Genomic DNA, 57671 nt, shown 5'->3' on the forward strand with positions numbered 1-57671 from the left:
GTCCCATGCCCAGTATCCAGTACCAGGCCGGACCACCGTCCGCATCTCCCTTCCAAATCACAATGTCAAAGAGCAAATCAGCGGGCCATTTTATCCAACCGGATCAACCGGCTCGCTGCACCTTCGGTTCGTTTCGCGTCGCGTTCGCTTCGGCGTTGCGCCCCGTCGGTGGAGGCGGGTTATAGGGGTGGTTCCGCACCCTGTAAACACCTTTTTTGCATTTTCATGAAGAAAACAGAAAACACTGGTTTGGAGCCCGTTTTGACACACAAAATGTTGTAGACGAGCACCCAAGAGCAACAATATTGCATGAGGCCGGTTTACAGGCGGTTAATCGCCCGTATTGACCGCTTTTGCGTCCTCGATCTTCCGGTTTGCGAGGCCCTTTTCCCGCCATTCATCGATCTGGCGGCCCGCCAGTTCCTCAAGAGGATTGGCTACAAGCGAGGCCAGCGCCTCGGATCCCGGCGTGATGAAGGCATTGCCAGCAGTAGAAACGATGCCGCCTGTATAGGCGCCGCCGCTTTCGGGCTTCGCATACGGTGTGTGCCGGAAGGCGGCGGCAAGGTCGGCCCAGCTCATTCCCTTATAGGCGGGGCCGAGCGCATCGCCGGGGGTAGCCGGCAGCGTGCGGGCGCGGGACACCATCTTCTGGTCTTCCCCCACCATGGCGCGGGCGACCTGACCGAGGAAGAAACGATTCTCATAGTCGCTCATCCCCGCGCCCGGCGTACCGCGGCGAATGGCGGCAAGCACCCAGTCGGCCATGCTGACGACGGCGCCGTCTTCCAGCACTATATAGGTGTCTTCGATACCGAGGGTCGGCATCCCGTCAGGCGAAGCCGGGGCCTGCGGCCGCTCTGCGCCACGCGGATAGACGGGTACCACGAGCGGGGCGGCCCCTTCGTCGGGCGGATTGTCCGCTGCATCATCGGCCAGCACACGGCCAAGGCCCCACAGGGAAACGCCGAACAGAAGGCCCCATGCACCGAGCCGCATGATCAGGGGCGTGCGGCGCAGGGGAAGGTCTTGCTGTCGTGACACCGGGTTTGGCACGGGTCGTTTCCTTTATAGCTTCCCTCTCCGGGGAACGCGGCTTATCATAGAGAGGACATTTATTTCTGTAAAACAATAATTTTGCGAGCCGTGAAATGCCCGAAACCCCGGACATCCGCCCCGAAAACCCCAGGCCCGCCCGCGATTCCCTTTATCGCTGGACCATGGGGGCGATCTGGTTCCTTCTTGTCACCATGCCGCTTGCCAACCTGTGGTTCTGGATCGATCCGGCCTCTTTCCCCGGCCCCGGCATAGCCGAGGCACGCCAGTATGCACCGGAAACACTGGGCGCACCGCAACGAATCGCCGGCTTCCTGATCACCAGCCTGTCACTTGCCGCCATCCTCAGTGCCATGTGGCACATCAAGCATCTGATCCAGGCGTTCGAGGCCGGGCTCTTCTTTGCCGAAGAAACCGTGTCGCGCACCAATCGGGCCGCCCGCATGCTCTTCCTCTATATAGGGGTGGCGCTCATCAGCCAGCCGATGCTTTCGGTGGCGCTTACCTTTCACAAGGCACCGGGCACGCGGGAGCTGACCCTCACCATCGGCGATTCGGGGGAATGGGTCGGGCTTCTGGTGGCGCTTGTCCTCCTCTTCTTTGCCCGTGCGCTTGAGGCCGCCCGCCGCCAGAGCGACGAACTGGCCGAAATCATATAAGGAGGACAGTCATGCCCATTACCGTCCGCCTTGACCTGATGCTGGCCCGGCGCAAGATGAAATCCAAGGATCTCGCCACCCTCATCGGCATCACCGAAGCGAATCTCAGCCTCCTGAAATCCGGCAAGGTGAAGGGTATCCGCTTCTCGACGCTCGAGGCGATTTGTGCCCATCTGGAGTGCCAACCCGGCGATATCCTTGAATATGAACCCTGAACAGGCTGAGATCACCGCCATGACACCCATCACAGAACGACTGAACAAGGTGGTGACCAAGCTCGGCCGCAAGGCCCGCAGCGAAGCCGCGCCCGCAAAACCCGCCTCGCCTCCCCCGGCGGCTGAACCGCGCAAGCCCAAGGTTGGCCTCGCGCTCGGCGCCGGTGTGGCGCGCGGCTGGGCGCATATCGGCATCGCCCGGCGCCTCGCCGATGAAGGGATCGAGGTTCATCATATTGCCGGCACCTCTATCGGCGCGGTGGTGGGCGGCGCCATCGCGGCGGACGGACTTGATTCGCTCGAAGATTGGGCCCGCAGCCTGAAATCCCAGAATTTCTTCCGATTCCTAGATCTGAAGATCGGCCGGGGCGGGCTCTTTGGCGGCACCCGGCTCAACAAGCTGATGGTGGAGAATTTTGGCGATCTCGACTTTTCCGTGCTGAAGCTGCCCTTCACGGCGGTCGCCTGCGAACTGAAGTCAGGACAGGAAATGTGGCTGACCGAGGGACGCATCTCTGATTCGATCCAGGCGAGCTTCGCGCTCCCCGGCGTATTCGAGCCCGTGAAGATCAACGGCCGCTGGCTGGTTGACGGGGCGCTTGTGAACCCCTGCCCTGTTTCGGTGTGCCGTGCCGCCGGCTGCGACATGGTGATTGCCGTCAATCTGGCCGAGGATCTGTACGGCCGCCGCCGCGCCACCAAAGCCGGTGCACTGGTGGTGCGGGAGGCGGAAGAAGACGACAGCGATTTCGGCGTCTTTGCCGATATCATGGCGAGCCCGAGCGTTGTGGGCCGCAAGCTCGGCAGTGACGTCTTCCAGAAGCTTTTCAGCCGCAAGGACGACGCACCTTCGCTGTTCACCAACATGGTGGCGAGCCTGAATGTGATGCAGAACCGGCTCAGCCGCTCGCGCCTTGCGGGCGACCCGCCGGAAGTGACCATCGCACCGCTTGTCGGCCATGTCGGCCTGTTGGAGTTTCACCGCGCGGATGAGCTTATAGAAGAAGGCGCGCGAGCCTTCGATGCGCAGCTCGCCCATATCCGGGACGTGCATGCCATCATCAATCACCGCCTGAACGCCTGAGGCCGGAGACACAAAAGGCGGCCCGCGCCGCCTTTCCTCTCCCCCGTCCTTTCACGCCGTCGCGATATATTCCTTCAGCGCGTCGGCTTCCTGCTGGGTTTCCTGCAGGCGTTCCTTCACTACGTCACCCACCGAAACGATGCCGATCAGCTTGCCGTCTTCCACCACAGGCACGTGGCGGATGCGGCGTTCGGTCATCATTTCCATCAGGTGATGAAGCGTGGCTTCGCCGGTGCAGGTGGCAACAGACCGGGTCATCAGCGTATCGACCGCGTCATCAAGGACCGCCGCCCCGCGGATTGCGAGTCCCCTGACCACATCGCGTTCCGACACGATGCCGACAAGCCGGCCCTTGTCCATCACCGGGACCGCCCCGATGCGTCGCTCGCCAAAAACCTTGGAAACTTCGGACACTTTGCAGCCCGGCGCCACGAAGACAACTTCGGACCCCTTGGAGCCGAGAATCTGTTTGACGTTCATACAAACCTCCCGATTGCGTACCCTTGCGGGCCATACTCCCCGCCCGTCATTATGCCGTGACTTTTCGTCGCGGCAAAGGATCATGGCATGCAATCGGGCGATTCGTGTGGCATCACAGGGTCGGGCAAGCGCCCCGAGACATGAAAGGAGCCAGGAATCATGCTCGCCAAAATCGCCCTCGTTGTAATTCTAACCGCGATTCTCGCCGCTGCCGGCGCATGGTCGTTCGATGTGGTCTCGTCGCTGCAAGGCGGCGCGGGCCTCAGTACGCACGGCTATATCGCCGCCGGCCTAGGCATTTTCTTTTCCTGCCTGATCGGGTTTGGCCTGATGGCGCTTCTTTTCTATAGTGCGCGTCACGGCCACGACGAGGCGTCCCACAAATACGACCTCTCGTCCGACGAGACGGCAGGCCCCGATGCCCGCCGCGACTTCACGAACAAGGGGGATGAAGACCGATGAGCAAGTTCGAAACGCTGTCCGATTTCTGGGCCCTTGTGGTCGAAGTCTGGAATCAGGGCGCGTTCGGATATGATGTCGGCACCATCCTCACAGCGCTTGGTGTCTTCCTCCTGTTCATGGCCTTTCGGGGTCTCTTCACCCGGTTCGTCCTGTCGCGCCTGCATGGTTGGGCGGAGAAAACAACCAATGAAGTGGACGATGCCGTTGTCGACGCGCTGAAACCGCCGATTCGGTTCATCCCTGTCGTGATGGGTATCTTCTTCGCCCTCAGCATCTTCGAATTTGAAGGCGATGGACTGGAGCTTGCGGGACTCATCAACCGCACGCTCGTTGTCTTCACGCTCTTCTGGATTCTCTACAGCCTTTCGAAGCCGCTTGGCGACCTGATGCAGAAGGGCGCCAATTTCCTGACCTCCGAAATGATCGAATGGGTGGCAAAAGCGCTCAGGATCGCCTTCGTGCTGATCGGCGCCGCCGCCATCCTCGAAATCTGGGGGATCGAGGTCGGCCCGCTGATTGCCGGGCTTGGCCTTTTCGGCGTTGCCGTGGCGCTTGGTGCGCAGGATCTGTTCAAAAACCTGATCGCCGGGCTTTTCGTGATCGGGGAGCGCCGCCTGCATATAGGCGACTGGATCCTTGTGGACGGCGTGGTGGAAGGCACGGTCGAATCGGTCGGTTTCCGCACCACCATGGTCCGCCGGTTCGACAAGGCACCGGTTTATGTGCCGAACACCAAGCTCGCGGATAGTGCGCTCATCAACTTCAGCCGGATGACCTATCGCCGCATCAGCTGGAACATCGGCCTCACTTACGACACCACAGCAGCGCAATTGCGCGCGATCCGCGATGAGATCGCCGGCTACATCGAATCCAACGATGATTTCGTGAAGCCGATCGAAACGGCGACAATGGTCCGGATCGACAAATTCTCGGCCAGCTCGATCGATCTCTTCCTCTATTGCTTCACCCGCACCACCGACTGGCTGGAATGGCTGGCGGTGAAGGAAGAACTGCTTTTGAAGGTCAAGGAAATCGTCGAGGAAAACGGCGCCAGCTTCGCTTTCCCGAGCCAGTCCATCTATGTTGAAACACTGCCGGGCGATGCCATGGACCGCGGTAAGGACTGATTCCGGCATTTGCCATCGGACGAACACTGGGCTAGGAAAAAGTCATCAATCTCCCGCAAACGAGGCTTGTTCCGATGACTGACACGATGCAGCTGACCCTGCGCACCGCGCCCCGCACCGCCGATCTGAATATCAACGGCAACATTTTCGGGGGCTGGGTTCTTTCGCAGATGGATATCGCCGGCGGTATTGTCGCCGCACGCCGCGCCGGTGGCCGCGTTGCCACCGTTGCCGTCGAGGGCATGAAGTTCCACCGCCCCATCGAACTTGGTGACGTGGTCAATATCCACACCCGCATCGAAAAGGTGGGGCGGACCTCGATCAACGTGTTTCTGGAAGTGACGGCCGACCGGGGCACCATCGGCAACGAAACGATCCTTGTCACCTCCGGCCACTATATCTTTGTGGCTGTGGACGACAAAGGCCAGCCGCGCCCCGTCGACCAGCCGTGAGGCGACCTTAGGGCTGCGGTGTTTCGGCCTGTGGCTCACCCACCGGGATATTGGCCTTTTCAATCTCGGCCGCACACATCTTGGCGATATCATCGAGTAGTGTGCGGTTGGTGTCGCTCACTTCATTCTTGCTGAGCTCGACCGAGAGGCTCAGATATTTGTCCATATCCAGCCGGTTTTTGAACTCCCGGACCGTGCAATCGCACAGCGGCTTGCAGGTCGCTTCACCGTAACCCGGCACGCAACCCTTCATGCAGCGCTGCTGGTCGACGGCGAGAAGATCCTCCGGAATGGGGGCTGCCATCGCCGACGTACCGGCCGCCACAAGACCCGCAAAGGCGAGCGAACGCAGGGCACTTCCAAGGGTCATCACTTTCATCGCAGCCGGTCCTTCTCTCTCAACCGTGATACAGCCCCTCTCGACAAGCCGTCGGGGCTCCACCATATATGGGCACGCATCCTGTTCAGAGAAGAGGACAAAAAGATGGCAATTGCAACATTTGGCGCCGGTTGTTTCTGGGGCGTGGAAGAATTGTTCCGTACCACCCACGGCGTCAGCGACACCGAAGTGGGCTATATGGGTGGCTCCACCGAGAAGCCGACCTATGAAGAAGTCTGCACAGACAAGACCGGCCACGCCGAGGTCGTGCAGGTTGAATTCGATCCCGACCTCATCAGTTACGGCGAGCTTGTCGATATCTTCTTCGACAATCACAACCCAACCGAACTGAACCGTCAGGGACCGGACGAAGGCACCCAGTACCGGTCGGCGATCTTCTATCATGACGACGCACAGAAGAAGATCGGCGAAGAAAAGAAGGCAGCCCTTGCCGCCTCAGGCCGTTTCAAGAAACCGGTCGTGACCGAAGTGACGAAAGCCCAGACCTTCTGGCCGGCTGAAGATTATCACCAGGAATATCTGGCAAAGCGCGGCCTCAGCCACTGCCACATCTGAGGCGGGCTGAAAATTCAGAGATCTAAGACGAGCGGCCGAACTTGCCGCTCGATCCATTTATGGAGGTCGAGTGTAGCAGGCGCCAGCGTGCGGGCGCGCTCGAGCGCTTCTTCGGCTTCCTTCTCGTGGCCTTCAAGGGCTGCGAGATAGCCCGCATAAAGCGCCCAGCCCTCGAAAAAGTCGGGCTCCAGCTGCAGCGCGCGGTCAAAAGCCTGCTCCACAAGCCCGCGGTCCGCGTCGGTCAGATACAGGAAGCGCGCATAGGCCGCCCATGCGGCGCCATTATCGGGATCGATTTCAAGCGCGCGTTCGAAATGTTCCCGCGCCGCCCGTGTACGTCCCTGCACCAGCCGGATAAGACCGAGGTCGAGATCGATGCTCTTGCAGCTCGCATCCAGTTGCTGCGCACGGAGAAGCGATTCCTCCGCCGCCTCAAGGTCCGCGACATCATAAAGCAGGAATTCGCCCAGCTCATGCCACGCGAAATGGTCGTCCGGCGCCACATTGACGGCACGGCGCAACAGCGTCTCGATATCGGCTTCATCGCCGCCCGTCAGGCGCAGCACCCGGCCAGCCATCGAAAGTGCATAGCCACTTTCCTCATCAAGCTCGATCAGACGAGCCGCCTCGTCGGCCACGATGTCAGCGCGGTGCAGGTGATAGAGGCCAAGCCAGACAATATCGTAAAGCGCGCTCACATGATTGGGCGCGAACTCCAGCACCTTCGATAGCGGTTCCCACGCCAGATGCGCGGTTGCGTCTTCGCCCAGATAGTAACGTGCCAGCTGGTGCCACGCCCATGAATAGTCCGGACTGATCGTCACGGCCCGCTTGAAGCAAACCTCGGCCGCCGCCCGCGTTTCCGTATTCTCGGCAAGGATCAGCCCCATATAGGCATTGGCCCAGTCGAACGCCGGATCGACCTTCAGGGCTTCGGCTACCCAGTCAACCGCGCGGGCGGAATCGCCCTTGGCCATGTGCCATGCCTGCGCCACATGGGTCAGCACCCACGCATTATCGGGCGCCACACGGGCCGCTTCTTCCAGAAGCTTGATGCCCTCGTCCGCCTTGTCCATATGCTCCCACAGGAGCCAACCAAGCCGGGTGAGCACGTCGTAATCGTCCGGCACTTCCACGAGCACTTCGCGGTAGGCGGCTTCAGCTTTTTTCGGGTCGCCAAGCGGCCCCTGCCACAGCATTGCCATGCGGCGAAGCGTCGCCGGGTCGCCGGCCTCCACCGCCAGAACCTTCTGGAAATACTGAAGTGCGCGGCGCGGCTTCGCCATCTGCTCCTCATAAAGCGAGGCCAGATTGAACAGGGCCGGTACGTCGGCGGGTTCCAGTTCCAGCGCCTTCAGGAAGGCTTCTTCGGCTTCACTCGCCTTGTCGCCCATCAGGTAACGCACATAGCCAAGATGGAACCAAGCCCATTGATAGTCCGGCCAGATGCGCACAGCTTCCATGAGCGACGCTTCGGAAGCATCGAGATCTTCGCTCTGTCGGTAAAGCGTCCAGCCGAGCCAGCCGTGATAATAGGGCTCGCTGCCATCAAGACTGATGGCGTGCCGTAGCAGCGACTGGCCTTCTTCCACACGGCCCAGAAAATCGGCGAGCATGATGCCGAGCTTGCCCCATGCCCAGTCGTCGAACGGGTCTTCGTCCACGGCGCGGCGGTAAGCGGCTTCAGCGCCTTCAAAGTCCTGCAGGTTGACGCTCAGGTTATGGGCGTGTTGGGTCCAGGCCCAAGTATCGCTCGGGTCAATCGCGATCACGCGTTCCCAGTGGCCTTGGGCCGCCAGAAAATCACCATTCGTTTCAGCGGCGCGGGCGGCGGCGATCAGGGCTTCCTTGCCGTCTTCGCCCGCGAGCTGCGGCAGCACCAGATTGCGTTCGGGCCGGTCGCGGGTCGGCTGCACCGTGGGGCGGAACCCGAGGGCGGCCCGGCTTTCGCGCGCGCCCTGATTGGTCGGCTCCAGCTTCATGGCTTCGGAGAAGGCTTCGGCAGCCTCGCCCCGGCGCCCCGGCAAGGCCGACAGGACTTCGCCCAGCATATGCCATGCCTCGGGCGACTTGCGGTCGAGCGCGATCACGGCGCGCAAGGTGCGTTCCGCTTCTTCGATCTGCCCCGCGCCCGCCTGGCGCCTGCCAAGGTCAAGGAATTCGCGGACAGCCTGCTTGATGTCGATCAGGTCTGCCATAGGGTTTGCCGTTTATCCCCGCCCCGCGCAAAACACGAGTCAATTCTGACGGCAGGCCGCGCAAAGACCATGCAGTTCGACCGTCTGGCGACGGATCGAGAAGGCTGCGGGGCCGGCCGCCGCCATGATTGCCGCATCAAGGCCCGGTGATGTCACCTCGGCTACATTACCGCACGTATCGCAGATCAGGAACTGGCTGACATGCCTGTCGCCGGGGTGCGGGCAGCCGATGAAGGCATTGAGCGATTCGATCTTGTGAACAAAGCCTTCCTTCATCAGGAAATCGAGCGCGCGGTAAACGGTCGTCGGCTTCGGCGAGCCGGCCTCTGGCGGCAGCATGTCCAGGAGATCGTAGGCCTTCACCGCTTTGTGGCCCTGCCACACAAGCCGCAGCACCTGCCGGCGCAGTTCGGTGAAACGCTTGCCGCGCGCCGCACAAAGGCGCTCTGCCTCGGCAAGAGCGGTACCGATACAGGCGCGGTGGTCGTGTACGACAGCCTTGCCCATCAGGCGAGCCCGCTGCCCTTGGGCGCCAGATTGACGTGCCGGTGCAAGGCGGCGGAAAGGATCAGGCCATAGGCGATCAGCCATGTCATCATCGCCGATCCGCCGTAGGATACCATCGGCAGCGGTACACCCACCACCGGCAACAACCCCATCACCATGCCCACGTTGATGAGGACGTAGAAATAGAGCGTGCAGGAAAGGCCGACCGCCAAAAGCCGCCCATACTGGCTGCGGCTGCCGATGCCGGTGAGAAGACCGTAGGTCAGCACCACCATATAGAGGCCGAGGAGAATGATCCCGCCGACAAGGCCAAACTCTTCGGCGAGCACGGTATAGATGAAGTCGGTTTTCATCTCGGGCAGGAAGTTCAGCTGGCTTTGCGTGCCTTCCAGAAAGCCCTTGCCGGTAAGCCCGCCGGAGCCGAGCGCGATCTTGGACTGGGTGATCTGGTAGCCGGCGCCGAGCGGATCGGATTCAGGGTTGAGGAAAGTCAGCACCCGGTTCTTCTGATAGTCATGCAGGAACTGCCAGCCGACAGGCACAGCTGCAGCCACCGCAATCCCGGCTGACCAGAAGATCCATGCAGGCAGGCCGGCCAGAAAGAGGATGGCCACGCCGCCGCCCACAATCGTGATACTCGTCCCAAGGTCCGGCTGGATCACTACAAGGGACGCCGGGATCAGGATCAGCATTGCCGGGATGATCAGGCTCGTCAGGCGGCGGCTCTGGTAAAAGTCCCGCCCGTGAAAATAACGGGCAAGCGCCATCACAACGGCGATTTTCATCAGTTCGGAAGGCTGCACCCTCATGGGCCCGATATCGAGCCAGCGCTGCCCGCCCATGCCGACCGCGCCTGCAATCTCCACGGCGAGAAGCATGATCAGGCACGCAAACCACGCAGGATACGAAAGCGCCATCCATACCCGGATATCGACGACAGCAATCACTATCATCGCCACGAAAAGGATGCCGAAACGCTTCATCTGGGTCGAAGCCCACGGATCGAGGCTGCCACCGGCGACCGAATAAAGGATCGCAAAGCCGATGCAGGCAATCAGCACATTGACGAGAACCATGCTCCATGAAAGGCCCCGCAGCCGCTGCCACAGGGACTTGTTCACCCGGCTCGGGCCGAACATACGGGACGCGCCCCTCATGACACTTCCCCTTGCGGTCGCAGCATCGCGGGCACGGCGGCCACTTCCTCGCCCTCGCGCGGCACGGTGCCATTTTCAAGCTCGATCGCGCGGTCGATCAGCGCGCGGGCGATGGGCGCCGCAACTTTCGAGCCGCTGGACCCATGCTCGACCAGAATGCCCGCCGCATAGGTTGGCGCTTCAACGGGGCCATAGGCGATATAAAGCGCATGGTCGCGCATTTCCCACGGCAGGTCCTCGTTCTTGATCACGCCCGTCAGGCGTTCGGCGCGGGTGATGCGGCGCACCTGCGCAGTGCCGGTCTTGCCCGCCAGCTTCGCCTTGCCCTTGCCGCGTGAATAATCATGCGCGGTGCCGCCAACCTCGGTCACCATTTCAAGGCCGCGCCGGACGAGCGCCAGATTTTCGGGCTTCACCGGCAGGGTGCCGAACATGAAGTCACCGCCGAAGGGGCGTTGCTCGAGCGTCGGCTCAACCAGACGCCCCGATGCCAGCCGCGCCGTCATCACCGCAAGCTGCAGGGGCGTGGTGAGCATGGCGCCCTGCCCGATCGAGACATTGAGCGTTTCGCCAAGGTTCCAGCGCTGGCCAAGCACGGCGCGTTTCCAGGCGCGGTCCGGCACGAGACCCGGCTTTTCACCTTCAAGCCCGATATCGAGCGTGTGGCCAAGCCCGAAGTGACGCGCCATTTCGGCAATCTTGTCGATATCGAGCTTGTGGGCAACGTTATAGAAGAAAACATCGCAGCTTTTGGAAAGCGCTTGCGTGACATTCACGCGCCCGTGGCCGCGCCGCAGGTGGCAGTGGAAAACATGGTCACCGAGCGGATGCCTGCCGTTGCAGAAAAACTCGGTCTCTTCGGTGATCACCCCGGCCTCCAAGGCGGCGAGCGCCACCACCGATTTGAAGGTGGAGCCCGGCGGATATTGACCGGTAAGGCATTTGTTCAGAAGCGGCTTGCGCTGGTCGTTCATCAGCGCCGACCAGTTGGCCTGACTGATGCCAAGCGCGAAATCGTTGGGGTCGAAGCTCGGGCTCGAGGCAAGGGTGACAATCTCGCCCGTGCGGATATCGATGACAACCGCCCCTGCCGAATGCTCGCCCATCACTTCGGCAGCCAGATTCTGCAGCTCCAGATCGACCGAAAGATGGATATCCTCGCCCGGCGTGGCCTCCTGCCGCCCCGGCAGTTCGCGGATTTCGCGGCCGACCGAGTTGACCTCCACCCTGCGGGTGCCGGCGGTGCCGCGCAGGCGGGTTTCATACTGGCGCTCCAGCCCCTGACGGCCGATCTTGAAGCCCGGCAATTGGTACAATGGATTGTCGCCAATCTCGTCTTCACCGGCCGTTGAAAGATAGCCCACAAGATGCGCGACACTCGGCCCTGCGGGATAGGCGCGCGACATGCCGGAATCCGGCACCACGCCCGGCAGTTCAGGGATGGAAACATTGACGCGCGAGAAGGTTTCCCAATTGAGGCCCTGGGCGACCGTCACCGGCAAGAAGCGCCGCTGGCGCTTGATCTGGCGCAGGAGCCTTGCGGTATCGCGGTCATCAAGCTGGACGATCCGGCCAAGCCGGTCCAGCGTCAGTGCCACGTTGCCGGCCTGTTCCGGCACCAGAAAGACGCGGAAATCCTGCCGGTTGGTGGCGAGCTCCCGACCCCGCGCATCCAGAATGCGCCCCCGCACCGGTGGGATGAGGCGCAAGGAGACCCGATTCTTGTCGGCCCGCACCCGGTATTCGTCGCCCTGCACCACGCCCAGATAATAGAGCCGCGCACCAAGGGCGGCGAACCCCAGAAACTGGGCCCCCGCCACCATGAAGGCGCGGCGGCTGAACAACTGATACCTTAATCCTTCGCGTGCCATGACTTCCTACATCACGGACCGGCGTATCCGGCCAAACACAAGGGCCAGCGGTCCGAACGAGACGGCGGTGACCGCCCATTGCGTCAGGATCGGCACAAGCGGCCACAGATCACCCCTGACAATCGATGTCACGGCCCAGGCAATGGCATAGAGCGCAAACGACAGGCCGGTGAACACGGCCCAATATACGATACGACTGCGCCCTTTGTAATGCTTCAGCTGATTGAGGACGAAAAATCGTGTCAGCACCAAGAGCCCGATATTGAGGCCCATCGGCACATCAAGCCAGAGATCGAGGAAGAAACCGATCAGCGCACAGGCGCCGTATGGCATCAAGAGCGGTCGCGACGACAGCCAGTAGAAGGCCGATGCCAGCGCCAGATGCGGAACCGTCACATTGGCTGCACTGGTGCCAAGCGGCAGCAACATGATGAAGGCGCAGATGAAGGTGATGATGACCGGCAGATAGCCCGATAGGCCGAACCGGGAAAGCGTGGGGCGGCGGAAGGTCACTCGGTCGCCTCCGCTTGCGTGGCTGGCGCCTTTTCAAGCGGCACAAGGGGTTCGGGCTCGGTTTCAGGTGTCAGCGGCACATAGGCCAGCACCTTCACGAAATCCAGCCGGTCGAGCAGGCTTTCAGGCTCCACGATCACCGCGTCCTCGCGCACCTCGACAATCCGGCCGATCGGCAGGTCCGGCGGGAAGATGCCGCCGTGGCCGGAGGTCAGCACCCGTGTGCCCACCTTGATCTCGGTGCCCATCGGCACATAGTTCAGGCGCAGTTCGCGGCTGTTCTGGCCTTCGATGATCGCCAGCGCGCCGCTGTCTTCAAGCCGCACCGGAATGCGGCTGTTGATGTCGGTCACCAGCAGCACGCGGCTTGACAGGCGGCCCACCTGAATGGTGCGGCCCACCACACCGGTAGCGTCAACGACCGGCAGGTTGAGCGCGACGCCGTCGCCGGTGCCGACATTCAGTACCACGTTGCGCTCAAACGCGCCGCCGCCCACGCCGATCACACGGCCGGTTGCCACCGTCGGCACCGTGCGGCCCGGCGCATCAAGAAGGTCGCGCAGCTCGTCATTCTCGCGGGTGAGCTTGAGGGCTGCATCGCGCCACTCGCGCATCATCTCGTTCTCTTTGCGGAGCTTTTCATTCTCGAGATAGATGTCCGAAACACCCGCCAGCCGTTCAAGCCCCGCCTGTGTGCCGCGGATGGGGCGCTCGAGGATATCCAGAAGCGGCGCCACGATATCGGATGCCATCGCCCGAATACGCACGGGGATACCGAGCCCCGAAGCGTCCAGCACCAGAAGTGTCACCGATAGCGCCATATAGATATAGAACGGCCAGCGCCCGCGACTGCCCCGAACCGTCGGGGTGGCCGCAGCGGGGGCAGAGCGTCGTTCGCCGGGAAAAAGTATGCGGGTATTCAGCGGTCAGCCTCCTTCGTCCGCATCTTTCTGAAAAGCGGTCCGGGGATCAGTAGCTTTCGGTCAGAACCTGACGGAGGAATTCATCCTCCAGCGCGCGGCCGGTGCCAAGCGCTACGCAGGTGAGCGCCTCGTCGGCCACCGAAACCGGCAAGCCGGTCGCACGGCGGATCACCGTATCCAGATCCTTGAGGAGCGCGCCGCCACCAGTCATCACGATACCACGGTCGACAATGTCAGCCGCGAGTTCGGGGGCAGTCTGTTCCAGCGCCACCTTCACACCTTCGACGATGGCGGACACGGGTTCCGACAGAGCTTCGGCGATCTGGGCCTGATTGATTTCCATTTCCTTCGGCACGCCGTTCATCAGGTCGCGGCCGCGGATCATCATGGTCTGGCCAACGCCGTCCTCGGGGATAAGCGCGGTGCCGATTTCCTTCTTGATCTTCTCGGCCGTGGCTTCGCCGATCAGGAGGTTATGGTTGCGGCGGGTGTAGCCGATAATGGCTTCATCCATCTTGTCGCCGCCCACGCGCACGCTGGTGGCATAGACGATGCCGGAAAGCGACAGAACGGCCACCTCGGTGGTGCCCCCGCCGATATCGACAACCATCGAACCTTGCGGCTCGGTGACCGGGAGGCCGGCGCCGATGGCGGCAGCCATGGGCTCTTCGATCAGATAGACCTTGCGGGCGCCAGCCTGCTCGGCCGATTCCTGAATGGCCTTGCGTTCAACGGCGGTCGAACCCGACGGTACACAAACCACGATCTGGGGGCTCGCGAACGAGCGATTATGCACTTTCTGGATGAAATGCTTGATCATCTGTTCAGCGACATGGAAATCGGCGATCACGCCATCGCGCAGTGGCCGGATGGCCTGAATGCCCGAAGGGGTACGGCCCAGCATCAGCTTCGCTTCATCACCAACGGCCAGAACCCTGTCCCGCCCGCCTTCGCTCTTGATCGCCACAACTGACGGTTCATTGAGGACGATACCGCGTCCCTTGACATAGACAAGCGTGTTCGCCGTGCCGAGATCGATTGCCATATCCGACGAGAACATGCCGAGAAGCTTGGATAGCATAGTGGCCCCTTAATTCATAACCCTGCCGCCCGTGCGGCACCTCGCCCTCCACGAGTACAGGCGAGTCCTGAATGCCGGTTATGGGACAGAAGACGCCGCGATACAAGGGCTGTGACGCGTCTTTTGGCGCTGGAATATGTTTTATTCAGGGCGGGGCCATTCACTGCCCCGGATTGGAACATAATGCATCCGAAACGAAGGCCGCCGCCTTGCATTGCTGCAAAGCGGCGGCCGGATAGACGTCTGCCTTCAATATCAGAATTTGAAGATCAGGCCGCCGGTCATCTGCCAGTCGTTGAGGTCTGCACCGTCAACCGACTCGTAGTTGGTGCGGATGGCCTGGGCGCGCAGGCTGATATTCTGGGTCAGCGCCTGTTCAACGCCGCCGCCCCAGCGGAAAGCGTCGCCGCTATCTGTTTCCGAGCTGTTGACCGAACCGGTCAGCACGGCGCGAGCGCGCGCACGGGTATAGCCCGCCTTACCATAGAACAGGGTGTTCGGAAGAGCCGCCGGCACATAGCCGACAACGCCGTCGATGCCATATTGTTCTTTGGCGCTAAGGGTTGCCGTATCGTCGCCGTCGGTGAGGGTCAGATCGAAGTCGGGCTTCGAGATACGGCCTTCAAGGCCGAGCACGAGGCCGGAGTTGAACTGCTTCCGCCAGCCGGCGAAACCACCATAAACAAGACCGCTGTCGTCGAAGGAAACTTCCGCGTCGCCGGCATCGATATCGAGGCTGAAATCGGAATAGCCGATTTCACCGCCAAGGTAGAAACCATCGAACGGCTTCTCGTCTGCCGCCATGGCAGGCGCAGCAGCAACTGCCAGCATCGAAAGCGAAAGGATCGTTTTATTGAGCATCATAATGCCACCTTTTTTCTGTACATTTACGCGCCCGGCTTGGGGACCGGGCCGTGTATCTACTAGCGACGCCGCAACCGGTGACAATCCACATTAAAGTGACTGAGCGGTGAGGCGCCGGGAGCGAGAAATCGGCTCCGATTGTGGCTGAGATGTGGCAGACGCGCGGCAAAAGAATGTATCGTCACAAATGTGAAACCATCACCATAAACGACTGATATAGAAACAGAACTTTCGCTGGCCTTGCTGCATGAAGTGCCGGTGTGTGTGCCAGAATCAATGCCGCCGCCCCGGCATGCGGCGAGGCGGCGGCGATAGGCTTTCAGGGCGTGATCAGAACTTGAACAGAAGGCCTGCCGTTACCTGCCAGTCCTTCAAATCAATGTTATCAACCGTGTCATAGTTGGTGCGCACGGCCTGTGCCCTAAGGCTTATATTCTGCGACAGCGACTGTTCGATGCCGCCACCCCAGCGGAAGGCATCAGTGCCGTCCGTTTCGGTCTCGCCGCCCGGGAAGGTCATCCGAGAGCGGGCACGTGTGTAACCGGCCTTACCGAAAAACAGTGTATTCGGCATCACGCCCGGCACAAAGCCAACAACGCCATCAATGCCATATTGCATACGCGGCTCAAGGGAGACGACATCGGCACCATCTGTCAGGCTCAGGTTAAAGTCAGGCTCGGCGATACGGCCTTCAACGCCGAGCACCAGCCCGGAATCGAATTGTGAGCGCGCACCGATAACGCCGCCATAAATCATGCCGCTATCATCAAAAGATACCGCCTCATCACCCGGTTCAAGCTCGAGATCGAAGTCGGACCGGCCGATTTCACCGCCGATGTAGAAACCATCGAACGGCTTCTCCTGCGCCAGCACGGGCCCGGAAACCATCGCCATCACGGGCACTAAAAGGATCGTTTTACTGAGCATCATTTTGCCTCCTTCATTCTGTTTTCAGACTATGGATGCACCGGCATATGGCCCGTGATGCTGTCGTCCATACGGGCCGAACCGATGGAAAGCCTGAGCCGCCAATGCGGCGATGAAGTGGAGAAAACGTGCCGGAATGTGACCGTTATGCGGCGATTTGCCCAAAAGAAAAGGGCCCCGGCAAAGCGGAGCCCTTCCCTAAAACCTTGATCCCGTTGACGATCAGCTGGCAACCATCGGCTGGGGGGCCGTCTTCTGGCGCTTCAGCGTCAGCTTGTTGACCGCCGACACATAGGCGCGCGCTGCCGCCGTAACGGTATCTTCATGGGCGCCCTGTCCGTTCACGGTGCGGCCATCTTCCTCAAGCCGGACGGTACATTCGGCCTGCGCGTCGGTGCCTTGCGTCACCGCGTGCACCTGGAAAAGCTGCAGGTGCGGATCGAATCCGATGATCTGCTTGATGGCGTTGAAGGCCGCGTCCACAGGGCCCGAGCCATAGGTGACGACCGAGACTTCCTCGCCGTCCACCCGCAACGTCATGTCCGATACTGCCCGGCCGTTCGAGGACGAATGCGTGTAAACGCTGACCACCTGGATGCGGTTTTCGCTCGTCGCCACTTCGTCGTCCACAAGCGCAACGATATCCTCGTCATAAATCTGCTTCTTGCGGTCGCCAAGTTCCTTGAAGCGACGGAAGCATTCCTGAAAGGCATTGTCGCCAAGCTCGTAGCCAAGCTCGCGCAGCTTGTCAGCAAAGGCATGGCGACCGGAGTGCTTGCCCATGACGAGCGAGGATTTATTGAGGCCCACCGATTCCGGGGTCATGATCTCGTAGGTTTCGGCATTTTTGAGAACGCCGTCCTGATGGATGCCGCTTTCATGCGCAAAGGCGTTGGCGCCGACGATGGCCTTGTTGTTCTGCACAGCAAAGCCCGTGACGGTGGAAACCAGCCGGCTGATCCGCATGATCTCGGTCGTCTCGATATTGGTGTACCAGGGCATCACATCGTGGCGGGTACGCAGCGCCATGACGATCTCTTCCATCGCCGCGTTGCCCGCGCGCTCGCCGATACCGTTGATGGTGCATTCGATCTGGCGCGCGCCGCCTGCAACACCCGCGAGGCTGTTGGCGACCGCGAGGCCGAGGTCATTGTGGCAGTGGGTCGAGAAGATCGCCTTGTCGCTGTTCGGCACACGCTCGATCACCGTGCGGAACATGCGTTCATATTCTGCCGGTGTGGCATAGCCGACCGTGTCCGGCAGGTTGATGGTGGTGGCGCCCGCCTTGATGGCGGCTTCAACCGCGCGGCACAGGAAATCGATTTCCGAGCGCGTGGCGTCCTCGGCCGACCATTCCACATCGCCGATCTTGCTGCGGGCATGGCTCACCGACCGGTGAATGGCTTCGAGCACTGCTTCGGGTTCCATCTGCAACTTGACGCGCATGTGCAGAGGGCTCGTGGCAATGAAGGTGTGGATACGGCCGCTTCTGGCCTGACGAAGCGCTTCGGCAGCGCGGTCGATATCGGCTGTGGCGGCACGCGCCAGCGAACAGACGGTGGAATTCTTGATCTGGGCCGCGATCTTCGAGACGGATTCGAAGTCGCCGTTGGAGGCAATGGCAAAGCCTGCCTCAATGATATCCACCTTCATCGCCTCAAGGACTTCGGCGATACGGATTTTTTCCTCCAGCGTCATCGAGGCGCCGGGGGATTGTTCACCATCACGCAATGTGGTGTCGAAAATTCGGATTCGGTTTGCGTCGTTACCTGACATGGGTTTCATCCCGCTTACATGAATGCATATGAACGAATGAAACGGCGCCGATGGACGCCCTTTTCGGGGTCAGCGGTCCGTTTCTGTATGGCGATGGTCCCTTAAGCATCGGGCGCGACTACCGCGCCTTCGCCTGCAATGCTCAAGGGCCAATAAGTCGCCCGGCCCCGGCGAGAATAAGCGCGATTAGGAGAAGCGGAAGGGTCATGGTCGCGATGCGAGCGTGCGTTGCCGCCTGCATCGTGCGGGAAATGGCGATCGCCTTTGCCTTTTTCCGCTGTTGAACCAATGGTCTTCCTTCGTTCGCGTTACGGGGCACTGGCCCCGGGCCTTTGCATCTTCATGCTTGCTTGGATCGAATCCAGCACAGAACATCAGGATTAGCAGATCGAAAGATGTTCGCAAAGCCAAAATTAGCGCAACTTCCTTGCTAAAAACTTAAGCGTTGCGACCGTTCCGGAAAGATTCTCTGATCGGATCAATCCTGATCCATGCAGGCCGTCCGGCTGCAAACCCTATCGTCATCGGGGTCCTCGTTGCTTTCAGGCAGTGGTGTTGTAACGGTCATCAGAGCGGCTTGCTGCTCGCGCTGCGTCAGCGGCTCCCTCAGCCCGTCCTTGATAAAGGGTTCAAAACTAAAACTCTCGCCCGGCTTCACCACGGGTTCCGCAAGGGCCTCGCCATCAGCAAGCCGGGTAAGCTCGAGAACGACCGGATTGGGCGACAGGCTCTGATTTGACCCCGTGGCAAGGTCCACAACGACACCGACAAGGCCACAGCATATGGCGAGATTACCCGCAAACAGGGCGACCCCGCCATCAACGTCCATCCCGGCAGAAAAGGTTACATTCACAGTCTGGTAGCCGGGGCGGCTGATACTGGCCACCACACCATGTTTCCGCCACATCTCGATACTGCAGGGCGTGGTACAAACCCGTCCGTTGGAAAGCGCGACCTCTGCCTTGCCGGGCTTGCTATCCAGCACCAGCGCTTCGTAAGGCCCACGGGTCGTTGAAGCGCAGCCCACAACAGCAAGTACTGAAAGCCCAACGGATACAATTTTAAATAGTTTCATTGTCACAATTCCTGCCAAAATCGAGATTATTCACTACCTATAATAGTGTTTTTGGTAAGGCAATCATTTAATGGCCGGCAGAGGCATCAAAGAAAACGGGGTGGAGCCATCGGCCCCACCCCAGTCCGCGACACTGTGCTATGGCAGCGTCTAAGGATCAGTCAAATCTTCAATCAGTTGCGCTCGCGGTCGACGAGCTTGCCTTCCTTCATCCACGGCATCAGCGAGCGCAGCTTGGCGCCCACTTCCTCGATCGGATGACGGGCCGCGAGGCCGCGATGTGCTTTCAGAACCGGGTTGCCGGCGGCGTTATCCAGCATGAAGTCCTTCACGAACTTGCCTTTCTGGATGTCGTCCAGAACGCGCTTCATCTCGGCTTTCGTTTCGGCGGTGATGATGCGCGGGCCGGTCGAATAGTCGCCGTATTCGGCGGTGTTCGAGATCGAGTAGCGCATGTTGGCGATGCCGCCTTCGTAAATCAGGTCGACGATCAGCTTGGTTTCATGAAGGCACTCGAAATAAGCCATCTCGGGCGCGTAACCCGCCTCAACCAGTGTTTCGAAGCCCGCCTTGATCAGTTCCGAGATACCGCCGCAAAGAACAGCCTGTTCGCCGAAGAGGTCGGTCTCGCACTCTTCGCGGAAGTTGGTCTCGATGATGCCGGCGCGGCCGCCACCATTGGCCGAAGCGTAAGCGAGGCAAAGGTCATGCGCCTTGCCGCTGACGTCCTGATGTACAGCAATGAGCGACGGCACGCCGCGGCCCTGCTGATACTGGTTGCGCACGGTGTGGCCGGGGCCCTTCGGGGCCACCATGATCACATCAAGGTCGGCGCGCGGCTCAATGAGGCCGAAATGGATGTTCAGGCCGTGCGCGAACATCAGCGCCGCGCCTTTTTTGAGGTTCGCGTGGATATCGTTCCGGTAGATAGCAGCCTGATGCTCATCGGGCGCCAGAACCATCATCATGTCCGATTCCTTGGCCGCATCGGCCACCGATTTCACGGTGAAGCCGGCAGCTTCGGCTTTCTTGGCGCTGCCCGAACCGGGGCGCAGGGCGACGATCACATTCTTGATGCCGCTGTCGCGCAGGTTCAGCGCGTGGGCATGACCCTGGCTGCCGTAACCGACAATCGCGATGGTCTTGTCCTTGATCAGGTTGATGTCGGCATCACTATCGAAATAAACACGCATTCTTCAGTATTCCTCGAGTTCTGGGGGAAATGGTCGGTTGTTATCAAAGGCCGTCGGCGCCGCGCGACAGGGCTGCCGCCCCGGTCCGCGCAACCTCGACAAGGCCAAGTTCGCTCATAAGCTCGACAAAAGCGTCGATCTTGTCGGCCGAGCCCGTAAGCTCGAACACGAAACTGGTTCTGGTGCTGTCCACCGTATTGGCACGGAAGGCATCGGCAAGCCGCAGCGCCTCAACGCGCTTCTCGCCCTCGCCCCGCACTTTCACGAGCGCCAGCTCGCGCGAGACGAATTTGCCGTCAACCGTCAGGTCCGCGACCTTGTGAACAGGCACAAGCCGGTCAAGCTGGGCCTTGATCTGCTCGATCACCATACGGGTGCCGGTGGTGACGACCGTGATGCGCGAGCGCTTGGCTTCGGCGTCCACGGAAGCCACGGTCAGGCTTTCGATATTGTAGCCACGGCCCGAAAACAGGCCAATCACGCGGGCAAGCACGCCCGCTTCGTTGTCCACGATCACGCTGATGGTGTGACGCGCAATGGTTCCCTGCTCTTGCATGGTGCTTTCCGCCTTTCTTTGAGGGGGTTCTGAGGGATTAAACAACAGCACGAGCTTCGTCCGAAGAAGGCTGCACGACGACATCGCCCGAGAGCAGCATTTCGTTATGCGCGGCACCCGCCGGCACCATGGGGAAGCAGTTCTCGATCTTCGAGACAAGGCAATCCACCATCACAGGGCCGTCGTGGTTGATCATTTCCAGGATCGCGGCGTCCAGGTCTTTGGGATCAGACACACGAATGCCCTTCCAGCCGTAAGCCTCGGCGAGCTTCACGAAATCAGGCAGCGCATCGGAATAGCTTTCCGAACGGCGGCCATCGTAGGTCAGGTCCTGCCACTGACGCACCATGCCCATGAATTCGTTATTCAGGATGAAGACCTTGACCGGCAGCTTGTACTGGTTGGCTGTCGACATTTCCTGAATATTCATCTGGATCGAGGCTTCACCGGCCACATCGATGCAAAGACGGTCCGGGAAGGCAACCTGCGCCCCGATGGCGGCCGGCAGGCCGTAGCCCATGGTGCCAAGGCCACCCGAGGTCAGCCAGCAGTTCGGCCGGTCAAACCCGAGGAACTGCGCCGCCCACATCTGGTGCTGGCCCACCTCGGTCGAGATCACCGGGTTCCTGTCGGCGGTCAGTGCCTGCAGGCGTTCGATCGCCTTCTGCGGCATGATCACATCGGTGCTGTCGGTGTAGGAGAGGCACTTCTTGGCGCGCCAATGAGCAATCTGTTTCCACCATGCATCGAGGGAGGGCTGGTGATCCTTGGCTTTCAGGTCGCGCCACAGGGTCACCATACGCTTCAGGACACTTGCCGCATCGCCCACAATCCCGACATCCACCGGGATATTCTTGTTGATGGACGACAGGTCGATATCGATCTGGATCTTCTTCGAGCCCGGCGAGAACGCGTCGGTGCGACCGGTCACCCGGTCATCGAAGCGTGCACCAACGGCCAGCATCACGTCACAGTCATGCATCGCATGGTTGGCTTCCCATGTGCCGTGCATGCCAAGCATGCCAAGGAATTGCTTGTCGGACGCCGGGAAGGCACCAAGGCCCATCAGGGTCGAGGTTACCGGAATGCCGGTTTCACGGGCGAAGGCAACCAGCAACTCGGAAGCCTCGGGCCCGGCGTTGATCACGCCGCCACCTGAATAGATGATCGGCCGCTCGGCTTTCGCCAGCAGGCGGATGGCATCGAGGATCTTTTCCTCATCCCCTTCAACCTGCGGCCGATAGGTACGGTGTGCCTTCTGACCCGAAAGCTTGTAGGGTGCCTTTTCGATCTGCACGTCTTTCGGCAGATCGATCACAACGGGGCCGGGGCGACCGTTCGTTGCCACATAGAAGGCTTCATAGATGATGTCCGGGATCAGCGCCGGATCCTTCACCAGATAGTTATGCTTGGTGCAAGGGCGCGTGATGCCAACGGTATCGGCTTCCTGGAAGGCATCGTTGCCGATCAGGTGGCGGGCGACCTGCCCGGTAAGGCAGACAACCGGAATGGAATCGAGAAGGGCGTCAGTCAGGCCCGTCACCGCGTTCGTGGCGCCAGGGCCGGAGGTCACCAGCACAACGCCGGGCTTACCGGTCGAACGGGCATAGCCTTCCGCCGCATGAACGGCGGCCTGCTCGTGCCGCACCAGAATGTGGCGAATGCTGTTCTGTTTGAAAATCTCGTCATAGATCGGCAGGACAGCGCCGCCCGGATACCCGAAAATGACCTCGACCCCTAGCTCACCAAGGGCCCGCATGATCATCTGGGCGCCGGAGAGCATTTCAGCGGTTTCAGCCGCCGCGGGGAGGATCTGGGTATCGGTCGTCGTCATTTTTCTGTCCGCTCATTCAACATTTGTGGTTTCCGCGCGCACGCGCGCAGATCGAAGCGACCCGGATTGTTAAGGAGGCTCTTCTGGCCGACGGGTGGGTCCCTTCATCCTTGCCGCCAGAACTTCAAACCCGACGACAAAGACCCGCGCCGCACGAATCCGGCGCCGGGAGTGGCACCTTATTTTGCGGAAATTTCATAGTCAACCGCTATTTTGATATTTTAATTACAAAATCACTGTAAATGTTTTCGTAATATTGCGCGTTCCAGCGAGGCCAGTCGCCAAACTGGTTCCGGAACCATGTCAGCTGACGCTTGGCGAACCGCCGGGTCTGCATCTGGCTTTCAGCTTTTGCGGCCTCAAGATCGACTTCGCCGTCAAGATAGGCGGCAAGGGTCGGCACCCCCAAAGCCTTCATCACCGGCAAGGTCGGATCCAGATTCCGGGCCATCAGCGCCTCGACTTCGGCGAGGGCGCCCTCCCCCAGCATCAGTTCGAACCGGAGGTCGCAGCGGGCGTAAAGCTCCTCGCGCGGCCAATCGAGGACAATCTTCTCGACAAGTCCTGCAGCATCAAGCGGTGCAAGCGGGCCGGGCTTCGTATCCGCCTGCCAGTCGGTGATCGGGCGGCCGGTCGCCAGCACGACCTCAAGTGCCCTTGAGACCCGCTGGCTGTCACCCGGAGAAAGGCGCGCGGCCGCTACGGGGTCAAGCGGGGCAAGCTCTGCGTGCGCGGCAACACTTCCCTCTGCCGCCACCTTGGCCCGCACGCGGGCGCGGATGTCTTCAGGTATCTCGGGTATCTCGGCGATGCCGCCAAGCAGCACCTTGAAATACATGCCGGTGCCGCCCACAAGGATCGGCACCTTGCCGGCGTCGTGGGCTGCCTCGATCTCCGCCATCGCTGCCGCTGCCCAGTCTGCAGCCGAATAGGCCACGTCATCGGCAACCGTGCCATACAGGCGGTGCGGGGCGCGGGCTTCGTCCGCAGCGCTTGGCCGGGCGGTCAGCACGCGGAGGCCTGCGTAAACCTGCATGCTGTCGGCATTGATCACAACACCACCCAGGTCTTCAGCCAGCCGCAAGGCCAAAGCCGACTTGCCGCTCGCGGTTGGACCTGCAATAAGTATGACGCGCGACATATTTCCCCGGCTTTTCAATCAGAATGGTGTGACATGAAACTGGTGCTGACCCTGATCGTCAACCCCGAGAATGCGGCTTCCGAACGCCGCGAGGCCCTTGATGGTGCCCTCGCCGCGGCGCGCAGCCTGTTTGGCGAGCGGGGCTTGCCCTCGGGCGAGGCGGATTGGCTGTCGGACGGTGAGGCGCTGGACCTGCCCTTCGACGCCGATTTCGGCACGGGCCTGCGCGACGCGGTGACGGAGGCGCTTGCCCCCTTCCCTGTCGACCATGTGGTGCAGGATGCCGCCGGCCGGCGCAAGCAACTTCTGGTGGCCGACATGGACAGCACCATGATCACCATCGAATGCATTGATGAACTCGCCGATTTCGCCGGCATCAAGGACAAGGTCGCCGCCGTGACCGAAGCGGCGATGCGGGGTGAGCTCGATTTCATCGCCGCCCTGCATGAGCGCGTTGCCCTCCTTAAAGGGCTGGACGAAGCCGCGCTGCAGCGCTGCTATGACGAACGGGTCGAATTCACACCCGGCGGCCGCACACTGATCCAGACGATGCGCGGGAACGGCGCGCTCACCGCACTGGTCTCCGGCGGTTTCACCTTCTTCACCGGCCGGGTGGCCACCGAGCTTGGGTTCGAAATCAACCGGGCGAATGTTCTGGGCCTCCGGGCCGGCAAGCTGACGGGCGAGGTTATCCCACCGATTTCGGACGCCCGTACCAAGGTCGATACACTGATCGAACTCAGGACGGCCGCTGGCCTGACTCCGGACGAAACGATGGCGGTGGGGGACGGCGCCAACGATATCCCGATGATCCAGACCGCCGGCATGGGGGTCGCCTTCCGCGCCAAACCGAAGGCAGAGGCCGCCGCACGCGCCGCCATCCGCCACGGCAACCTGACGGCCCTTCTTTACATTCAGGGATACCGGAGGGACGAATTCCGGGCGTGAGACTTCAGTTATCCTCGAACTGGGTTTCGGGGATGACATCCACATGCACGAGAAACTGGACCACCTCGTCGCCGCCTGCATTCAGAAGCGGCACATACATGGCATCGACCACCAGGTTGACGCCCTGATAGCTGTGCCCCCAGGCAAGCGTGCGGCCCGGTTTGCGGCCATGCCAGGACGCCTGTATGGCGGCAAGCTGGCGCTTCCCGACCTCCTGCAGCACAGCTTCTGAAAATTTCCGGCCGGTGCGGCGGCCGTAAAAGCGTTCGACCCATGTGCCCATCAGTCGGATCTGACCATCCACGGGCGGTGCGCCAGCCTCGCCATAGATCGGATCGAAGAGGCAGATCTTCGGCAGATAGGGCGCAAGTGCCGAAGGCCGCACATCGGCCTTCACGTAAAAGCCACGCTCACCTGCCGCCGCGTCAAGCGCTGCGAGAACAGCCTGCTTGTCCTTGCCAAGACGGATGCGGTCTACGACCCAACGCCATTCGGATCGCAGATCGCCTGTCTGCTGCAGGATTTCATCATGTATCATTGGCTGGAACGACGTCGTCACGATGGCACCAACTCCGACCACAAGGCCTAAACACCCTCTGCCGGGCGGCCACGGGTCACATTGATATGGATGAGCAACCCGCGCACCTCCGTGCCCGTTTCATCCATGAACGGGAAATAGCTGGCAGCAACGGTCAGATATTCCTTGCCTTGCGTCAAGCCGTAAGCCGTGGAAACCCCGCATCGGCCATTTTCGATAACCTTGCCGGCCGCCGCCATGACCCGGTCGGATGCTTCGCGCATCGGCACCTTGGAGACAAGCCAGCCGGTGACCTTGCCGTAATAGGCCTCGGCATCGGTACCAATCAGCCGTATCAGCAGGTCGAACGGCTGACGATCGCCGTCCCGCACCACATCCATCAACACGATCATCGGCAATTGTTTCAGGAGATCGGTGGGCACGAGGTCGGACCGACGATAGAACCCCCGCCCCGCAGCGCGCTTGTCGAGCGCTGCCTGCACAACGCGCGCCTCGTCCTCAAGGTCGGTCGGTGACGAGACCCAATGCCAAGCGATCCTCAGGTTACCATCACCCGATTTCACAAGCCCCTGCTCGTAGATATCGAAAGAAGATGACACCCCTGGTCCCCTATTGGCAAAAATTCGAGCCCCTCAAGCAGAATATACAATTCGGCCCAGATCGCCAACAAATGCAAAAAGGGCCGGTGGATACCGGCCCTTTTCTTCATATTTCCTGGCGCTTTGCCTTTATTCCGCTTCAAGCGTCAGCGGAATGTGGACCGTATTGCCACGGAAGTGAACAAGCAGCAGCACGCTTTCACGGCCTTCCGCCTCGGCGGCGTCAATCTTGTCGGCAACATCGGTGATCGAAGTTACCGGCTCCTGATTGACACGCATGATCACCGTGCCGGCGCGGATACCGGCCTGGAAAGCTTCCGAGCGGCGGTCGACGCGCACGATGGCAACGCCTTCCACATCGTCGGCAATCCGGTAGCGACCCCGCAGGTCGCCGTTCAGCGGCGCAAGCTCCATACCTTGCACCAATTCACGGTCCGACATATTGGGGCCACGCGGGCCGTCAGGTCCGTTATTGTCATTCTCGGCAACGTCGTCCTGCAGTTCGCCCGTTTTCACATTGATCGACATGCGCTTGCCCTGGCGGATGATATCCACCTTCACGGGCTTGCCGACCTCGGTGCGAGCCACTTCCTGGCTGAGGCTGCGGGTATCGGAAATCGCCTTACCGTCCCATGCGAGGATGATATCGCCAGCTTCGATGCCTGCGGCCTTGGCCGGGCTGTCATCGAAGGTGCGGTTGACGATGGCGCCTTCCTTGATATCGAGACCAAGGCTCTTGGCGATTTCCTCGGTCACCGGCTCGATGGTCACACCCAGCCAGCCGCGGCGGATCTTGCCATGCTCTTTCAGCTCCTCGATATACCGGCGGGCATCGTTCGACGGAATGGCGAAGCCGATTCCCACGTTGCCGCCCGACGGCGAGAAGATGGCGCTGTTGATACCAACCACTTCACCGGCCATGTTGAAAAGCGGACCGCCCGAGTTGCCCCGGTTGATCGGCGCATCGGTCTGGATGAAATCGATATAAGCGGAGCCGACCGGGCGGTTGCGAGCCGAGATGATCCCGGCCGTTACCGAACCGCCAAGGCCGAACGGGTTGCCGATCGCCATCACCCAGTCGCCGATACGGGCCTTGTCGGAATCGCCCCAGCGGACGAACGGCAGGTCGTTGCCATCCTCGATCTTGAGAAGCGCAAGGTCCGTCTTGCTGTCACGGCCCACCACCTTGGCCGGCAATTCCTCGCCGTCTTTGATGATGACCGTGATTTCGTCGGCATCTTCGATCACATGGTTGTTGGTGACCACATAACCGGCCTTGTCGATGATGAAGCCGGACCCGAGCGACTGGGCGCGTTGCGGCTCGGCTTCCTCTTCATCCATCCGGTCGCGGAATTCTTCCCACAGGTCGCCGAAGGGCATGCCTTCAGGCAACTGCGGCAGCGCACGGCGGCCGGGGCCGCGCAGCGTCTGCACGGTCGAGATATTCACGACGGCGGGTGACAGTTCGTCCACGAGATCGGCAAAGCTCTCCGGCGTACCACGCGCTTCGGCCCGGCTGATCCCGACGGCCAGGGTCGAGACGGCAGCGACTGCCATAAGCGCCGAGCGCAAGGTCATCCGGCGTCCATTCTTCGCTGTCAGGTTTCTGTTTTCGTAGGTGCTCACGCACATCTCTCCTTTGATCAGTCAAAGTCCCGTGTTGGCCCCGGGAGGCTGCGGCGGGGTGAAAGCAAGCTTCAACCCAGCGCCATGAATATAAGAAGTGCACCTAACCCGGCTGCGGTCAAGCCCGCGAACCTAAGCTTTGCGGCGGGCAGTGCCAGAACTGCGACAAGCGCCTTGCGCATTCCTTCCGGAAAAAGCGCATAGGCCGCCCCCTCGATAAAGAGGGCGAGCCCGATTGCTGCGACGAGCGAGGTCCAGAACACAAGGCCCTCGCGTTACTTCCTGCGCTTGCTGTTCCCGTTCGGATCAAGGAACAGATGGAAGAATTCGCTATCCGGCGAAAGCACAAGCCGGGTATCCGCTTTACCGAGCGTGGTCCGATAAGCTGCAAGGGTCCGGTAGAATTCAAAGAATTCCGGATCCTGCCCGTAGGCTTCGGCAAAGATGCGGGTTGCTTCGGCGTCTGCCTCACCGCGGACAATTGCGGCTTCGCGGCGCGCTTCGGCAAGTGTTTCGGCAACCTTCCGGTCGGCGATAGCGCGGATGGCAAGGGCTTGCTCCTGACCTTCTGCACGCTTTTCAGCCGCTTCCTGCTGGCGTTCGGTTTCCATGCGCTGGAAGATCGACTGGCTGTTGGCCGCCGGCAGGTCGACGCGCTTCAGGCGCACTTCCAGCACTTCGAGGCCAAGCGACGCAGCGCGTTCGTTGGTCAGTTCGGAAATCCGCTTCATAAGTTCAGAACGCGAGCCCGAAACAATGGCCGTCATGCGCTCGTTGGCTAGCATCTGGCGGATCGAGGACTGCATGATCTTCTCGAGAAGATCCGACGCATTCGTTTCCGTGCGGGCCGCCTGATAGGTCTTCAGCGGGTCAGCAATGCGGAAGCGGGCAAAGCTGTCCACCACAAGACGGCGCTGGTCAGAGGCCAACACTTCCTGCGGGCGGACATCAAGGCTGAGGATGCGCTTGTCGAGATAGATGACCTGCTCCACGAACGGCGTCTTGAAATGCAGGCCGGGCTCGATAACCGTGCGCTGCGGATCGCCGAACTGCACGACAATCGCCTGCTGCCGTTCATTGACGGTGAAAATCGAGGCACCGATCAGAAGGGCACCGAGGACGAGGACGACAACGCCCGAAATGGCTTTTGCATTCATGGCCTTCACTCCGCCTTCCCGGCATCGGCCGGTTTCGTCTTGCTCAGTTCATTCAGCGGCAGATAGGGCACGACGCCCGAGCCTGCGTTTTCGTCGATCACGATCTTGTCCATACCGGTCAGGATTTCTTCCATGGTTTCAAGATACATGCGCTTGCGCGTCACATCCTTCGCGAGCTTGTATTCGTTGTAGACGCTGGTGAAACGGGAGGCTTCACCCTGCGCATTCGCCACGATACGGGCACGGTACGCTTCAGCTTCCTGCTTCATCTGCTCGGCAGTACCGCGGGCTTCTGGCACGACCTTGTTCGCATAGGCATCCGCCTCGTTCTTCATGCGCTGCTGGTCGGCTTCGGCGCGCTGCACGTCAAGGAAGGCGTCTTTTACCTCGGCTGGCGCTTCGGATTCGATGATCTGAACACGCAGGACCTCGATCCCGGCCTTGTAGCTGTCAACCGTATCCTGGATCAGTTGCAGGGCATCGGCTTCGATCTGGCCACGTGCGGTGGTAATGATCGGGGTGATCTTGTTCTGGCCCACCAGTTCACGCATCGCGCTCTCGGAAACCGCCTTCACGGTGCCGTCGGGATCGCTGATATTGAAAAGATAGTTGCCAAGATCCTTGATGCGCCAGACGACGTTGAACTTGATATCGACGATATTCTCGTCTTGCGTCAGCATCAGGCTTTCGTCGGTGGCACTCGAAGAAACCTGCCGCAGGCCCGGACGGCCCATGGTGCCACGGCTGCCGATCTCGATGGTTTTCTCGTCGGTCACGCCGCGCACTTCCACGGTCTCGATCGGGAATGGCAGGTGCCAATGGAGGCCGGGGCCGGCCGATTCCGTCCATTTCCCGAACTGCAGGACAACTGCCTGCTCGTTGGTGCCAACACGGTAGAGGCCCGACATCAGCCAGATGAGAAGAATGGCCAGGAAAATGATGCCTGCGCCCCCTTTGCCGCCCGGCAATGCGCGGCGAAGCTGGTCCTGGCTCTTGCGGATCAGATCGTCGAGCTGCGGCGGCTCCGAGCCGCCGCCACCCGGTCGGCGCGGTCCGCCGCCGCCCCAGGGGTTCGGCCTTTCGCCGTCACCGTTCGATTGCCAAGGCATAGTTTTCTCCCTCCAGATGGGGGCGACGCGTCGCCCCGACAGATTATATGGCAAGCACTTAATATATGTACTGCCCCCACATATATGTTAGGCACCAGCCTGCTGCAATGTTTGCCGGCCAAGAATCCCATGCAAGGAAAGCCTTTCATGTCCGATCTTTCCGAATCTGCCATCCGTTCTGCCCTTTCCGACGTCATCCGGGGCGAGGCCATCGCCGCCATCGTCATCGACGACGGCAATATCGGCATCGTCCTTGATTTCGGCAGCGACAAGCCCACCGACGCCGCTGCCGTGCGCGCCCGCGCCGAAGCCGCCGTGAAGGCAATGCCCGGTGTGGCATCGGTGAATGTGGTGATGACAGCCGCCAAGACGCCACCCGCCATGCCATCTGGCGGCATGAAGCTCGGCGCCCATGGCACCCCGCCGCCACCGAAGCCGACGACCATTCCCGGTGTGCGGCACGTCGTCGCGGTGGCAAGCGGCAAGGGCGGCGTCGGCAAGTCGACAACCTCGGTGAACCTTGCCCTTGCCCTGCGCGACCTCGGCCTCTCGGTCGGCATTCTGGACGCCGACATTTTCGGGCCGAGCTTGCCGATGCTTCTCGGCATCACCGAAAAACCTTCCCTCAAGGACGGGATGATCCAGCCAATCCTCAGCCACGGCGTGAAGGCCATGTCGATCGGCCTCCTAATCGACAATGACCAGCCGGTGGTATGGCGCGGCCCCCGCGTGATGGGCGCCACCCAGCAGCTTCTGAAGGAAGTGGCGTGGGGACCGCTGGACGTGCTGATTGTCGACATGCCGCCGGGCACCGGTGACGTGCAGCTGACCATGGTGCAGCAGGCGACCCTTTCGGGTGCTGTGATCGTATCGACCCCGCAGGATCTTGCCCTTATCGACGCCCGCAAGGGCCTCGCCATGTTCCGCAAGGTGAATGTGCCGATCCTCGGCATCATCGAGAATATGAGCAGCTATCTCTGCCCGGCTTGCGGGCATGAAGCCCATATCTTCGGCCATGGCGGTGCGGCCGAAGCGGCAGCCGAACTGGACGCGCCTTTCCTGGGCGGTATTCCGCTCGATATGAAAATCCGCCTGAGTGCGGATGAAGGCAAACCGATTGTGGAAAGCGCGCCCGAAAGCCCGGAAGCCGCCGCCTACAAACGCATCGCCAAGGCCGTGGCCGCGAGCCTCAGCGTCGTTCCAGCGTGACAAAGGCGTAAGCCGGGCGCCCATCTTCTGCCGGAAAACTTTCCCGAGCCACTTCGTGCCATTCCGTGGGGTCAAGCTCGGGGAAACTGGCGTCGCCGTCAACCGTGACTTCCACTTCGGTCAGATGGATGCGGTCGACCTTCGGCAGGGCCTGCCGGTAGATGTCGGCGCCGCCGATCACCATCACCGTCTCGCTGGCCTCATGCGCCAGCGCGATTGCCGCGTCCAAGCTGGTTGTCACATCCACGCCTTCGCCCTGCCAGCCGGCATTCCGCGTCACCACGATGTTGCGCCGACCGGGCAAGGGGCGGCCGATGGACTCGAAGGTCTTGCGGCCCATCACCACCGGCTTGCCCATCGTGACCGCCTTGAAATGCTTCAGGTCTGCCGGCAGGTGCCACGGCAGGCCGTTGTCGCGTCCGATGATGCGGTTGGCCGCCATGGCGACGACGATTTCAAGGGTCATGGAACTCACTTTCCGGATCAGGTCGATGCGTCAGATCATCGACATATCGCTGTCTTCGGGGTCGTTTTCCACCGCGATCAGCGGGAAATCGCACCAGAAGGTGGTGCCTTCGCCGACTTTGCTTTCAACCGAGATCGCACCGCCCATGCGGGTTGAAAGCTCGCGGCAGATGGCGAGGCCCAAGCCCACGCCGCCGAACGCGCGAGTGCGGGCACCGTCCACTTGAGAAAACCGTTCAAAAAGTGTCGGCAGCTTTTCAGCCGGAATACCGATCCCGGTATCCTGGACCGACATGCGCCAGCCGGGGCCGTCCGCACGCTCAATGGCAGTGAAGGCGATACGGATGCTGCCATGATTGGTGAATTTCACGGCGTTCGTCACCAGATTGATCAGGATCTGCCTGATCCGTAACGAGTCGCCCATGATTCGGGGGGGTAGGTTCGGATCAACCTGAAGGCTGAGTTCAAGCCCTTTTTCCTCGGCACTCTGGCCCAGCAGCGAGATGATGCGGTTGCCGACTTCATGAAGCGACAGGGGCGAGCGCTCGATCACCGTCTTGCCGGCCTCAAGCTTGGCGAGATCGAGGATATCGTTGATAAGCTGCAGGAGATGCGCCCCGCTTACGTGGATATCGTTCGCATATTCGACATACCGGGGATCGCCGATGGCACCGAGCGACTGGTTCTTCAGCAGTTCCGAAAAGCCGAGAATGGCGTTGAGCGGCGTGCGCAGTTCATGGCTCATTGTGGCCAGAAACTCGGACTTGGCCGTGTTCGCCGTTTCGGCATTGCGGCGCGCGTCATCCAGATCCTGGTTCAGGTGCTGCAGAAGCTTGTAATGCTCTTCCAGCTCCAGGTGCGCGTCCTTCAGCGCCTGCGTGCGGCGATTGACGATTTCCACGATCCGCTCGGCGCGGCGGGACTGCGAACCGATGATCACCAGAAGCAGGCAGCCGATGATGATCCAGGTGATGACCACAGCAACAGGCCGGCTGTAATCGAGCGGGAAGAATTGCGCAGGTGCCCACAGGGTCATGCGCCATTCGCCGCTGCCGATCATGCGGGTTGTCTGGAACATATAGTCGCCGGGCTTCCAGGCATTCCTGTCAACAGGTTCCAGCTTGTCGCCGCGCACCACGAGCGACAGCCCATAGCTTTCCGGCATGCCGACGCCATCGATTTGCAGGCCGTAACCTTCGAAACGCGAATCCGTCAGGAGTTCGGTTGAAACGTTCGCCATGTCGATGATCTGCAGGATGGCGCCTGCAAGGCGGGACTTTTCGGAACTGAAGGGCGTGATCAGGAGTACGCCGTATTCAACCCCGAAATAGTCGGCAGCCTGCCGGTCAAGCGGGGCCGCCAGGATACGCCGGCCTGCGCTAGCCTCCACGATCATGTGGCGGACCTGCGGCAAGCCAGCGAGGTCCATCCCGACCATATCTTTGGCTTTTTCGGCGTCGCGCCCCCATACGAAGAAGGCGGGGAAGCGGAAACTGCTTTCTGTTGCTGCCGGCATGTCGCGGATCGCAAAATTCTCGACCTTCAACTCCCGCGCCAGCGCGTTCACCCTTTCGTCGGAATCGGAGGTGGCACGCAGGGCCGCGATCACGAAGGCCCGGCCATTCGAAAGCGCCGCCTCGCTACCGACAAAACGTCGGAACTGGTCGGCGTCCAGCCGGTCGACAATGTTATAGATGGCAAAAATGTTGCCGGCTGCCCGCAGATTTGAAGCGAACTGGCCGTTCAGGCGTTCGGCAAGGACGCCCGAGACAGCCTGAAAGCGTGCCTCGGCCACCTCCCGCGACACATTCAGCGCCTCGCGTGCCGTGATGGCCGCCATTGCCGCTGTCACCAGAACAACGGCCGCGTGAACCAGCAGACTGCGCACGTTTCTATTCTGGCGCTCCGCCAAGGACAATTACCCCAACAAACCGCCCCGCATCTGCATGGAGCCCTTTCAAGGCATCCTGCCGCCGCGTGGGGCGAATAATATTCAAACGAAACATCTTAGTAACAAAAGTTGAGCCGGGCTGTCACCTCGGGATTGTGTTTCATACGGCACAGCCGAAACGAAAAGACGGCGGCACCATTCCCGGCTATTCCGGTATGGCATAACCGATGACTGGAGCGCCAGCAACTTTGAGCATCGTCTACCGGGCGGCAAGCTGTTGCCGCAGGTCCTTCAGCGTGCCTTCGATATGCGCCGTCAGGAGGCTTTCTGTCAGTTTTCCGTCGCGCGAGAGCCAGGCATCCAGAAGCGCCTTGTGTTCCAGATGGGCGCGGTCTTCGCGGCCGGCGGGTTGCAGGTGGGCAATCACATAGCGTTCAGACAGGATTTCGAGCCGTTCCACCAGATTGGTCGTCAGCATCCGGCCAGCCGGGCGTACAAGCGACGTGTGGAAGGCCCGGTTGCGGGCGGCAACCTCGCCCAGATTATCGGCGGCTGCCCTGTCCAGCGCCTCGAACGCTTCACGCGCTGCGGCCTGATGCGGTTCGGTCGCGGCAAGGCAACCGGCAGCGGCGGCGGCGGGTTCGATCACCAGCCGCAGGGCGAAAATCTCATCGGCTTCGTCGGCGCTCATGGCGCGAACAAAATAGCCGCGGTTGGGCATGCTGACGATCAGCCCCTCCTGCTCCAGCCGGGCCAGTGCTTCGCGCAGCGGGATCTTGCTGATGCCAAGCTCGGCGGCCAGTACATCCTGCCGGATCGGGGCGCTTGTCGGGATACGGCCGGTGACGATCCGCTCCCGCATGATCTCGAACACACGCTCGGCCAATGTGCGGACCACAAGGCCTGTCTGGCCGGGCTCGGCTTCCACCTGCGGCAGGGTGCTCATGTCACATGGAACCCCTGCCAGAAGGTATCGGCGCGGTCGATCCAGATGGTGTTAAAGCCGGTGGCAATCGCTGATCCTTCGATGGAGGGCACGATGGCCGCCTGACCGCCGACCGTAGTTTTATCCTCGACCCGCCCGATGAAACGGCTGCAGATATAGCTCTCGTGAACGAAGGCATCCCCCTTGGCGAGTCTGCCGGTGGCCGCCAGATGCGCCAGCCGGGCCGAGGTGCCGGTGCCGCAGGGGCTGCGATCAATGGCCTTTTCGCCGTAGAAAACAGCATTACGACCGTCTGCCCCCTCACCTTTCGGCACATCCGCCCAAAGGATATGGCTGACACCCCGGATCGTGTCGTTTTCCGGGTGAACGGGTTCATAGGTCGCCCGAACGAGGCGCCGGATTTCCCGGCTGAGGTTCACAATGCGCGATGCGCCAAGGTCATCGAGGCTCGTGTAAGCCCCCTGCGGTTCGATGATGGCGTAGAAATTACCGCCATAGGCGACATCGATGGAAAGCGGTCCGAAATCAGGCACATCAATCCTGATGCCTTGGGCCGCAAGGAACGACGGCACGTTGCGGATCTTGACCGACGTGACCTTGTCGCCTTCCGCCTTGTAATCGATCTCGATCACACCTGCCGGCACCTCGACCCTGAGCTTGCCGGGGGTCGAGGGCTGGATCAGGCCGTGTTCAAGCCCGAAGGTCACCATGCCGATGGTGCCGTGGCCGCACATCGGCAGGCAGCCCGAGGTTTCGATAAAGAGGATGCCAACATCGCAGTCCTCGCGGGTCGGCGGATACAGGAAACCACCCGACATCATGTCATGACCGCGCGGCTCGAAGCAGAGCCCGGTACGGATCCAGTCGAAACGCGCCATGAAATCCTGGCGGCGTTCCGACATGGTAGAACCCTTGAGGAGCGGTGCACCACCTGCCACCAGCCGGACTGGATTACCAGCGGTGTGTCCATCGATGCAGAAGAAGGTATGGCGCATGGCGGCCCCTTATGCTGCCCGGTTGCTGTTCAGCGTCGGGCGGGTAGCGGCGGCCTTCTCGACCATGGCAATCACCTCGGCACGACGTGCGCCGGTCAGCGGCTGGCGCGGCGGACGAACACGCTCCGACCCGCGACCCATCACCTGCTCGGCAAGCTTGATCGACTGCACAAGGTCATGCTCGGCATCCAGATGCAGCAGCGGCATGAACCAGCGATAGATGGCAAGGGCGGTGTCCATGTCGCCGCGATCGATAGCGGCCACAAGCTCCACCGATTCCCTCGGGAAGGCATTCGTCAGCCCCGAGACCCAGCCGCGCGCGCCAAGAACGAGCCCTTCGAAGGCCACGTCATCAAGCCCTGCAAACACCACGAACCGGTCACCGACCGCATTGATCGTGTCGGTGAAGCGACGGGTATCGGGCGCCGATTCCTTGATCGCCACGATGTTTTTTACATCCACAAGCTCGGCCAGCACGGCGGTATCGATCACCGTGCGGTAAGCGGGCGGGTTGTTATAGAGCATGATCGGCAGGCCCATCGAGGCAGCAACAGTTTTGAAATGCGCCACAAGCTCGGCCGGTTTCGGTACATAGACCATCGGCGGCAGCAGCATCAGGCCGTCAGCCCCGGCCTTCTCGGCCGCCACAGCATAGGCGGAAGCGCGCTTCGCGTCATATTCCGACACACCGGTGATCACCGGCACCCGGCCCTTCACCACCTCGACAATGGCTTTCAGCACCTCGACCTTTTCAGGAATTTCGAGCGAATTGTTTTCGCCAACGGTCCCGAGCGCAATCACGCCATTGACGCCGTCCCGGATCAGATCATCCACCACCCGCTGCGTATCGGCGAGATCGATGGACATATCTTCTTTGAACTGGGTTGTGACTGCGGGGAAGACACCCTTCCATGTGATTGACATCTGGTTAGACCTTGCGTTCGTTGTTCAAGATATATATCGTATACGATATTCGATTTACGAAAACAATAGGCTGGGGACCTTGGGCGAAATATTCATTGTCGGCGGTGGCGTTGTGGGCCTGTGTGCGGGCGTGCGGCTTGCGGAAGCGGGCGCCAGTGTCACGCTTGTCGACAAAGCCCCGGGCGCGCCTTTGGGAAGCGGGCCCCACACCTTCAACACGCCTCAGCCCCCCTCGTGGGGAAATGCCGGCCATATTGCCGTGGAGCAAACTGCTCCACTCGCTTCCGGCGCGATGATCCGCTCGGCCCCCAAACGACTTTTCTCCCTTGGCGGCGCGCTTGGCTTACCCCTCAATGCCATTTCCGCCTGGGCACCCTTCGCTGCCCGGCTGGTGCGCGCCGCCACCCCAGCCCGCTTCGCCGCTGGCCACCGCGCACTGAAAGGCCTGCTCGCGGATGCCTTGCCCGCGTGGAAAGATATGGCAGCCACCATCGAAGCACCGGACGTGGTACGGGATGAAGGCCATATCGTTGTATGGGAAAGCCCAGAGAGCGCAGCGCGCGGCTATGCGGCATGGCAGGGCGAAGACATCGGCACCGCGACACTCGACCATCTGGACGCCAGAACACTGATGGACGCGCAGGCACTGGTACGCGGTGGCGTGACGCTCGCGGACGGTATAAGGTTCAGCCACACCGGCCAGATTAGCGATCTTACGCGCCTGCAGGCTTCGCTACGCGCTCATTTCGAGCGCCTCGGCGGCACGACCATTACCGGCACTGCGACCCTCGCACGGAACGGCAACCGCGCGAGGGTAAGGCTTGAGGGCGGCGAAACCCTGGCGCCCGAGACAGTCCTAGTCACAGCCGGCGTCGGCGCGGGGCAGATCATGGAAGCCCTTGGCCACCGGGTGCCCATCATCGCCGAGCGCGGCTATCATATCAGGGCTTCCGCCCAAGATTGGCCAGCCGACATGCCCCCGCTCGTTTTCGAGGACCGCTCGATGATCGTCACCCGCTATGCCGACTGCGTGCAGGCGGCGAGCTTCGTGGAATTCGGCCGCCCGGATGCGCCCGCCGACCCCGCCAAATGGGATAGGCTTGAACGTCATATCGCGGATCTCGGCTTGCCCTTCGGCACGCGGCTGCAACGATGGATCGGCGCGCGGCCCACACTGCCGGATTATCTGCCCGCCATCGGGCGCAGCAACCTTGCCGACAATCTGGTGTACGCCTTCGGCCACCAGCATCTGGGCCTGACGCTCGCCCCTGTCACTGCAGGGCTCGTCACGGATATCATTTCGGGCACCAGCCCACGGCTTGACCTTGCGCCGCTGGCGGTGGAGCGTTTCGGGTTTCGAAAGGAAACAGCATGACTATCGGCGGATCGGACTTTCAGACAGAACTCGCAGCCATCAAGCCGTGGGCGGATCGCGCCGCACCGATTGCGCAGACTGAACGGCTGGCGCGGCTCGACAAGGCGCGCGCCCTGACCCAAGGCCTTGGCGCCGATGCCCTGCTTGTTCATGTCGGCACCGCGATGCGCTATTTCACCGGCCTGACGTGGGAGCCAAGCGAACGGCTGATCGCGCTCCTGCTGCCGGTTTCCGGTGACCCCATGATCATCTGCCCCGCGTTCGAGGAAGGCTCGCTTTCCGCCGAACTCGAAGTGAAGACGAAACTTCTGTTGTGGGAAGAGCATGAAGCGCCAGTCGCCCTGCTTGCCGGTGCGCTTGGCAAGCTTGGTATACGCCGGCTGGCGATCGACCCGCTCCTTTCCTTCGCGAACGGCGAAAAGCTGAGGGCAGCCCTGCCGGACCTTCACCTTCTGGACGGTGCCCCCGCCATTGATGGCTGCCGCATGATCAAATCGCCAGCCGAGCTTGCACTGATGCAACAGGCAAAATCGATGACGCTCGAAGTCCATCGCCGCGCCGCTCGCATGCTGCAGCCGGGCATCACAACGAACGAAGTGAAGCGTTTCATCAATGAAGCGCACCGCGCCATCGGGTCGGCGGGATCAACCTTCTGCATCGCCCAGTTCGGCCATGCCACTGCCTATCCACACGGCCTGCCGGGCGAACAGGCGCTTGAAGAAGGCCAACTCGTACTGATCGATACCGGCTGCCGGGTCGAGGGCTATCATTCCGACATCACCCGCACCTACGCCTTTGGCCAAGTCAGCGCGGAAGAAGAAGCGATCTGGCAGCTGGAGAAAGAAGCCCAGCAGGCCGCTTTCGAGGCCGTGAAGCCCGGTGTGGCGTGCGAGGAGGTGGATGCCGCCGCCCGCCGTGTGCTTGAAAAAGCCGGCCTAGGCCCCGATTACCGGTTGCCCGGCCTGCCGCACCGCACCGGCCACGGGATCGGCCTTGCGATCCACGAACCCGCCTATCTGGTGCGCGGTGACAAGACCCCACTCTCACCCGGCATGTGCTTCTCGAACGAGCCGATGATCGTGGTGCCGGCGCGTTTCGGCGTCCGGCTGGAGGATCATTTCCATGTCACCGAAGCCGGTGCCAAATGGTTCACCGGGCCGCAACCGGCCATCGACATACCTGTTTAAGCGAAAGAGACGAAGGGGGGACGAAACAATGATATCAAAACCGGCACTTCTGCTGCTGCTCGCCAGCGTGGCAATGGCCCCGCATACTGCCAGCGCCGCCTTTTCGGGTGACTGCCAATGTGCTTCGAGCAACGCCACCGAAGCACCGAGCGAGGCCGACAATGCCTTCGAAAAGCTCTCATCGGACGAATATGAGTGGCGCAAGAGCCAGTTGCCGATGGGCGAGGATAACCCCGGCGGCAATCTGTTCCGGATGCCGGATGTGGGCCCTACCGCGCAGGCCACCCGCCTGAAGCGCTGGGAAGAAACGCAGGCCGCGCTCGCTACCATCAACCAGAACAGCCTGTCGCCTGCCAATCAGGTCAACTTCATGGTCTATAAGGCACAGGTCGATACGCTGGCTGAAGCCCAACGCTACCGCGACTATGAAAAACCCCTGAATTCCGACAGCAGCTTCTGGGGCGACCTCGTGGGCTATGCCCGCGAAAGCCTCCGCACGGAAGAGGAAGCCGAGCGCTATATCGCCATGCTGGATGGCATCCCGGCCCATTTCGCAGACCAGATCACCAACATGCGCGCGGGTCTCAAGCGCGGCTTCACCCCGCCCAAGATCACCCTCACTGGCCGGGATTCGGCGGTGCGGAGCGTGGTGGAAGCACAATCCCCCGAGGATGTTGCCTATTATGCCCCGTTCCGGGAACTGCCCACCTCGATCCCGGCAGAAAAGGCCACGGCTTTACAGGCAAAGGCCAGGGCAGCGATCCGCGACAAGGTGCTGCCGGCTTACCGGACGCTCCTGACCTTCCTGAATGACGAATATTTCCCGGGCGCACGGACGAGCCTTGCGGCCTATGACCTGCCGGACGGCAAGGCCTATTACCGGTCCAAAATCCGCGAATTTGTGACACTGGACCTGACACCCGAGGCAATCCACCAGACGGGCCTCGATGAAATCGCCCGCCTGCGCCAGCGCATGGATGCGGTGATGAAGGAAGTGAAGTTCGAAGGCGATCTTCCCGCCTTCCTCACGTTCCTGCGCACCGATCCGCAGTTTTACGCCAAAACCCCGCAGGAACTGCTGAACCGGGCGGCCTGGCTCGCCAAGACCTTCGATGCCAAGGCCGATGATTATTTCGGCCGCATGCCCCGCCGCCGGTTTGCCATCAAGCCGGTGCCCGATGATATCGCCCCCTTCTACACGGGCGGACGCGGCGGGCCCGGCATCTATCTCGTCAACACCTACAATCTGCCCGCGCGGCCGCTCTATTCGCTTGTCGCGCTCACCCTTCATGAAAGCGCTCCGGGGCATGCCATGCAGATGCCGCTCGCTGCCGAAAACACCAGCCTGCCCGCCTATCGGCGCGATACCTATATCTCGGCTTACGGCGAGGGATGGGCGCTTTATAGCGAGGCGCTGGGTGAAGAGATGGGCATGTATGAAACGCCGTGGGACATATTCGGCATGCTGAGCTATCAGGCTTGGCGCGCGTCACGCCTTGTGGTGGATACAGGCATCCACGCCTTCGGCTGGAGCCGCGAGCAGGCCCAACGCTACCTGCACGACAACACGGCGCTTGCCGAGCATGAGATTGAAACCGAGGTCGACCGCTATATCGCGTGGCCGGGCCAGGCGCTCAGCTATTATCTGGGTGAACTGCACATCATCAACGCCCGCAAGCGCGCAGAGAAGGCGCTGGGGCCGAAGTTCGACCTGCGCGCTTTCCATGATGCTGTGCTGGAACTCGGCTCGGTGCCGCTGCCAGTGATCGACAGGCGGATCGGCCGCCTGATCGAGGAAGGCGGCAAAGGGCCCTATAGCGAGGCCACTGCCCCCTGATCAGACCGCCATGGGGGCTGTCAGCGGCGCGTGATGCTGGTAGCCCTCAAGCTGGAAATCGCCGGGTTCCACCTTCTCGAGCCACTCGGGCTCATATTTGCCGGTGACGGCATAATCGGGAATACGGTCCGACAGGACAAGCTTCGGCGCGGGGAAGGGCTCACGCCGAAGCTGTTCCTGCAGCATGTCCACATGGTTTTCGTAGATATGCGCGTCACCGATGAAATAGGTGAACCAGCGTGGCTTGTAGCCCGTCAGCCGCCCGACAAGATGCAGAAGTGCCGCCCCTTCCGTAAGGTTGAAAGGTGTGCCAAGCCCCACGTCGTTCGACCGGATATAGAGGCAAAGTGAAATCTCGCCCTTCGCCTGATTGACCAGAAACTGATACAACAGATGGCACGGCGGCAGGGCCATTTCCTCAAGCTGCGCCCAGTTCCAGCCATGGAACAGGATACGGCGGCTGCCGGGATCTTCCATGATCGTATCAAGGCATTGCCGCAACTGGTCTATCGCCTTGTACAGCAGCACACGCGGACCGCCTTCGGGCGCTGAAGGGTCCTCAACCACACCGATCTGCGTGTAACCACGCTTCAAGGCGTCTGCGATCTGTGCTTCGCCCTTGGGGTCGGCGGGGTCGATCAGCTTGTAAGCTGGCCAGTCGCGCCACTGGACACCATAAACGGGGCCAAGATCATCTTCCTGAAGCCTGTAAGGGTTCGCCAGCCACTGGGCATTCTCGTTCGCATTCTGGTCCCAGACCTTGCAGCCAAGTGCGCGGAAATCGGCAGCACTCCGGTGTGCGCGCATGAAACCGACCATTTCGCCAATCGCCGACTTGAAGGCGAGCCGCTTGGTCGTCACCGCCGGGAAGCCTTCCTGCAGGTCGAACTTCATCATGGCGCCGGGGATGCTGAGCGTGCGGATACCGGTGCGGTTGGCCTGCCAGGAGCCGTTATCGAAGATTTCGCGAACGAGGTTCAGATACTGGTGCATACAAATCCTTCAGGCCGGAGGGTCTGATATTCGAATAGGCACCTTGGCACGACAATTCAAGCAAGACCATCGCCGGCGAACCCACCGGAGTGTTCTTTCGAATTGTTCCGGGAGCAACACAAAGAAAACCTGCGACCGCCCGGGATCAGGCCGGGCGGTTTGTTCGGTATCGTCTCGGCCTGTTCAGGCCGAGAAGGCCGGTCCGTGCAGATGCAGGTCGCGCGCGCGGTGGCGAGCGAGAATCTGCATCGCCTTGGCTTCCTGCTCGCGGCTACCGATCCGCACCCACAACAGGAGGCCGCCGATGGCCCGTTCAAGCGCCATGCGGCCTTGCATACGGCGGAACAGTTTCAACGAGAAATAGCCGCCGCCCACAGCGCCGATGGCACCCATGAAGACAACAAGCCCGACCGTTTCCCAAGTTCCGATGCCTTGAGAGACGGCAAGGCCGACGCCCACAAGCACCAGCACATAGAAGGGGATCAGGACAAGCACGAGAAGCGCGCTCGAGCGGCTGTCCTTGTCGATATAGGCTTCGCGTGGCACCGCGGAATCGTCCTCCAGCTCCTTCACGCTTTTCACTTCGTGGCGAAGGGCTGCGGTTATCTCCTCGGGGCTCGCCGGGCGCGACATGGCGGCGTTTGAAAAGCCGTGGCTTTCCAGTTCGTCCACCGCTTCCTGCATATCGGCTTCGCTATCGAAAACGGCAACCGCCTCGCGTAGGTTGCCACGTGGCCCGCGACGTGCAGACCAGTCCCAGTGTTCGAGTTCGGCCATGATAGTCCTCCTTTCCGCCCTCGTTCCACCGGCACATTATGCCACAACGAGCGCGGAAAGCCGATCACATCCGGCGGAGGGTCAGGACTTGGAGGCGGCTTCAGCCTTCACGAAACGATCGAGGAAATCGAGAACAGCCGGCTCCGGCAGCGGGCGCGAGAAATAGAAGCCCTGCAACTCGTCACACTCCAGCCGGTCAAGAAGCGCGGCTTGTGCGTCGGTTTCCACCCCTTCGGCAACCACGCGCATGTTCAGGCTGTGCCCCATGGCGACAACGGCCCGAACGATGGAGGCTTTCTGGTCGGAGGTTTCAACATCCGTCACAAACACGCGGTCGATCTTCAGCTTGTCGAACGGGAAGCTCTGCAGATAGCCGAGCGAGCTATAGCCCGTGCCGAAATCATCCATCGCGATCTTGACGCCCAGATCACGAAGCTGGTTAAGGGTCGAAAGCACCTCGTCCCGGTTTTCGATAAGGGTCGATTCGGTGATTTCAAGCTCGAGTCGCGATCCCGGCAGGCCGGTGTTCTTGAGGATTCGCTGCACGAGCCCCACAAGCCCCGGCCGCTTGAACTGCACGGGTGACAGGTTGATCGAAACGTTGACCGGCAGCGGCCACGATGCTGCCGTGCGACACGCAGCTTCCATGACAAACTCGCCAATCTGGATAATGAGGCCAGCAGATTCAGCCACGGGAATGAATTCTGCGGGCGAGACGGGGCCAAGCTCTTCGTCCGTCCAGCGGACAAGGGCCTCGAAGCTTTTCGGATAGTGGGTCTTGCTGTCGACGAGCGGCTGGAAATGCACCGACATTTCCTTGTTCTTCACAGCGTGGCGCAGGCGTCCTTCAAGGCGGCGGCGATGCTCCAGTTCCTGGTCCATCGCGGCTTCGAAGAAACGCAGGGTGCCCCGCCCGTCAGCCTTGGCGCGGTACATGGCGGTTTCGGCGTTGCGCAGCAGCACTTCAGGGTCATCGCCATCGTTCGGGAAGATGGCGATACCGACCGAGGCGCCGGTATAGACGAACGTGCCTTCCATCTCGACCGGCTGCTGAACCTGCTGGACAATACGCGTGCCAAGCACGGCCGCGTCCACCGGCTGGTAGTTGGACGACTGCAGGATGGCGAACTGGTCGCCGCCAAGCCGCGCCACCACGTCCGAATCCCGCACACCGTCGCTCAGGCGTCCGGCAATATGCTGCAGGAGCGTGTTGCCGGCATCGTGGCCGTAAAGGTCGTTCACGCCCTTGAAGCCATCAAGGTTGATCACGAACACGGCGAATTTCTCTTCACCGCGGCGCGCCTTGCCGACGAATTTCTCGGCCAGCTCCACGAACAGGCGGCGGTTCGGCAAATCGGTCAGCATGTCATGCAGCGCAAGGTGGGAAATCTGCTGCTCGGCCTCGATCCGGGCCGAGATATCGCGGATGGCAACGAGGCCGGAGCCTGCCTCACCCGCGTCCTCAAGCTTGCGCAGGCGAATCTCGACCGGCAGCGACGGGCCATCATCCCGGCGCAGGGTGGCAAGATCGATCGCCTTCGCCGTGCTGCCATCAGGGCCAAACAGGCGGACGCCGCCCGGCACGAGGATCAGGTCGTCAAGGATGCGCCCCTTGAGCATGGTGCGGTCCGAAGCACCGACCATTGAAACGGCCGCTTGGTTCGCGTCAACGATCCGACCGCTGCGATGCACGAACAGGGCCTCGAAGGCACTGTCGGCGAGCGTGCGGAACCGGCTGGCTTCCACCGCAAGCTTGCGGCTGACCTGACGGCTGACGAGAAGCGACACCATCACGGCAATGAGAAGAATGGCGGCGAAGGAGGCAATGACGCCAGCGAGCCAGGCGCGCGAAACCCCGTTGTGGTTAAACTCAGCCACATCCCCGAGCGACAGCTCGATGCTGCCCATGCCGGTAAAGTGCAACGCGACGACCATGGCGACAAGCCCTGCCGCACCGAGGCGCAGACGCATGATCGCCTCCGACTTGAAGGCCATGTCAAAGGCAAGGGCACCAAGGAGAATGCTGAGCAGGATCGACGCCAGCACCAGGTCGGAAGCAAGACGGAAATCGCCCGGCAGCTCCATTGCAGCGATCCCGACATAATGAAGCGCGCTGACACCGCTGCCGACAAGCGCACCAGCGGCCAATATCATGGCGCGGTGCTTGCGGTAGCGGAAAGCCGCGTGGAACCCCGCCGTGATGACGGCGATACCGACGACAAGCGACAGGATCGTGGGGGCGAGGTCGAAATAGATCGGCAGCCCGGTCTGATAGGCGAGCATCGCGACAAAATGGGTACACCAGACGCTGACACCAGCGGTGACACCGGTCAGCCACGGCCAGCGATTGTGGCGCTTTTCTCGCAATGAGGCTGCGGCAAGGTTCATCGTCACCGCAAGACCGAAGACACAGATCACCGCAGCCAGCACCACCAGCCATGGGTCGTGCTCGTATACCAGACAGCTATAGACTCGCCACATCCGGAACCAGTCCCCCAATCGTTTCGCGGCCGCCACCCCTTTTCCGGGAGGGCAGTCATTTCCATATTCCCGCGAATATACTCGAGCCACACTCTTAACAATTGCGGCCCCGGACGCAATTGTTTCTTGCCCCCGGGCCATGATTTGATGGGCATGATAGCGTTTTAAAAAAGCCGCTTGCCCACAGGGGGCTTTCAATTCGCATACACCTCACCTATATGTAACGTGCTGGCTTGCCAGCTATGGCGATAAACGGCGCACTTAGTAGGTTTTGCGGACCCGGGGGCGGTACCCGGCGCCTCCACCAGGAGGAGTTCTCACGGCGATATCCCTTGAATATAGGGAACTTCTGCTGATGGGGGCGAAATAGGATCGACGTGGATTGAAGGGTGTTTTGCTTTTCGCTCGGGATGGTACCGCCGTGATGGGCCAAACTTGATAAATGCCAACGACAACGACGTCGAGTTCGCTCTGGCTGCGTAAGCAGCTCGCGTGAACTGCATTTAAATTCCGGGGGGTTGACGCCTCGCGGTGGGGTCTGGTCCACCTAGCAACAGAACGGACCACTTTCCTCTTTTTCCGAAGGTGTGACTTTATCCTTCACCCCTTCCCGCGCATTGACTATAAAGGCGCCAGATGCGCCCCATTGGGCCGACGCCTGATATCTATTCTGCCTGTGAAGGACCGCTTCCCCATGAGCGAAAACCATATCGACTATGATGCCAAAGTCCAGGAAGCCCTGCGCGGGGTTGTGCGCTCGGTGCTGGAGGACACGGCTGTGGAAGGCCTGCAGGGCGACCATCACTTCTACATCGCGTTCAAGAGCCAGGCGCCGGGCGTGGATATCCCCGCGCACCTGAAAAGCCGCTTCCCCGACGAGATGACCATCGTGCTGCAGCACAAATTCTGGGGCCTCAAGGTTTATGACGACCGGTTCGAGGTCGGCCTCTCCTTCAACCAGCGCCCCGAACATCTGGTCATCCCCTTCTCGGCCATCGTCGGCTTTGTGGATCCGAGCGTGCAGTTCGCCTTGCAATTCCATGACCATGGCGATGAAGGTGCCGACCTCGATATTCTCGAAGAATATGACGAGGACGAACTCGAAGCGGATTCCGATGACGATATCAAGGACGCCGAAGCCGAGGCCTACGCGCCCACGGCGCCTGCGGGCGAGCCCGGTGACAATGTCGTCACGCTGGATGCCTTCCGCAAGAAATAAGCCCTGCCCCGGAGCGCACCCAGAAGAGTGCGCTCTTTTCCTATGTGAGACGTTCCCATGACCGAATTCACCTATTCGAAGCTCTTCCAGCTTGGCGAAGACACCACGAAATATCGCAAGATCACCGGCGACCATGTCTCGACGAGCGAAGTGAACGGCAAGACCGTGCTGCATGTGGCGAATGAGGGCCTCGAAATTCTGGCCCGCGAAGCGATGGCCGATATCGCACACCTCCTGCGCCCCGGCCATCTGGAGCAGCTTTCGAATATCCTCAAGGACCCGGAAGCCAGCGACAACGACCGCTTCGTAGCCCGCGAACTCCTGAAAAACGCCAATATCGCCGCCGGCCGCGTCTTGCCGTCCTGCCAGGACACCGGCACCGCTATCATCGTTGGCAAGAAGGGCCAGTATGTGTGGACGGAAGGCGACGATGCAGCGCCGCTGTCCAAGGGCGTGATGCGCACCTACACCGAAACCAACCTGCGCTACAGCCAGATGGCCCCCTTGAGCATGTACAAGGAGGTCAACACCAAGAACAACACACCGGCGCAGATCGATATCTATGCCGACAAGGGCAATGAATATCATTTCCTGTTCATGGCGAAGGGCGGCGGCAGCGCCAACAAGACCTTCCTGTTCCAGCAGACGCCCGCCACGCTCCGCGAAGACCGGATGCTTGCCTTCCTTGACGAGAAGATCAAAACGCTCGGCACCTCGGCCTGCCCGCCCTATCACCTTGCCATCGTCATCGGCGGCCTGTCGGCTGAGCAGAATCTGGCAACCGCCAAAAAGGCCTCGGCCCGCGATCTCGATACCCTGCCGACCGAGGGCGATGCCACCGGCCGCGCCTTCCGCGATATCGAGATGGAAGAAAAAGTGCTCGAAATGACCCGCAACATGGGCATCGGTGCCCAGTTCGGTGGCAAGTATTTCTGCCATGATGTCCGCGTCATACGCCTGCCCCGCCACGGCGCCAGCCTGCCCGTGGGCATCGCCGTTTCCTGCTCGGCCGACCGTCAGGCCAAGGGCAAGATCACGGCCGAAGGCATCTTCCTTGAAGCGCTCGAAACCGACCCCGCGCATTATCTGCCGGCGGTCGAGGACGATCACCTGTCGGACCATGTGGTAAAGATCGACCTGAACCGCCCGATGGCGGAAATTCTGGCGGAACTGACCCAGCACCCGATCAAGACGCGCCTCAGCCTCACCGGCACCATCGTGGTGGCGCGCGATCTGGCGCATGCCCGTATCCAGGCGAACCTTGAGGCCGGGCAGCCAATGCCGTCATACTTCAAGGATCACATCATCTATTATGCCGGCCCCGCCAAGACGCCCGAAGGCTACGCCTCCGGCTCCTTCGGCCCGACGACCGCCGGCCGCATGGACAGCTATGTCGGCCCCTTCCAGAAGCTCGGCGGCTCGATGGTCATGCTCGCCAAGGGCAACCGCTCCAAGGCCGTGACCGACGCCTGCAAGGAATATGGCGGCTTCTATCTCGGCTCCATCGGCGGCCCGGCCGCGATCCTTGCCAAGAACAATATCCGCAAGGTCGAGGTTCTGGATTTCGACGATCTCGGCATGGAAGCCGTGTGGAAGATCGATGTTGAGGATTTCCCCGCCTTCATCGTCGTCGATGACAAGGGCAACGACTTCTTCAAGGATATCTGAGGCTATTTCCTGTAGACAGCGTCGCTGACGTCATAGGACGGGATGTCCATCACGAGGGGCATCCCCCCTTCATCGATCCAGAAGCGCAACGGATAGACGAAATAGCCGCTCACCTTGCGGTCGATCCGCAGAAACTCCTGCTCGCTTTCCATCCAGTAGATCCCGAGGGCGAAGCGATGTTTTCCTTCATCATCCGCCAGCGGCATGTACAGCAGGTCTTCCGCGAATACGCCGCCGTCTTCGGTGTGGATGTCCATGCGGTGGCAGGCGGGTTGGCCCTTTTCAAGCATCAGGGCGAAGGCCCGCTCGAAAAACTCTTTCGCCGGATCCGGGAAGGCCATCATTACGGAAACACCGGTGAGGTCAAACCCCACGCGGGCGCGCAGGCCGGAACCGAACAGCCGGTAGATCAGGTCGCCGTCGTCGGTTTTCTCGATGATCGAAAGATAGGGCAGAAGTTCGGGCACATTGGTCGGACGGAAACTGCTTTTCTTCGGCACGCCGCCACCCGAAAGGGACTGCCAATAACCGTGCAGCCGATCGAGCGGCTTTCGGTTCAATGGTTCATAGCCGATGAAATCCCAGTCCAGCGCCATATTGCCCCCTTATTGCTTTGTATACAGCCTACCGGCAAAGACTGACAGACACCAACGACAATTCATGTCCCCGATGCCGGACGCTTGACCGCCGCGCACCACCGCGCAATATGGTGCCATGCTCGATCTCAACGACGCCACCCTCGAAAAGCACAGCGTGACGCTCGCCGGTCACCGCACCTCCATCTCGCTGGAGCGCGGCTTCTGGCGACATCTCCGGCGGCTGGCCGACGAGGAAGGCCTGGCGATCAACGAACTCGTTCGACTGATTGACGAGGCCCGCACGGGCTCGCTTTCCGGCGCACTCAGGGCTTATGTCCTGCAGAATCTGGAACGCCAGCTCAGCACACCTCAGGCCTGAAGCGAGATCATCAGCCCCGCCATCGCCGCACTCATCAGGTTCGCAAGCGTGGCGCCTGCCATGGCGCGCAGGCCAAGCTTCGCGATGAAGGGCTTGCGGGCGGGGTCAATGGCGCCGAGACCGCCGAGCTGGATGGCAAGCGACGAAAAGTTCGCAAAGCCGCACAGCGCGAAAGTGACGATAGCAGTCGTCATCGGGCTCATCGTCTCAAGCTGGGTGCGCATTGAGGAAAAGGCGACGAATTCGTTGAGGATCGTTTTCTGCCCCACAAGGTTGCCGGCAATCGACGCTTCTTCCCACGGCACACCAAGGAGCGCCATCAGCGGCGCGAATATACCGCCAAGAATCGCTTCAAGGCTCAGGTCGCCCTGCCCGAACCAGCTGCCAATCCCGCCAAGCAGGCCGTTCATCAGCGCAATCAGCGCCACGAAGGCGAGAAGGATGGCACCAATGTTGGCGGCGAGCTTCAGGCCGATGATGGCGCCGTCGGCCGCTGCCTCCATCACGGTTGAAGGCGCCAGACCCTCGTCGTTTTCGATCTTCACATTCAGGATGTCTGAGACGCTTTGCTCGTCGGGGCCACCATCGGCCGGATAGATGATCTTCGCCATCAGAAGCCCGCCGGGAGCCGACATGAAGGCCGCCGCGATCAGATATTTAAGCTCGATCCCCATGGCGGCATAGCCGACAAGCACCGACCCGGCGACCGACGACATGCCAACCACCATCAGCGAGAAGAACTGGTGATCCTTCAGGCCGCGCACATAGGGGCGCAGCACCAGCGGCGCTTCGGTCTGGCTGAGGAAGATGTTGGCGGCGGCCGCCAGTGATTCCATCGAGGTCGTGCCCGTGATGCGCTTCAGGGCACCGCCCAGCAGCACGGCCGCCCATTGCATGATCCGCAGATGATAAAGAACCGACATCAACGCCGACATGAAGACGATCACCGGCAGCACATGGAAAAGGAAGATGAAACCTACACCCTCAGGCGTGCCGAGCGCACCGAAGAGGAAGCTGATCCCGGCCTGCGAATAGCCGATCACCGAAGAAATCCCGTGCGACATGGTCGCCATCACACTTTGTCCGAAGGGGATATAAAGCGCGAAAGCCGCCATAAAGAGCTGCAGGGCAAAGGCCGCCACAACAGTGCGTGGAGAAATGGAGCGACGATTTGTCGACAGGAGAACAGCGATAACGAGCAGGACAACAATCCCGAGGACGGCGATCAAAGGCGGGCTCCCCCATGCGGCAGGCAGTTTGATTTTGGCCGACTATGGGGAGAGAGACCGTCTCTGGCAAGTCATGGTTTCGGGGACCGGCCATCACAGGTGCGCTTATTTGGGCGGGTCCGCCTCTTCTGCCTCTTCTTTCTTCTCGGCTTCCTGTTTCTTCTTCAGCTTCGACAACAGGTCGAACGCGGTGCCAAGCACAGCCGCCCCCGGTGCCTTGTCGCTGGCATCCTGTTTGTCGGTCGCTTCAAGTTCCTTGAACACGCCTGAACGGAAGCGCCGCTCGATATCCGACAACACCAGTTTTTCGAGCGACCGGCTGGAGAAGGACGAAACCGGCGCATTCATCGGCCCTTTGTAGGAAACCGGCATCGGGGTGGCATCCTTCGGTTCGCTCATTGCAAGCTCGCCCTTGAGGTCCAGAAGCTGGTCAACAAGGTTGGCCTGCCCATCCAGATGCAGCTTGCCCCAACCGCCCGACGCTTCGAAATTCTCAATGAGCGCCACGCCGCCATCCACCGAAAAACTGGCCTTGAGGCCGGAATAGTCGGTCGTGCCGGTGCGCAAGCGCTGACCGATCAGGCCAAGGAAGGACTGCCCGCTTTTCGCATTGCGGATATCCTGGATAAGCCCATTGATCGCCATGAACTTGAGGGCACCCGAGGAGGCATCGATCGACCCCGTGCCTTTCAGCGTTTTCAGGATCGATTTCATATCATTGCCGCGTGCGGTGAGATCCAGCGATACCTTGGCCGAACCATCGATCACCGAGGAAAGCCCGCTGGAGACCAGTGCCCCGGCGATATCCACAAGATCGGCATCAAGCTTGACAACCATGCGCGGTTTCCGGCCGTTGCCAAGCACGAACTGGCCGGCAAGCGGTTTGGCATTCAGCAATGCCTTGTCACCGAAATTGAGACGCGAGCCCTTGTCGGTAAAAACGACCCGCGCGTTCGGCGCAGTCAGGCTCTGGCCCTTGTAGGTGATATCGGTGAGCGCAAGGCTGATGTTGCCACTGTAGGGGCTGGCAGGTTCGGTTGCTTCCGGGGCGGCAGTTTTGGCGCTGCCGTCATCTTCAGGGATGAGGCCATCAAGCGACCAGTTGGCAGCCTTGAGCGCGCCCGAAATGCGTTCCTGCCCATCGATCCGTATCGAGCCGCCAAGGGTTGACGGGCCGTTTTTCAGGTCCATGTCGCGCATTTCCATGCCGCCGTCCGCCGTCATGCCAAGCGTCGCCTTGGCCGACAGGGGCTGGTTGGGGGCTGGCAGCGCGACATCAAGCCCAAACGCCCGAAGCGCCTCGATGGCCTTTGCATGCTCGAACGACAGATCGTAAGTGCCGCTGCCATCGGCTGCCGCTGAGCCGGAAGCGACAATCTTGCCGCCCGCGACCGATCCACCGACGCGCAGCTTGTAGGGCTCTGTGGCGCCTTCCTGCGATACGGCATAGGTAAGCTTCGCAGGCAGTTTCCGCGCGCCATCCCAACCATAAAGCGCAACTGCGGGCGCGAGATCGGGATGTTCGGCATTACCCTGGATATCGATGCGGGAAAGGCCGTCACCCGCCGCATTCAGCGCCAGTGCACCCGATGCTTCCACCTTCGTGCCCGGTGCGCCTGCAAGGGACGCACTCATACGCATCTTGTCGAGCGGGCCACTAAGCGTCACGTCGCCGGTCAGGGTATTCAGCTTCAGGGCATCCATCAATGGCGCGCTATCCGGCGCGAAAGCGGTGAAAACGCTGACCGGGAAATTCACGGGCGAGGCCTTCAGGTCCGCCGTCCAGTTTTTCTCATCACCCCGGAGGGAACCGGCAAGCGCGAGACTGCCACTGCCGGACGTGAAGCGGGCATTCAGCCCGTCAATCCGGCCCCGGGCGGCCTTGGCGGCGAGGCGCATGTCCTTCACGGCCTGCCCCTGCCAGATCATGCTGCCGACCGCGACATTGATATCGCTGCCCGCATCCCCGAGCGGGCCCAGAGCGTCCGCGAGTGTCTTGGCGAGCGGTTCGGCTTCTCCTTCCGCTGCAGGCACCGCCGGCAGATAGGCGTCAAGGTTGAGAGTATCAAGACTGAGGTTCAGCCGCGTGAGGCTGCCATCGGCGCGCCCGGCGGCCGATCCTGTGAAGCTCGTCGTATCCAGCTTGCCTGCAAGGTCGTCAACTCGCCAGCCACTGGCCCCGTAGCCAAGCCGCCCGTCAACACTTGCCGTCGCCAATCGCCCGGCTGGCACGTTTTCAAGCACGATACCAGCGGATTTGAGAAGCGTGGGCAGGCTGCCCGTTTCTGCCTTCAGGTTGGCAGCAAGACTGCCATCGGCGAGCCTGTACTGGCCGCGCGACACCACAAGGGTTGTCGCCCCCGGCAGCAGCGCCTGCACCTTCGGCAGGCTGACACCATCTGCGACGAAATCCACCTGACCTTCCACGCGCTGCGCCAACGCCTCACCCGATTTGATACCCTCAACGCTGAATTCAACAGCACCGCGCAGCGGCCATTCGCTGCTGGCCGGTGCATCGGAAGCAACCGGCGTAACATCGGCCCAATCAGCCATATCGATGATGCCAAGCCCGAAGGAGCCGCCAAGGCGCTGCGTCTCGCCCGGCACAAGGGTGAGGTCGAACCGGCCGCGGGTGCTACCAGCCTGCAGGTCGCGGCCGGTGAGCTTCATCAGCTTGTCGTTGCCATTGATCTGCATATCAAGCGTCCAAGGCTTGGCCGGGCCTTGCACCGCTTCGCCCTGCCCTGCGGCCAGCATCAGGTCATTGACGAAGGCGAACAGGTCATCGCCGCCCGCCTCCACCCGGCCGGTGATGGCGCCTGTGGTTTCAATCTGCCCCGAAAGCGTAGCGGATCCACCCTTCAGCGATACTTTCAGCCGTCCGGCGCGGTCGCCTGTGGTCTTGCCGGGCCGCAACCGCCCCTCAAGATCGATTGGCCGGTCAGCGACCTTCAGGCTGCCGCCAAAATCGAGCGGCCCATCGGGGAGCGTGCCTTCAAGGTCAAGATCGATATCGTTGATAACGGTCGGGGTCGCGCCTTTGGGCTCCAGCGTCACGCGGCCATCGCGCAGCGCAAGCTTGCCGATGGAAAGCGGTGATGCTTCGCCCTCCGCAGTCGGCTCGGTGGCCTCCGCAGATGCCGGCCAGCCTTTCAATCCCCATGCGCCGTCCTCACCTTGCGCGAGCGTCACGGCAACACCCTCGAGATCAAGCCGTCCGACTTCAAGCGTACCGGTGAGAAGCGGCACGAGGCTGGCGTTTGCGGCGATCCGGTCGGCCACGGCAACGAGCCGCTTGGAATCGCCGCTCGCCCCCATGCCCTTGGGCCAGACCTCGACCCCTTCCACTGAAACAGCAGGGCGTGGCAGCAGGGACACCGCCACCCGGCCATTGAGGACAACATCCATATCAAGCGCATCGCTCGCCAGCCCCGCAATGCGGCCGCGATACTGGTTCCAGTCCATGAAACTGAGGACGACCGAAGCAATGACGACGAGCCCCACAAGGCCGCCTGCCACCCACATGCTTGTCTTCGCCAGTCTGCCCTGTTTCACGTCTGAACCCTCGTCACTATTGCCTGAAACTGCCGTGCCTGCGCCCTGCCTTCGGGCCAGCACATCCACCTGATTGGAGTAACAATCGAATTTGGCAAGCATATGGCGGAAAAAGCTGGCCTGTCCATGTTGACGGCGGTCACTTAACTGTTAGGATCGCCGTAACAATCCTGACCTTCCCCAAGATGAGTTCCGCCGCCCGCCCGCGGTACGCTATCCCGTCTTGATCCCCGACCGCAGATCGGAAATTTTATGAAGTCTCACACCCTGCACCAGCTGACCGACCACCGGGGTCGCAAGATCCTGATGACTCGCTGGACCCGGCGCATTCTCTTCGTGCTTGGCGGGATCGCTGTTGGTGCCACTGCCGTAGCCATGGCGGTGATCGCGGACGAGGCCTATGCGGTGTTTGACGGCATCCACAAATCGTGGCCTTTCATCGCCTACCTTCTGCCTCCCATTGGCTTCGGTTCCATCACCTTCGTCACCATCCGCTTTTTCCCGCTTGCCAAGGGCAGCGGTATCCCGCAGGTGATCGCGGCGCGGCGGTTGAAAGACCCGGAACTTCGCAAACGGTTCGTTTCGTTGCCGGCGGCCTTCGGCAAGATCGTTCTTCTGGGGATCGGGCTTCTCTGTGGCGCCTCCATCGGCCGCGAGGGACCGACCATCCAGGTCGGCGCCGCCATCATGCTCGCCTTCGGGCGTTTCAGCCCACGCCGCCAGCCGGGGCTCTTGCTCGCCGGCTCCGCTGCCGGGGTCGCCGCCGCCTTCAACGCGCCGCTTGCCGGGATCGTGTTCGGGATTGAGGAGATGAGTCGCTCCTTCGAGGTCCGCACCTCGGGCCTCATACTCGGCACCGTGATCGCAGCCGGCCTCACCTCGCTCGCCATCGTCGGGCATTATGCCTATTTCGGCCATTCAAGTGCCATCCTGCCCATCGGCCCGTCGTGGATCGCGGTGGGTGTCGCGGGTGTTGTCTGCGGGCTCGCCGGCGGGCTGTTCAGCCGTATCCTCGCCCTGTTCGCACGCGGCGTGCCCGGCGTTTTCGGCGGCTGGATCAAGGCGCATCCGGTGATGTTCGCTGTGCTCTGTGGCGGCGGCGTCAGCCTGTGCGGGCTCGCCAGCGGCGGCAGCATCTTCGGCACGGGGTACGAGGAAGCCCGCTCGATCATCGACGGCGAGGCGCACCTGTCGCCGCTCTTTGGCCCTGCCAAGCTGGCGGCCACCGCGCTTTCCTCGATCAGCGGCATTCCGGGTGGCCTCTTCTCGCCCTCACTGGCGGTTGGCGCCGGGATTGGGGCGGACCTTCACTGGTTGATGCCCGATGTGCCGATCAGCACGCTCGCCATCCTTTGCATGGCGGCTTACCTTTCCGGCGTCGTGCAGGCGCCCATCACCTCGTTTGTGATCGTGTCGGAGATGACCGACAACCACGCGCTCGTATTGCCGATCATGCTGTGCTGCCTGATCGCCACGGGGGCATCGAAGCTGATCGTGAAAGAGGGCATCTACCAGATTCTGGCCGAACTTTTCCTCGCGAGAATCCAGAGCCCGGAGGAGCCCGCGAAAAGCGGCTGAATGGCGCTTGGCCTGATACCGCAGCGGGTGCTATAGACCGGCCATGACCAATGATCCCTTCGACCTCAGCGACTGGGCGAGCGATGCGCCGCCGCCCACCCCCGCGCCCCTGAATGTCCCACAGGCAGGGAGTGAGCCCGCTTACCTGAAGGGTCTCAACCCGCCGCAGCGCGAAGCCGTGCTGGCAACCGAAGGCCCGCTCCTGGTGCTCGCGGGCGCCGGCACCGGCAAGACCCGCGTGCTGACCACACGCCTTGGCCACCTGATGGCGGACGGCCTCGCCGCGCCCTGGAACATTCTGGCGGTGACCTTCACCAACAAGGCCGCCCGTGAGATGCAGGACCGGGTCGCCCGCGTGATCGGCGCCCCGACCGAAGGCATGTGGATCGGCACCTTCCATTCGATCTGCGTGCGGATTCTCCGGCGCCATGCCGAACTTGTGGGCCTGCAGTCGAATTTCTCGATCCTCGATACCGATGACGAGATCCGCCTCCTGAAGCAGCTGATATCGGCCGAGAATATCGATGACAAGCGCTGGCCTGCCCGCCAGCTGGCCGCCCTCATCGACCGCTGGAAGAACAAGGCCCTGACGCCCGACCGCGTACCGAATGGCGAAGCGCAGGCCTTTGCGAACGGCCTTGGCGCCAAGCTTTACCGTGCCTATCAGGACCGCCTGAAAACGCTGAATGCCTGCGATTTCGGCGACCTGATGATGCATGTGATTTCGATTTTCCAGGCCTACCCGGATATCCTCAACCGCTATCACGCGCAGTTCCGCTACATCATGGTGGACGAGTATCAGGATACGAACGTCGCCCAATATCTGTGGCTGCGGCTTCTGGCGCGCGGGCACAACAATATCTGCTGCGTGGGCGATGACGACCAGTCGATCTATGGCTGGCGCGGCGCCGAGGTTGGCAACATCCTGCGCTTCTCCGAAGATTTCCCCGGCGCGAAGATCGTACGGCTGGAGCAGAATTACCGCTCCACCGGCCATATCCTCGCGGCCGCTTCGAGCCTCATTGCCTCGAACGAGGGCCGGCTTGGAAAAACGCTCTGGACTGACGCCGGTGACGGCGATGCCGTGCGGGTACGCGGCGTTTGGGACGCGCCCGAAGAGGCCCGTTCCATCGGCGACGAGATCGAAGCCCTGCAGGTGAAGGGGGAACCCCTGAAGGAAATCGCCGTGCTGGTGCGCGCCGGTTTCCAGACCCGCGAGTTCGAGGAACGCTTTATCACGCTCGGTCTGCCCTACCGCGTGATCGGCGGCCCGCGCTTCTATGAACGCGCCGAGATCCGCGATGCCATGGCCTATCTCCGCGTCATTGCGCAGGAAAGCGACGATCTGGCGTTCGAGCGAATCGTCAACCTGCCAAAACGCGGCCTTGGGGAAACGAGCCTGCAGAAAGTGCATGCACTAGCCCGCGAGCGGGGCATTCCCCTCACCCGTGCCGGGCGCCTGATATGCGGCATGCCGGATGGGCTTCGTGCTGCCGCCCGCACCTCGCTCGCCCGTCTTCTGGATGATTTCGACCGCTGGCGTGAGATGCTGGCGACCACGAGCCACACCGAGCTTGCCGAAATCGTGCTGGAAGAATCGGGCTATACCGAGATGTGGCAGAAGGACAAATCACCCGAAGCGCCGGGCCGCCTTGAAAACCTCAAGGAGCTTGTCTCCGCGATGGGCGACTTCGAAAACCTTAGTGGTTTTCTTGAGCATATCTCGCTCGTGATGGAAAACAGCAACAACGACAGTACCGACAAGATCACGGTGATGACGCTGCATGCCGCCAAGGGGCTGGAGTTCGATAATGTGTTCCTGCCGGGCTGGGAGGAAGGCATTTTCCCGAGCCAACGCACGCTTGATGAAAGCGGTGTGAAGGGGCTGGAGGAAGAACGGCGGCTCGCCTATGTCGGCCTCACCCGCGCCCGGCAACGCGCCTGGGTCTATTATGCCGCTAACCGGCAGGTCTTCGGCCAGTGGCAGACAAGCCTGCCCAGCCGTTTTGTGGAAGAACTGCCCGAGCAGCATACCGAGGTGGAAGCCGCACAGGGTTTGTACCGCTCCCGTTACGAACGCACTGGCGGCTGGAACAGCGACTGGACCTTCGCCGAGCAGCCCGAACAGAAAGGCACGGGTTACGGCCCCGGCTGGCAGCGCGCCCGCGAATGGCGACAATCGCAAACCGCAAGCGACAAACCCGTTGTGCGCAAGATTGCCGGTGCCCGCGCCGGTGGCGCCACCTTCAGCGCCCAGAAGAAGAGCGAGACCAAAACAGTCAGCGACTTTGCGGTGGGCGAG

At 61.4% G+C, this 57671-nt stretch carries 52 protein-coding genes and 1 other RNA gene (1 of these 53 running past the window's edge); 18 read left to right on the forward strand and 35 right to left on the reverse strand.

Annotated elements, in window-relative coordinates:
• Positions 1–330 precede the first annotated feature (330 nt).
• Positions 331–1056: a hypothetical protein gene (locus OU694_RS14885; protein WP_308911805.1), complete on the reverse strand. Its 726-nt coding sequence runs from the start codon at positions 1054–1056 to the stop codon at positions 331–333.
• 95 nt (positions 1057–1151) lie between these two features.
• On the opposite strand from OU694_RS14885, the gene OU694_RS14890 reads away from it, so the two are divergent.
• The 3 genes from OU694_RS14890 to OU694_RS14900 are packed head-to-tail and all read left to right on the forward strand — an operon-like array spanning position 1152 to position 3014.
• A complete protein-coding gene (locus tag OU694_RS14890) occupies positions 1152–1715 on the forward strand; it encodes a DUF2975 domain-containing protein (protein ID WP_308911806.1) in 564 nt (187 codons plus the stop codon).
• An 11-nt stretch (positions 1716–1726) separates the two neighbouring features.
• Positions 1727–1930, forward strand: coding sequence for a helix-turn-helix domain-containing protein (locus OU694_RS14895; protein WP_308911807.1), 204 nt, complete (start codon positions 1727–1729; stop codon positions 1928–1930).
• Between the two features lie 19 nt (positions 1931–1949).
• Complete coding sequence (locus OU694_RS14900; protein WP_308911808.1) at positions 1950–3014, forward strand: patatin-like phospholipase family protein; 1065 nt, start codon at positions 1950–1952, stop codon at positions 3012–3014.
• Between the two features lie 51 nt (positions 3015–3065).
• On the opposite strand, the gene OU694_RS14905 is transcribed toward OU694_RS14900, so the two are convergent.
• Positions 3066–3494 (reverse strand): CBS domain-containing protein, encoded by a 429-nt coding sequence (locus OU694_RS14905; protein WP_308911809.1) that lies wholly within the window; start codon positions 3492–3494, stop codon positions 3066–3068.
• 159 nt (positions 3495–3653) lie between these two features.
• Here OU694_RS14905 and OU694_RS14910 point away from each other — a divergent pair, with 159 nt between their 5' ends.
• The 3 genes from OU694_RS14910 (at position 3654) to OU694_RS14920 (ending at position 5535) form a co-directional block, all read left to right on the forward strand.
• The gene (locus OU694_RS14910) at positions 3654–3956 is read left to right on the forward strand and encodes a hypothetical protein (RefSeq protein WP_308911810.1); all 303 of its coding nucleotides are present in this window, start codon (positions 3654–3656) and stop codon (positions 3954–3956) included.
• Positions 3953–5083, forward strand: a complete 1131-nt coding sequence (locus OU694_RS14915) for a mechanosensitive ion channel family protein (RefSeq protein WP_308911811.1) — start codon at positions 3953–3955, stop codon at positions 5081–5083. Before OU694_RS14910 ends, OU694_RS14915 begins: the two co-directional genes overlap by 4 nt.
• 74 nt (positions 5084–5157) lie before the next feature.
• Positions 5158–5535 (forward strand): acyl-CoA thioesterase, encoded by a 378-nt coding sequence (locus OU694_RS14920; protein WP_308911812.1) that lies wholly within the window; start codon positions 5158–5160, stop codon positions 5533–5535.
• A 7-nt stretch (positions 5536–5542) separates the two neighbouring features.
• Here the strand turns inward: OU694_RS14920 and OU694_RS14925 are convergent, their stop codons facing one another.
• Positions 5543–5914 (reverse strand): hypothetical protein, encoded by a 372-nt coding sequence (locus OU694_RS14925; protein WP_308911813.1) that lies wholly within the window; start codon positions 5912–5914, stop codon positions 5543–5545.
• Positions 5915–6019: 105 nt separating this feature from the next.
• Between OU694_RS14925 and msrA the strand changes: the two genes are divergently transcribed.
• Positions 6020–6490, forward strand: a complete 471-nt coding sequence (msrA, locus tag OU694_RS14930; protein WP_308911814.1) for a peptide-methionine (S)-S-oxide reductase MsrA — start codon at positions 6020–6022, stop codon at positions 6488–6490.
• A 14-nt stretch (positions 6491–6504) separates the two neighbouring features.
• On the opposite strand, the gene OU694_RS14935 is transcribed toward msrA, so the two are convergent.
• From OU694_RS14935 to miaA, 15 genes are all read right to left on the reverse strand, one after another.
• Positions 6505–8688, reverse strand: a complete 2184-nt coding sequence (locus OU694_RS14935; RefSeq protein ID WP_308911815.1) for a tetratricopeptide repeat protein — start codon at positions 8686–8688, stop codon at positions 6505–6507.
• 39 nt (positions 8689–8727) lie between these two features.
• Positions 8728–9195 (reverse strand): transcriptional repressor, encoded by a 468-nt coding sequence (locus OU694_RS14940; RefSeq protein ID WP_308911816.1) that lies wholly within the window; start codon positions 9193–9195, stop codon positions 8728–8730.
• Positions 9195–10352, reverse strand: a complete 1158-nt coding sequence (rodA, locus tag OU694_RS14945) for a rod shape-determining protein RodA (protein ID WP_308911817.1) — start codon at positions 10350–10352, stop codon at positions 9195–9197. Before rodA ends, OU694_RS14940 begins: the two co-directional genes overlap by 1 nt.
• Positions 10349–12223, reverse strand: a complete 1875-nt coding sequence (gene mrdA / locus OU694_RS14950) for a penicillin-binding protein 2 (RefSeq protein WP_308911818.1) — start codon at positions 12221–12223, stop codon at positions 10349–10351. Before mrdA ends, rodA begins: the two co-directional genes overlap by 4 nt.
• Positions 12224–12229: 6 nt before the next feature.
• Positions 12230–12736 (reverse strand): hypothetical protein, encoded by a 507-nt coding sequence (locus OU694_RS14955; RefSeq protein ID WP_308911819.1) that lies wholly within the window; start codon positions 12734–12736, stop codon positions 12230–12232.
• Positions 12733–13545 (reverse strand): rod shape-determining protein MreC, encoded by an 813-nt coding sequence (mreC, locus tag OU694_RS14960; RefSeq protein ID WP_308911820.1) that lies wholly within the window; start codon positions 13543–13545, stop codon positions 12733–12735. The genes OU694_RS14955 and mreC overlap by 4 nt, the downstream gene beginning before the upstream one ends.
• Positions 13546–13705: 160 nt before the next feature.
• Positions 13706–14740, reverse strand: a complete 1035-nt coding sequence (locus tag OU694_RS14965) for a rod shape-determining protein (RefSeq protein ID WP_289503061.1) — start codon at positions 14738–14740, stop codon at positions 13706–13708.
• 255 nt (positions 14741–14995) lie between these two features.
• Positions 14996–15604, reverse strand: a complete 609-nt coding sequence (locus tag OU694_RS14970) for an outer membrane protein (RefSeq protein ID WP_308911821.1) — start codon at positions 15602–15604, stop codon at positions 14996–14998.
• A gap of 330 nt (positions 15605–15934) precedes the next feature.
• On the reverse strand, positions 15935–16534 hold the full coding sequence (locus tag OU694_RS14975) for a porin family protein (protein ID WP_308911822.1): 600 nt from the start codon (positions 16532–16534) through the stop codon (positions 15935–15937).
• A gap of 219 nt (positions 16535–16753) precedes the next feature.
• Entirely contained in the window at positions 16754–18307 is a 1554-nt protein-coding gene (locus tag OU694_RS14980; protein WP_308911823.1) for a 2-isopropylmalate synthase, read from the reverse strand.
• A gap of 478 nt (positions 18308–18785) precedes the next feature.
• Positions 18786–19382, reverse strand: coding sequence for a hypothetical protein (locus OU694_RS14985; protein WP_308911824.1), 597 nt, complete (start codon positions 19380–19382; stop codon positions 18786–18788).
• A gap of 173 nt (positions 19383–19555) precedes the next feature.
• On the reverse strand, positions 19556–20575 hold the full coding sequence (gene ilvC, locus OU694_RS14990) for a ketol-acid reductoisomerase (protein ID WP_308911825.1): 1020 nt from the start codon (positions 20573–20575) through the stop codon (positions 19556–19558).
• Positions 20576–20618: 43 nt separating this feature from the next.
• On the reverse strand, positions 20619–21131 hold the full coding sequence (ilvN, locus tag OU694_RS14995; protein ID WP_308911826.1) for an acetolactate synthase small subunit: 513 nt from the start codon (positions 21129–21131) through the stop codon (positions 20619–20621).
• A gap of 37 nt (positions 21132–21168) precedes the next feature.
• Positions 21169–22965 (reverse strand): acetolactate synthase 3 large subunit, encoded by a 1797-nt coding sequence (locus OU694_RS15000; protein WP_308911827.1) that lies wholly within the window; start codon positions 22963–22965, stop codon positions 21169–21171.
• Between the two features lie 208 nt (positions 22966–23173).
• The gene (gene miaA / locus OU694_RS15005; RefSeq protein ID WP_308911828.1) at positions 23174–24106 is read right to left on the reverse strand and encodes a tRNA (adenosine(37)-N6)-dimethylallyltransferase MiaA; all 933 of its coding nucleotides are present in this window, start codon (positions 24104–24106) and stop codon (positions 23174–23176) included.
• Positions 24107–24139: 33 nt separating this feature from the next.
• On the opposite strand from miaA, the gene serB reads away from it, so the two are divergent.
• The gene (gene serB / locus OU694_RS15010; protein WP_308911829.1) at positions 24140–25054 is read left to right on the forward strand and encodes a phosphoserine phosphatase SerB; all 915 of its coding nucleotides are present in this window, start codon (positions 24140–24142) and stop codon (positions 25052–25054) included.
• A 4-nt stretch (positions 25055–25058) separates the two neighbouring features.
• On the opposite strand, the gene OU694_RS15015 is transcribed toward serB, so the two are convergent.
• From OU694_RS15015 to hflK, 6 genes are all read right to left on the reverse strand, one after another.
• A complete protein-coding gene (locus OU694_RS15015) occupies positions 25059–25613 on the reverse strand; it encodes a PAS domain-containing protein (RefSeq protein ID WP_308911830.1) in 555 nt (184 codons plus the stop codon).
• Between the two features lie 26 nt (positions 25614–25639).
• Positions 25640–26191 (reverse strand): hypothetical protein, encoded by a 552-nt coding sequence (locus tag OU694_RS15020; RefSeq protein ID WP_308911831.1) that lies wholly within the window; start codon positions 26189–26191, stop codon positions 25640–25642.
• A 129-nt stretch (positions 26192–26320) separates the two neighbouring features.
• On the reverse strand, positions 26321–27817 hold the full coding sequence (locus OU694_RS15025; RefSeq protein ID WP_308911832.1) for a DegQ family serine endoprotease: 1497 nt from the start codon (positions 27815–27817) through the stop codon (positions 26321–26323).
• 71 nt (positions 27818–27888) lie between these two features.
• Positions 27889–28080, reverse strand: a complete 192-nt coding sequence (locus tag OU694_RS16405) for a DUF2065 domain-containing protein (RefSeq protein WP_373460423.1) — start codon at positions 28078–28080, stop codon at positions 27889–27891.
• Positions 28081–28092: 12 nt separating this feature from the next.
• Complete coding sequence (gene hflC, locus OU694_RS15030; protein WP_308911833.1) at positions 28093–28974, reverse strand: protease modulator HflC; 882 nt, start codon at positions 28972–28974, stop codon at positions 28093–28095.
• Positions 28975–28979: 5 nt separating this feature from the next.
• Complete coding sequence (gene hflK, locus OU694_RS15035; protein ID WP_308911834.1) at positions 28980–30083, reverse strand: FtsH protease activity modulator HflK; 1104 nt, start codon at positions 30081–30083, stop codon at positions 28980–28982.
• A 147-nt stretch (positions 30084–30230) separates the two neighbouring features.
• On the opposite strand from hflK, the gene OU694_RS15040 reads away from it, so the two are divergent.
• Entirely contained in the window at positions 30231–31292 is a 1062-nt protein-coding gene (locus OU694_RS15040) for an Mrp/NBP35 family ATP-binding protein (RefSeq protein ID WP_308911835.1), read from the forward strand.
• Here the strand turns inward: OU694_RS15040 and OU694_RS15045 are convergent.
• The 5 genes from OU694_RS15045 to OU694_RS15065 form a co-directional block, all read right to left on the reverse strand.
• Complete coding sequence (locus OU694_RS15045; RefSeq protein ID WP_308911836.1) at positions 31273–31758, reverse strand: dihydrofolate reductase; 486 nt, start codon at positions 31756–31758, stop codon at positions 31273–31275. The two genes, OU694_RS15040 and OU694_RS15045, sit on opposite strands and share 20 nt — an antisense overlap.
• 30 nt (positions 31759–31788) lie before the next feature.
• Complete coding sequence (locus OU694_RS15050) at positions 31789–33645, reverse strand: ATP-binding protein (RefSeq protein ID WP_308911837.1); 1857 nt, start codon at positions 33643–33645, stop codon at positions 31789–31791.
• Between the two features lie 262 nt (positions 33646–33907).
• Positions 33908–34594, reverse strand: coding sequence for a GntR family transcriptional regulator (locus tag OU694_RS15055; RefSeq protein ID WP_308911838.1), 687 nt, complete (start codon positions 34592–34594; stop codon positions 33908–33910).
• Positions 34591–35589, reverse strand: a complete 999-nt coding sequence (locus OU694_RS15060; RefSeq protein WP_308911839.1) for a 4-hydroxyproline epimerase — start codon at positions 35587–35589, stop codon at positions 34591–34593. Before OU694_RS15060 ends, OU694_RS15055 begins: the two co-directional genes overlap by 4 nt.
• Before the next feature lie 9 nt (positions 35590–35598).
• Positions 35599–36513, reverse strand: coding sequence for a dihydrodipicolinate synthase family protein (locus OU694_RS15065; protein ID WP_308911840.1), 915 nt, complete (start codon positions 36511–36513; stop codon positions 35599–35601).
• 79 nt (positions 36514–36592) lie between these two features.
• Here OU694_RS15065 and OU694_RS15070 point away from each other — a divergent pair, with 79 nt between their 5' ends.
• From OU694_RS15070 to OU694_RS15080, 3 genes are read left to right on the forward strand one after another with little or no spacing between them, the layout of a single operon-like run.
• The gene (locus tag OU694_RS15070; RefSeq protein WP_308911841.1) at positions 36593–37888 is read left to right on the forward strand and encodes an NAD(P)/FAD-dependent oxidoreductase; all 1296 of its coding nucleotides are present in this window, start codon (positions 36593–36595) and stop codon (positions 37886–37888) included.
• The gene (locus OU694_RS15075; RefSeq protein ID WP_308911842.1) at positions 37885–39075 is read left to right on the forward strand and encodes a M24 family metallopeptidase; all 1191 of its coding nucleotides are present in this window, start codon (positions 37885–37887) and stop codon (positions 39073–39075) included. The genes OU694_RS15070 and OU694_RS15075 overlap by 4 nt, the downstream gene beginning before the upstream one ends.
• Before the next feature lie 28 nt (positions 39076–39103).
• Entirely contained in the window at positions 39104–40912 is a 1809-nt protein-coding gene (locus tag OU694_RS15080) for a DUF885 domain-containing protein (RefSeq protein WP_308911843.1), read from the forward strand.
• On the opposite strand, the gene OU694_RS15085 is transcribed toward OU694_RS15080, so the two are convergent.
• From OU694_RS15085 to OU694_RS15095, 3 genes are all read right to left on the reverse strand, one after another.
• The gene (locus tag OU694_RS15085) at positions 40913–41905 is read right to left on the reverse strand and encodes a thymidylate synthase (RefSeq protein ID WP_308911844.1); all 993 of its coding nucleotides are present in this window, start codon (positions 41903–41905) and stop codon (positions 40913–40915) included.
• A 183-nt stretch (positions 41906–42088) separates the two neighbouring features.
• Positions 42089–42682 (reverse strand): fatty acid desaturase family protein, encoded by a 594-nt coding sequence (locus OU694_RS15090; protein WP_308911845.1) that lies wholly within the window; start codon positions 42680–42682, stop codon positions 42089–42091.
• A gap of 81 nt (positions 42683–42763) precedes the next feature.
• Complete coding sequence (locus OU694_RS15095; protein ID WP_308911846.1) at positions 42764–45199, reverse strand: bifunctional diguanylate cyclase/phosphodiesterase; 2436 nt, start codon at positions 45197–45199, stop codon at positions 42764–42766.
• Between the two features lie 152 nt (positions 45200–45351).
• Here OU694_RS15095 and ssrA point away from each other — a divergent pair.
• From ssrA to OU694_RS15110, 3 genes are all read left to right on the forward strand, one after another.
• Positions 45352–45731: a transfer-messenger RNA gene (ssrA, locus tag OU694_RS15100) on the forward strand.
• A gap of 126 nt (positions 45732–45857) precedes the next feature.
• Positions 45858–46382, forward strand: a complete 525-nt coding sequence (locus OU694_RS15105) for an SspB family protein (RefSeq protein ID WP_308911847.1) — start codon at positions 45858–45860, stop codon at positions 46380–46382.
• A 57-nt stretch (positions 46383–46439) separates the two neighbouring features.
• The gene (locus tag OU694_RS15110; RefSeq protein ID WP_308911848.1) at positions 46440–48050 is read left to right on the forward strand and encodes a fumarate hydratase; all 1611 of its coding nucleotides are present in this window, start codon (positions 46440–46442) and stop codon (positions 48048–48050) included.
• Positions 48051–48052: 2 nt separating this feature from the next.
• Here the strand turns inward: OU694_RS15110 and OU694_RS15115 are convergent, their stop codons facing one another.
• Complete coding sequence (locus OU694_RS15115; RefSeq protein ID WP_308911849.1) at positions 48053–48646, reverse strand: PAS domain-containing protein; 594 nt, start codon at positions 48644–48646, stop codon at positions 48053–48055.
• Between the two features lie 118 nt (positions 48647–48764).
• Between OU694_RS15115 and OU694_RS15120 the strand changes: the two genes are divergently transcribed.
• Entirely contained in the window at positions 48765–49007 is a 243-nt protein-coding gene (locus tag OU694_RS15120) for a ribbon-helix-helix domain-containing protein (RefSeq protein ID WP_308911850.1), read from the forward strand.
• Here OU694_RS15120 and OU694_RS15125 read toward each other — a convergent pair.
• Together OU694_RS15125 and OU694_RS15130 are read right to left on the reverse strand one after the other, a co-directional pair.
• Positions 48998–50236 (reverse strand): NupC/NupG family nucleoside CNT transporter, encoded by a 1239-nt coding sequence (locus tag OU694_RS15125; RefSeq protein ID WP_308911851.1) that lies wholly within the window; start codon positions 50234–50236, stop codon positions 48998–49000. The two genes, OU694_RS15120 and OU694_RS15125, sit on opposite strands and share 10 nt — an antisense overlap.
• A gap of 105 nt (positions 50237–50341) precedes the next feature.
• On the reverse strand, positions 50342–53791 hold the full coding sequence (locus OU694_RS15130; protein WP_308911852.1) for an AsmA family protein: 3450 nt from the start codon (positions 53789–53791) through the stop codon (positions 50342–50344).
• Between the two features lie 252 nt (positions 53792–54043).
• Here OU694_RS15130 and OU694_RS15135 point away from each other — a divergent pair, with 252 nt between their 5' ends.
• Both OU694_RS15135 and OU694_RS15140 read left to right on the forward strand, forming a co-directional pair.
• Positions 54044–55369, forward strand: a complete 1326-nt coding sequence (locus tag OU694_RS15135) for a chloride channel protein (protein WP_308911853.1) — start codon at positions 54044–54046, stop codon at positions 55367–55369.
• A 43-nt stretch (positions 55370–55412) separates the two neighbouring features.
• Positions 55413–57671, forward strand: the 5' portion of a protein-coding gene (locus OU694_RS15140; RefSeq protein WP_308911854.1) for an ATP-dependent helicase. Its footprint extends 123 nt past the window's final position; the window shows 2259 of its 2382 coding nt (coding positions 1–2259); it begins with the start codon at positions 55413–55415; its stop codon lies beyond the right edge, outside the window.

The organism is Pseudokordiimonas caeni (assembly GCF_026719705.1).
GTDB lineage: Bacteria > Pseudomonadota > Alphaproteobacteria > Sphingomonadales > Kordiimonadaceae > Gimibacter > Gimibacter caeni.

Coding starts and splice junctions, on each gene's coding strand:
- OU694_RS14890 (WP_308911806.1), top strand. CDS start 1,152: ATGCCCGAAACCCCGGACATCCGCCCCGAAAACCCCAGGCCCGCCCGC.
- OU694_RS14895 (WP_308911807.1), top strand. CDS start 1,727: ATGCCCATTACCGTCCGCCTTGACCTGATGCTGGCCCGGCGCAAGATG.
- OU694_RS14900 (WP_308911808.1), top strand. CDS start 1,950: ATGACACCCATCACAGAACGACTGAACAAGGTGGTGACCAAGCTCGGC.
- OU694_RS14905 (WP_308911809.1), bottom strand. CDS start 3,494: ATGAACGTCAAACAGATTCTCGGCTCCAAGGGGTCCGAAGTTGTCTTC.
- OU694_RS14910 (WP_308911810.1), top strand. CDS start 3,654: ATGCTCGCCAAAATCGCCCTCGTTGTAATTCTAACCGCGATTCTCGCC.
- OU694_RS14915 (WP_308911811.1), top strand. CDS start 3,953: ATGAGCAAGTTCGAAACGCTGTCCGATTTCTGGGCCCTTGTGGTCGAA.
- OU694_RS14920 (WP_308911812.1), top strand. CDS start 5,158: ATGACTGACACGATGCAGCTGACCCTGCGCACCGCGCCCCGCACCGCC.
- OU694_RS14925 (WP_308911813.1), bottom strand. CDS start 5,914: ATGAAAGTGATGACCCTTGGAAGTGCCCTGCGTTCGCTCGCCTTTGCG.
- msrA (WP_308911814.1), top strand. CDS start 6,020: ATGGCAATTGCAACATTTGGCGCCGGTTGTTTCTGGGGCGTGGAAGAA.
- OU694_RS14935 (WP_308911815.1), bottom strand. CDS start 8,688: ATGGCAGACCTGATCGACATCAAGCAGGCTGTCCGCGAATTCCTTGAC.
- OU694_RS14940 (WP_308911816.1), bottom strand. CDS start 9,195: ATGGGCAAGGCTGTCGTACACGACCACCGCGCCTGTATCGGTACCGCT.
- rodA (WP_308911817.1), bottom strand. CDS start 10,352: ATGAGGGGCGCGTCCCGTATGTTCGGCCCGAGCCGGGTGAACAAGTCC.
- mrdA (WP_308911818.1), bottom strand. CDS start 12,223: ATGGCACGCGAAGGATTAAGGTATCAGTTGTTCAGCCGCCGCGCCTTC.
- OU694_RS14965 (WP_289503061.1), bottom strand. CDS start 14,740: ATGCTATCCAAGCTTCTCGGCATGTTCTCGTCGGATATGGCAATCGAT.
- OU694_RS14970 (WP_308911821.1), bottom strand. CDS start 15,604: ATGATGCTCAATAAAACGATCCTTTCGCTTTCGATGCTGGCAGTTGCT.
- OU694_RS14975 (WP_308911822.1), bottom strand. CDS start 16,534: ATGATGCTCAGTAAAACGATCCTTTTAGTGCCCGTGATGGCGATGGTT.
- OU694_RS14980 (WP_308911823.1), bottom strand. CDS start 18,307: ATGTCAGGTAACGACGCAAACCGAATCCGAATTTTCGACACCACATTG.
- OU694_RS14985 (WP_308911824.1), bottom strand. CDS start 19,382: ATGAAACTATTTAAAATTGTATCCGTTGGGCTTTCAGTACTTGCTGTT.
- ilvC (WP_308911825.1), bottom strand. CDS start 20,575: ATGCGTGTTTATTTCGATAGTGATGCCGACATCAACCTGATCAAGGAC.
- ilvN (WP_308911826.1), bottom strand. CDS start 21,131: ATGCAAGAGCAGGGAACCATTGCGCGTCACACCATCAGCGTGATCGTG.
- OU694_RS15000 (WP_308911827.1), bottom strand. CDS start 22,965: ATGACGACGACCGATACCCAGATCCTCCCCGCGGCGGCTGAAACCGCT.
- miaA (WP_308911828.1), bottom strand. CDS start 24,106: ATGTCGCGCGTCATACTTATTGCAGGTCCAACCGCGAGCGGCAAGTCG.
- serB (WP_308911829.1), top strand. CDS start 24,140: ATGAAACTGGTGCTGACCCTGATCGTCAACCCCGAGAATGCGGCTTCC.
- hflC (WP_308911833.1), bottom strand. CDS start 28,974: ATGAATGCAAAAGCCATTTCGGGCGTTGTCGTCCTCGTCCTCGGTGCC.
- hflK (WP_308911834.1), bottom strand. CDS start 30,083: ATGCCTTGGCAATCGAACGGTGACGGCGAAAGGCCGAACCCCTGGGGC.
- OU694_RS15040 (WP_308911835.1), top strand. CDS start 30,231: ATGTCCGATCTTTCCGAATCTGCCATCCGTTCTGCCCTTTCCGACGTC.
- OU694_RS15045 (WP_308911836.1), bottom strand. CDS start 31,758: ATGACCCTTGAAATCGTCGTCGCCATGGCGGCCAACCGCATCATCGGA.
- OU694_RS15055 (WP_308911838.1), bottom strand. CDS start 34,594: ATGAGCACCCTGCCGCAGGTGGAAGCCGAGCCCGGCCAGACAGGCCTT.
- OU694_RS15060 (WP_308911839.1), bottom strand. CDS start 35,589: ATGCGCCATACCTTCTTCTGCATCGATGGACACACCGCTGGTAATCCA.
- OU694_RS15065 (WP_308911840.1), bottom strand. CDS start 36,513: ATGTCAATCACATGGAAGGGTGTCTTCCCCGCAGTCACAACCCAGTTC.
- OU694_RS15075 (WP_308911842.1), top strand. CDS start 37,885: ATGACTATCGGCGGATCGGACTTTCAGACAGAACTCGCAGCCATCAAG.
- OU694_RS15080 (WP_308911843.1), top strand. CDS start 39,104: ATGATATCAAAACCGGCACTTCTGCTGCTGCTCGCCAGCGTGGCAATG.
- OU694_RS15085 (WP_308911844.1), bottom strand. CDS start 41,905: ATGCACCAGTATCTGAACCTCGTTCGCGAAATCTTCGATAACGGCTCC.
- OU694_RS15090 (WP_308911845.1), bottom strand. CDS start 42,682: ATGGCCGAACTCGAACACTGGGACTGGTCTGCACGTCGCGGGCCACGT.
- OU694_RS15105 (WP_308911847.1), top strand. CDS start 45,858: ATGAGCGAAAACCATATCGACTATGATGCCAAAGTCCAGGAAGCCCTG.
- OU694_RS15110 (WP_308911848.1), top strand. CDS start 46,440: ATGACCGAATTCACCTATTCGAAGCTCTTCCAGCTTGGCGAAGACACC.
- OU694_RS15115 (WP_308911849.1), bottom strand. CDS start 48,646: ATGGCGCTGGACTGGGATTTCATCGGCTATGAACCATTGAACCGAAAG.
- OU694_RS15120 (WP_308911850.1), top strand. CDS start 48,765: ATGCTCGATCTCAACGACGCCACCCTCGAAAAGCACAGCGTGACGCTC.
- OU694_RS15135 (WP_308911853.1), top strand. CDS start 54,044: ATGAAGTCTCACACCCTGCACCAGCTGACCGACCACCGGGGTCGCAAG.